At 57.6% G+C, this 56,720-nt stretch carries 55 protein-coding genes and 1 riboswitch (2 of these 56 cut by a window edge); of the genes, 32 read left to right on the top strand and 23 right to left on the bottom strand.

Translation table 11 applies throughout. From position 1 onward, the window contains the following. The 7 genes in view from FJV47_RS05690 to FJV47_RS05660 are tightly spaced (at most 57 nt apart) and all read left to right on the top strand, a layout consistent with a single transcriptional unit that may run on beyond the window. Positions 1–158: the 3' portion of a TetR/AcrR family transcriptional regulator gene (locus FJV47_RS05690; RefSeq protein ID WP_159610856.1), read on the top strand. Its footprint begins 487 nt before the window's first position; only the last 158 of its 645 coding nucleotides appear in the window; its start codon lies off the left edge, out of view; it ends in the stop codon at positions 156–158. Next, positions 155–1,759, top strand: coding sequence for a carboxyl transferase domain-containing protein (locus tag FJV47_RS05685; protein ID WP_159610854.1), 1,605 nt, complete (start codon positions 155–157; stop codon positions 1,757–1,759). The genes FJV47_RS05690 and FJV47_RS05685 overlap by 4 nt, the downstream gene beginning before the upstream one ends. Positions 1,760–1,774: 15 nt before the next feature. Further along, positions 1,775–3,784, top strand: coding sequence for a biotin carboxylase N-terminal domain-containing protein (locus FJV47_RS05680; protein WP_159610852.1), 2,010 nt, complete (start codon positions 1,775–1,777; stop codon positions 3,782–3,784). Next, positions 3,781–4,284, top strand: coding sequence for a MaoC family dehydratase (locus FJV47_RS05675; RefSeq protein WP_159610850.1), 504 nt, complete (start codon positions 3,781–3,783; stop codon positions 4,282–4,284). The genes FJV47_RS05680 and FJV47_RS05675 overlap by 4 nt, the downstream gene beginning before the upstream one ends. Then, the gene (locus FJV47_RS05670) at positions 4,277–5,092 is read left to right on the top strand and encodes a CoA ester lyase (RefSeq protein WP_235026356.1); all 816 of its coding nucleotides are present in this window, start codon (positions 4,277–4,279) and stop codon (positions 5,090–5,092) included. Before FJV47_RS05675 ends, FJV47_RS05670 begins: the two co-directional genes overlap by 8 nt. Before the next feature lie 57 nt (positions 5,093–5,149). Then, positions 5,150–6,469: an MFS transporter gene (locus FJV47_RS05665; protein WP_159610848.1), complete on the top strand. Its 1,320-nt coding sequence runs from the start codon at positions 5,150–5,152 to the stop codon at positions 6,467–6,469. 57 nt (positions 6,470–6,526) lie between these two features. Continuing rightward, a complete protein-coding gene (locus FJV47_RS05660) occupies positions 6,527–6,784 on the top strand; it encodes a hypothetical protein (protein ID WP_159610846.1) in 258 nt (85 codons plus the stop codon). Positions 6,785–6,816: 32 nt separating this feature from the next. Here FJV47_RS05660 and FJV47_RS05655 read toward each other — a convergent pair whose 3' ends face one another. Further along, positions 6,817–8,010 carry an ROK family transcriptional regulator gene (locus tag FJV47_RS05655; protein ID WP_159610844.1) on the bottom strand — a complete coding sequence of 398 codons (1,194 nt, stop codon included), beginning with the start codon at positions 8,008–8,010 and terminating at the stop codon, positions 6,817–6,819. 87 nt (positions 8,011–8,097) lie between these two features. On the opposite strand from FJV47_RS05655, the gene FJV47_RS05650 reads away from it, so the two are divergent. Genes FJV47_RS05650 through FJV47_RS05635 form a run of 4 tightly spaced genes read left to right on the top strand, consistent with a single transcriptional unit; the run spans position 8,098 to position 12,908 of the window. Then, complete coding sequence (locus tag FJV47_RS05650) at positions 8,098–9,372, top strand: ABC transporter substrate-binding protein (protein ID WP_159610842.1); 1,275 nt, start codon at positions 8,098–8,100, stop codon at positions 9,370–9,372. 18 nt (positions 9,373–9,390) lie between these two features. Further along, complete coding sequence (locus FJV47_RS05645; RefSeq protein WP_159610840.1) at positions 9,391–10,317, top strand: carbohydrate ABC transporter permease; 927 nt, start codon at positions 9,391–9,393, stop codon at positions 10,315–10,317. Beyond that, a complete protein-coding gene (locus FJV47_RS05640; protein ID WP_159610838.1) occupies positions 10,314–11,189 on the top strand; it encodes a carbohydrate ABC transporter permease in 876 nt (291 codons plus the stop codon). Before FJV47_RS05645 ends, FJV47_RS05640 begins: the two co-directional genes overlap by 4 nt. A gap of 57 nt (positions 11,190–11,246) precedes the next feature. After that, on the top strand, positions 11,247–12,908 hold the full coding sequence (locus tag FJV47_RS05635; RefSeq protein WP_159610836.1) for an alpha-amylase family glycosyl hydrolase: 1,662 nt from the start codon (positions 11,247–11,249) through the stop codon (positions 12,906–12,908). A 77-nt stretch (positions 12,909–12,985) separates the two neighbouring features. Here the strand turns inward: FJV47_RS05635 and FJV47_RS05630 are convergent, their stop codons facing one another. From FJV47_RS05630 to FJV47_RS05620, 3 genes are all read right to left on the bottom strand, one after another. Then, positions 12,986–13,423 carry a DUF6069 family protein gene (locus FJV47_RS05630; RefSeq protein WP_159610834.1) on the bottom strand — a complete coding sequence of 146 codons (438 nt, stop codon included), beginning with the start codon at positions 13,421–13,423 and terminating at the stop codon, positions 12,986–12,988. 100 nt (positions 13,424–13,523) lie between these two features. Beyond that, positions 13,524–14,753: an acyl-CoA dehydrogenase family protein gene (locus FJV47_RS05625; protein ID WP_159610832.1), complete on the bottom strand. Its 1,230-nt coding sequence runs from the start codon at positions 14,751–14,753 to the stop codon at positions 13,524–13,526. Between the two features lie 28 nt (positions 14,754–14,781). Beyond that, positions 14,782–16,008 carry an acyl-CoA dehydrogenase family protein gene (locus tag FJV47_RS05620; RefSeq protein ID WP_159610830.1) on the bottom strand — a complete coding sequence of 409 codons (1,227 nt, stop codon included), beginning with the start codon at positions 16,006–16,008 and terminating at the stop codon, positions 14,782–14,784. Between the two features lie 50 nt (positions 16,009–16,058). Then, a riboswitch (SAM riboswitch) is annotated at positions 16,059–16,149 on the bottom strand. A gap of 293 nt (positions 16,150–16,442) precedes the next feature. On the opposite strand from FJV47_RS05620, the gene FJV47_RS05615 reads away from it, so the two are divergent. Beyond that, positions 16,443–16,781, top strand: coding sequence for an SdpI family protein (locus FJV47_RS05615; protein WP_159610828.1), 339 nt, complete (start codon positions 16,443–16,445; stop codon positions 16,779–16,781). Between the two features lie 59 nt (positions 16,782–16,840). On the opposite strand, the gene FJV47_RS05610 is transcribed toward FJV47_RS05615, so the two are convergent. Further along, complete coding sequence (locus tag FJV47_RS05610) at positions 16,841–17,818, bottom strand: sugar diacid recognition domain-containing protein (protein WP_235026355.1); 978 nt, start codon at positions 17,816–17,818, stop codon at positions 16,841–16,843. Between FJV47_RS05610 and FJV47_RS16435 the strand changes: the two genes are divergently transcribed. Both FJV47_RS16435 and FJV47_RS05605 read left to right on the top strand, forming a co-directional pair. Continuing rightward, positions 17,798–18,226, top strand: a complete 429-nt coding sequence (locus FJV47_RS16435) for a hypothetical protein (protein WP_200831959.1) — start codon at positions 17,798–17,800, stop codon at positions 18,224–18,226. The genes FJV47_RS05610 and FJV47_RS16435 overlap by 21 nt on opposite strands. 72 nt (positions 18,227–18,298) lie before the next feature. Continuing rightward, positions 18,299–19,141, top strand: a complete 843-nt coding sequence (locus FJV47_RS05605) for an SDR family oxidoreductase (protein WP_159610824.1) — start codon at positions 18,299–18,301, stop codon at positions 19,139–19,141. Here FJV47_RS05605 and FJV47_RS05600 read toward each other — a convergent pair. The 3 genes from FJV47_RS05600 to FJV47_RS05590 all read right to left on the bottom strand — a co-directional run bounded on the left by FJV47_RS05600 (position 19,138) and on the right by FJV47_RS05590 (position 21,670). After that, positions 19,138–19,731, bottom strand: a complete 594-nt coding sequence (locus FJV47_RS05600; RefSeq protein ID WP_235026354.1) for a hypothetical protein — start codon at positions 19,729–19,731, stop codon at positions 19,138–19,140. The two genes, FJV47_RS05605 and FJV47_RS05600, sit on opposite strands and share 4 nt — an antisense overlap. A gap of 64 nt (positions 19,732–19,795) precedes the next feature. Then, the gene (locus FJV47_RS05595; protein ID WP_159610822.1) at positions 19,796–20,974 is read right to left on the bottom strand and encodes a glycerate kinase; all 1,179 of its coding nucleotides are present in this window, start codon (positions 20,972–20,974) and stop codon (positions 19,796–19,798) included. 225 nt (positions 20,975–21,199) lie between these two features. Then, positions 21,200–21,670: a MarR family winged helix-turn-helix transcriptional regulator gene (locus FJV47_RS05590; RefSeq protein ID WP_159610820.1), complete on the bottom strand. Its 471-nt coding sequence runs from the start codon at positions 21,668–21,670 to the stop codon at positions 21,200–21,202. Positions 21,671–21,833: 163 nt separating this feature from the next. Between FJV47_RS05590 and FJV47_RS16555 the strand changes: the two genes are divergently transcribed. The 3 genes from FJV47_RS16555 (at position 21,834) to FJV47_RS05580 (ending at position 25,069) form a co-directional block, all read left to right on the top strand. Beyond that, entirely contained in the window at positions 21,834–22,415 is a 582-nt protein-coding gene (locus FJV47_RS16555) for an MFS transporter (RefSeq protein ID WP_235026353.1), read from the top strand. 19 nt (positions 22,416–22,434) lie between these two features. Beyond that, positions 22,435–23,181, top strand: coding sequence for an MFS transporter (locus FJV47_RS16550; RefSeq protein ID WP_235026352.1), 747 nt, complete (start codon positions 22,435–22,437; stop codon positions 23,179–23,181). A 364-nt stretch (positions 23,182–23,545) separates the two neighbouring features. Beyond that, the gene (locus FJV47_RS05580; RefSeq protein WP_200831949.1) at positions 23,546–25,069 is read left to right on the top strand and encodes a SulP family inorganic anion transporter; all 1,524 of its coding nucleotides are present in this window, start codon (positions 23,546–23,548) and stop codon (positions 25,067–25,069) included. An 11-nt stretch (positions 25,070–25,080) separates the two neighbouring features. Here the strand turns inward: FJV47_RS05580 and FJV47_RS05575 are convergent, their stop codons facing one another. Continuing rightward, positions 25,081–26,121, bottom strand: coding sequence for a GGDEF domain-containing protein (locus FJV47_RS05575; protein ID WP_159610816.1), 1,041 nt, complete (start codon positions 26,119–26,121; stop codon positions 25,081–25,083). 130 nt (positions 26,122–26,251) lie between these two features. Between FJV47_RS05575 and FJV47_RS05570 the strand changes: the two genes are divergently transcribed. After that, the gene (locus FJV47_RS05570; protein WP_159610814.1) at positions 26,252–26,947 is read left to right on the top strand and encodes an EAL domain-containing protein; all 696 of its coding nucleotides are present in this window, start codon (positions 26,252–26,254) and stop codon (positions 26,945–26,947) included. Here FJV47_RS05570 and FJV47_RS05565 read toward each other — a convergent pair. The 3 genes from FJV47_RS05565 to FJV47_RS05555 form a co-directional block, all read right to left on the bottom strand. Continuing rightward, positions 26,909–27,130: a hypothetical protein gene (locus tag FJV47_RS05565; protein WP_235026351.1), complete on the bottom strand. Its 222-nt coding sequence runs from the start codon at positions 27,128–27,130 to the stop codon at positions 26,909–26,911. The two genes, FJV47_RS05570 and FJV47_RS05565, sit on opposite strands and share 39 nt — an antisense overlap. Continuing rightward, positions 27,127–28,566, bottom strand: coding sequence for a glycosyltransferase (locus FJV47_RS05560; protein WP_235026350.1), 1,440 nt, complete (start codon positions 28,564–28,566; stop codon positions 27,127–27,129). The genes FJV47_RS05565 and FJV47_RS05560 overlap by 4 nt, the downstream gene beginning before the upstream one ends. A gap of 168 nt (positions 28,567–28,734) precedes the next feature. Continuing rightward, positions 28,735–30,348, bottom strand: coding sequence for an AMP-binding protein (locus FJV47_RS05555; protein ID WP_159610973.1), 1,614 nt, complete (start codon positions 30,346–30,348; stop codon positions 28,735–28,737). A gap of 109 nt (positions 30,349–30,457) precedes the next feature. Here FJV47_RS05555 and FJV47_RS05550 point away from each other — a divergent pair, with 109 nt between their 5' ends. Next, entirely contained in the window at positions 30,458–30,958 is a 501-nt protein-coding gene (locus FJV47_RS05550) for a hypothetical protein (RefSeq protein ID WP_159610812.1), read from the top strand. A gap of 3 nt (positions 30,959–30,961) precedes the next feature. Here the strand turns inward: FJV47_RS05550 and FJV47_RS05545 are convergent, their stop codons facing one another. Further along, positions 30,962–31,303 (bottom strand): DUF1801 domain-containing protein, encoded by a 342-nt coding sequence (locus FJV47_RS05545; RefSeq protein ID WP_235026349.1) that lies wholly within the window; start codon positions 31,301–31,303, stop codon positions 30,962–30,964. Between the two features lie 172 nt (positions 31,304–31,475). Between FJV47_RS05545 and FJV47_RS05540 the strand changes: the two genes are divergently transcribed. The 3 genes from FJV47_RS05540 to FJV47_RS05530 all read left to right on the top strand — a co-directional run bounded on the left by FJV47_RS05540 (position 31,476) and on the right by FJV47_RS05530 (position 35,236). Continuing rightward, a complete protein-coding gene (locus tag FJV47_RS05540; protein ID WP_159610810.1) occupies positions 31,476–33,071 on the top strand; it encodes an HNH endonuclease signature motif containing protein in 1,596 nt (531 codons plus the stop codon). Between the two features lie 352 nt (positions 33,072–33,423). Beyond that, positions 33,424–34,842, top strand: coding sequence for an MFS transporter (locus tag FJV47_RS05535; protein WP_159610808.1), 1,419 nt, complete (start codon positions 33,424–33,426; stop codon positions 34,840–34,842). Then, complete coding sequence (locus FJV47_RS05530) at positions 34,811–35,236, top strand: DUF1801 domain-containing protein (protein ID WP_159610806.1); 426 nt, start codon at positions 34,811–34,813, stop codon at positions 35,234–35,236. Before FJV47_RS05535 ends, FJV47_RS05530 begins: the two co-directional genes overlap by 32 nt. A gap of 129 nt (positions 35,237–35,365) precedes the next feature. On the opposite strand, the gene FJV47_RS05525 is transcribed toward FJV47_RS05530, so the two are convergent. Both FJV47_RS05525 and FJV47_RS05520 read right to left on the bottom strand, forming a co-directional pair. Beyond that, positions 35,366–35,767 carry a hypothetical protein gene (locus tag FJV47_RS05525; RefSeq protein WP_159610804.1) on the bottom strand — a complete coding sequence of 134 codons (402 nt, stop codon included), beginning with the start codon at positions 35,765–35,767 and terminating at the stop codon, positions 35,366–35,368. A 111-nt stretch (positions 35,768–35,878) separates the two neighbouring features. After that, a complete protein-coding gene (locus FJV47_RS05520; protein WP_159610802.1) occupies positions 35,879–36,988 on the bottom strand; it encodes a hypothetical protein in 1,110 nt (369 codons plus the stop codon). A 181-nt stretch (positions 36,989–37,169) separates the two neighbouring features. Between FJV47_RS05520 and FJV47_RS05515 the strand changes: the two genes are divergently transcribed. The 4 genes from FJV47_RS05515 (at position 37,170) to FJV47_RS05500 (ending at position 41,192) form a co-directional block, all read left to right on the top strand. After that, complete coding sequence (locus FJV47_RS05515; protein WP_159610800.1) at positions 37,170–37,946, top strand: electron transfer flavoprotein subunit beta/FixA family protein; 777 nt, start codon at positions 37,170–37,172, stop codon at positions 37,944–37,946. Between the two features lie 13 nt (positions 37,947–37,959). Further along, complete coding sequence (locus FJV47_RS05510; protein WP_159610799.1) at positions 37,960–38,943, top strand: electron transfer flavoprotein subunit alpha/FixB family protein; 984 nt, start codon at positions 37,960–37,962, stop codon at positions 38,941–38,943. A 2-nt stretch (positions 38,944–38,945) separates the two neighbouring features. Beyond that, positions 38,946–40,472 (top strand): cytochrome b/b6 domain-containing protein, encoded by a 1,527-nt coding sequence (locus FJV47_RS05505; RefSeq protein ID WP_159610797.1) that lies wholly within the window; start codon positions 38,946–38,948, stop codon positions 40,470–40,472. Between the two features lie 69 nt (positions 40,473–40,541). Then, complete coding sequence (locus tag FJV47_RS05500; protein ID WP_159610795.1) at positions 40,542–41,192, top strand: bifunctional 2-polyprenyl-6-hydroxyphenol methylase/3-demethylubiquinol 3-O-methyltransferase UbiG; 651 nt, start codon at positions 40,542–40,544, stop codon at positions 41,190–41,192. 69 nt (positions 41,193–41,261) lie between these two features. On the opposite strand, the gene FJV47_RS05495 is transcribed toward FJV47_RS05500, so the two are convergent. From FJV47_RS05495 to FJV47_RS05475, 5 genes are read right to left on the bottom strand one after another with little or no spacing between them, the layout of a single operon-like run. After that, on the bottom strand, positions 41,262–42,746 hold the full coding sequence (locus FJV47_RS05495; protein WP_235026348.1) for a rhamnulokinase family protein: 1,485 nt from the start codon (positions 42,744–42,746) through the stop codon (positions 41,262–41,264). Then, positions 42,743–44,800 (bottom strand): bifunctional aldolase/short-chain dehydrogenase, encoded by a 2,058-nt coding sequence (locus FJV47_RS05490; protein WP_159610793.1) that lies wholly within the window; start codon positions 44,798–44,800, stop codon positions 42,743–42,745. Before FJV47_RS05490 ends, FJV47_RS05495 begins: the two co-directional genes overlap by 4 nt. A gap of 39 nt (positions 44,801–44,839) precedes the next feature. Further along, entirely contained in the window at positions 44,840–46,147 is a 1,308-nt protein-coding gene (locus FJV47_RS05485; protein WP_200831948.1) for an MFS transporter, read from the bottom strand. After that, a complete protein-coding gene (gene rhaI, locus FJV47_RS05480) occupies positions 46,148–47,320 on the bottom strand; it encodes an L-rhamnose isomerase (protein WP_370514938.1) in 1,173 nt (390 codons plus the stop codon). Positions 47,321–47,353: 33 nt separating this feature from the next. Beyond that, positions 47,354–47,701 carry an L-rhamnose mutarotase gene (locus FJV47_RS05475; protein ID WP_159610789.1) on the bottom strand — a complete coding sequence of 116 codons (348 nt, stop codon included), beginning with the start codon at positions 47,699–47,701 and terminating at the stop codon, positions 47,354–47,356. 248 nt (positions 47,702–47,949) lie between these two features. Between FJV47_RS05475 and FJV47_RS05470 the strand changes: the two genes are divergently transcribed. The 4 genes from FJV47_RS05470 to FJV47_RS05460 all read left to right on the top strand — a co-directional run bounded on the left by FJV47_RS05470 (position 47,950) and on the right by FJV47_RS05460 (position 51,729). Further along, positions 47,950–48,972: a LacI family DNA-binding transcriptional regulator gene (locus FJV47_RS05470; protein ID WP_159610787.1), complete on the top strand. Its 1,023-nt coding sequence runs from the start codon at positions 47,950–47,952 to the stop codon at positions 48,970–48,972. Between the two features lie 99 nt (positions 48,973–49,071). Beyond that, complete coding sequence (locus FJV47_RS16430) at positions 49,072–49,230, top strand: hypothetical protein (RefSeq protein WP_200831958.1); 159 nt, start codon at positions 49,072–49,074, stop codon at positions 49,228–49,230. Between the two features lie 106 nt (positions 49,231–49,336). Next, positions 49,337–50,224, top strand: a complete 888-nt coding sequence (locus tag FJV47_RS05465) for a LysR family transcriptional regulator (protein ID WP_159610785.1) — start codon at positions 49,337–49,339, stop codon at positions 50,222–50,224. Between the two features lie 173 nt (positions 50,225–50,397). Beyond that, positions 50,398–51,729, top strand: coding sequence for an LCP family protein (locus FJV47_RS05460; protein ID WP_159610783.1), 1,332 nt, complete (start codon positions 50,398–50,400; stop codon positions 51,727–51,729). 10 nt (positions 51,730–51,739) lie between these two features. On the opposite strand, the gene FJV47_RS05455 is transcribed toward FJV47_RS05460, so the two are convergent. Further along, complete coding sequence (locus FJV47_RS05455) at positions 51,740–53,515, bottom strand: plasmid pRiA4b ORF-3 family protein (RefSeq protein WP_159610781.1); 1,776 nt, start codon at positions 53,513–53,515, stop codon at positions 51,740–51,742. A gap of 203 nt (positions 53,516–53,718) precedes the next feature. Between FJV47_RS05455 and FJV47_RS05450 the strand changes: the two genes are divergently transcribed. Together FJV47_RS05450 and FJV47_RS05445 are read left to right on the top strand one after the other, a co-directional pair. Continuing rightward, positions 53,719–54,417 (top strand): maleylpyruvate isomerase family mycothiol-dependent enzyme, encoded by a 699-nt coding sequence (locus FJV47_RS05450; protein ID WP_159610779.1) that lies wholly within the window; start codon positions 53,719–53,721, stop codon positions 54,415–54,417. Positions 54,418–54,509: 92 nt separating this feature from the next. Further along, complete coding sequence (locus FJV47_RS05445) at positions 54,510–55,553, top strand: GTP-binding protein (RefSeq protein ID WP_159610777.1); 1,044 nt, start codon at positions 54,510–54,512, stop codon at positions 55,551–55,553. A gap of 180 nt (positions 55,554–55,733) precedes the next feature. Here FJV47_RS05445 and FJV47_RS05440 read toward each other — a convergent pair whose 3' ends face one another. Together FJV47_RS05440 and FJV47_RS05435 are read right to left on the bottom strand one after the other, a co-directional pair. Further along, complete coding sequence (locus tag FJV47_RS05440) at positions 55,734–56,570, bottom strand: bifunctional allantoicase/(S)-ureidoglycine aminohydrolase (RefSeq protein ID WP_159610775.1); 837 nt, start codon at positions 56,568–56,570, stop codon at positions 55,734–55,736. A gap of 10 nt (positions 56,571–56,580) precedes the next feature. Further along, positions 56,581–56,720, bottom strand: partial view of an aldolase/citrate lyase family protein gene (locus FJV47_RS05435; protein ID WP_159610774.1) — the 3' portion only. It continues 1,114 nt past the right edge of the window; only the last 140 of its 1,254 coding nucleotides appear in the window; the start codon falls outside the window, past its right edge; it ends in the stop codon at positions 56,581–56,583.

The following is a 56,720-nucleotide window of genomic DNA, read 5'->3' as shown; positions in this document are numbered from 1 at the left end:
CCGATGGACGGCTCACCCTGCCTGAAGTGCAGCTGAACTTCATTTCCTTGGCCATGCGCATGCTCGCGGTCACTGACGAATTCCCACTGGCCGCCAACCAACTTCCGATCCCCTTAGCGATCGCCAGCGAACCCGAACTACAAGGACTGAAAAAGTGAAGACGCTTTCATCCCAACCGGACCCGGCAGATTTTGAGAAGAACGTTGCCTCCAACGCACCGTTGATCGCCGAGCTTCAAGAACGTCTAGCCCGTGCTGCTCTGGGTGGCCCGGAAAAATCCCGGGCTCGCCACGTTGCCCGTGGCAAGCTACTACCCCGAGAACGCGTGAATCAATTACTCGACGCTGGCTCACCGTTTTTAGAGATCGCACCGTTGGCCGCAGAGGACATGTACGACGGTTCCAGCCCCGGCGCCGGAGTGATCGCCGGCATCGGGTTGGTGCACGGCCGACAGGTCCTAGTCATCGCCAACGACGCCACGGTCAAGGGCGGAACCTACTTCCCTATGACGGTCAAAAAGCATCTGCGCGCCCAAGAAATCGCCCTCGAAAACCACCTGCCGTGCATCTACTTGGTGGACTCGGGCGGCGCCTTCCTGCCCATGCAAGACGAGGTCTTCCCGGACCGCGATCACTTTGGACGCATCTTCTACAACCAAGCGCAGCTTTCCGCCAAGAAAATCCCGCAACTGGCAGCGGTACTCGGTTCTTGCACCGCGGGCGGCGCCTACGTGCCGGCGATGAGCGACGAGACGGTGATCGTACGCAACCAGGGCACCATCTTCCTCGGCGGCCCACCATTGGTGAAGGCCGCCATCGGCGAAATCGTCACGGCCGAAGAACTCGGCGGCGGGGAGTTACACGCCAAGACTTCCGGCGTAGTGGATCACCTGGCCGAGAATGACGAACACGCGCTGATGATCATCCGCGACATCATCTCCACCCTGCCGCCCAACCCCGCCCCGGCGTGGAACATCGAGGCCCAGGTCGCCGAGCCGCTCTACCCGGGCAGCGAACTGGCCGGAGTGGTCCCGGTGGATGTCAACGCCCCCTACGACGTGCATGAGGTCATCGCCCGGCTTGTGGATGGCAGCGCCTTCCACGAGTTCAAAGCCGAGTACGGCACCACCTTGGTCACCGGCTTCGGCCATATCCATGGACACCAGGTGGGGATCATCGCCAACAACGGGGTGCTCTTCTCCGAGTCCGCGATGAAGGGCGCCCACTTCATCGAACTCTGCGACCAGCGCGGCATCCCGCTGATCTTCTTGCAGAACCTTGCCGGGTTCATGGTGGGCCGCGACTACGAGGCTGATGGCATCGCCAAGCACGGGGCGAAAATGGTCACCGCCGTGGCCACCGCCCGGGTCCCCAAGCTGACCGTGATCATCGGAGGCTCCTTCGGCGCCGGCAACTACTCCATGTGCGGGCGCGCCTACTCCCCCCGCTTCTTATGGATGTGGCCGAATGCGCGCATCTCGGTCATGGGCGGAAATCAGGCATCCTCCGTGCTGGCCACGGTCAAGCGCGATGGCATCGAAGCCTCCGGCGAGACCTGGAGCGCCGAGGACGAGGAACGTTTCAAGGCGCCCATCAAAGAGCAGTATGAGACGCAGGGCAACCCGTACTACTCCACCGCACGGTTGTGGGACGACGGGGTCATCGACCCGGCCGATACCCGCCGAGTACTGGGCCTGGCCCTAGATGTTTGCGCCCGCGCACCAATCCCAGAGACCAGCTTCGGCCTGTTCCGGATGTAAGGCGAGGAGAACACCATGAACACCCAACTTTTTGACACGGTCCTTGTTGCCAACCGCGGTGAAATCGCCGTACGAATCATCCGCACCCTACGCGCGCTAGGCATTAGATCGGTCGCCGTGTACTCGGATGCCGACGCCGGGGCTCTGCATGTGTCCCACGCGGATATCGCGGTGCGGCTTGGCAGTGCTGCCGCGTCGGAAAGCTATCTGAACATCGACGCTGTCATCAAGGCCTGCCAGCAAACAGGCGCCCAAGCGGTGCACCCTGGTTACGGATTCCTTTCGGAAAACGTGGACTTCGCCCGCGCGCTGGAAACTGCCGGCATCGCATTCATTGGCCCACCGGTGGACTCCATCAACCTCATGGGCGACAAGATCCGTTCCAAAAACCATGTGCAGTCCCACCAGGTGCCCGTGGTGCCCGGCATCGCCGAACCGGGACTGAGCGATGAGCAACTTTTGTCTGCCGCATCCAAGGTCGGTTTCCCGCTGCTGATCAAACCATCGGCCGGTGGCGGTGGCAAGGGAATGTTCGCCGTGGAATCCGCCGAACACTTACCAGAAGCCTTAGCCAGTGCGCGGCGTACCGCGCGCAACGCCTTTGGCGATGACACCTTGTTCCTCGAACGCTTGGTGCGCAATCCCCGGCATATCGAGGTGCAGATCCTGGCAGATGCCCACGGAAACACGGTGCACCTAGGTGAACGTGAATGTTCCTTGCAGCGCCGGCACCAAAAGGTCATCGAGGAAGCCCCTGCCCCGCTCTTTGAGAACCTAAAACACGGTGCGCAGCTGCGCGAGCGCATCGGAGCTGCCGCGGTGGCCGCAGCCCAATCGGTGGGATACGTTGGGGCGGGTACGGTCGAGTTTTTACTCAGCAATGAGAACCCCGACGAGTTCTTCTTCATGGAGATGAATACGCGCCTGCAGGTCGAACACCCGGTCACCGAAGAAGTAGTGCGAGTGCATGGGCAGAAGCTAGATCTGGTCGCCTCGCAGGTACGCATCGCCGCCGGCCAGCCCTTGGATTTCACCCAAGACCAGGTGTCACTGGCAGGTCACGCCATCGAGGCCCGTCTCTACGCCGAAGACCCTTCAGCAGGATTTTTGCCATCCACCGGTACGGTGCTCAAGGTACGTGAACCCTCAGGTATTCGCGTGGATTCCTCTCTACGTGACGGGCTAGAAATCAGTGCCCACTACGACCCGATGCTTTCTAAACTGATCTCTTGGGGCCAGGACCGCACCGAAGCACTCACCCGTCTGGATCGCGCCCTAGAAGAAACCGAAGTTTTTGGGGTGCTCACCAACATTGAGTATCTTCGCCTACTCTTGGCCGATGATGATGTGGCCGCAGGGCGGTTGGATACCAACCTGATCGAGCGCAAGATGCCGCAGTTCACCTTCCGAACTCTTGGTGGGTACGAGCTTGCTCTGGCCGCGCACCTGGCGCATCACCAGGAACCGGCAGCACCCACCGCCTGGGGTGCTCGTGATGGCTGGCGACTGCAAGGAACTCGGGCCATCACCGCCCATTTTGATACTGCTGAGAACATCATCGAGACCTCGTTGACCCGCGACGCTGATACGTCGCTGGTTCTGGTGAACGGTGAAGAGTTCACCATCAGTGCACAACCAACGGGCGTTAACCATGTCTTCGCCCCCGATGGCACCCTATGGCTGTGCGGGCAGGGTTGGGGCGCCGCCCTGCGGCAACTCTCACGAGAAGAAGTCCTCGAACGACAGCTAGCCACCCTAGCCAAAGAATCAGGGCATTACTCCCCAGACGTGCAATCCCCTATGCCCGGCACGGTGATTTCGGTATCGGTCAGTGATGGGCAGAACGTCGTCTCCGGGCAGGTACTGGCCATTGTGGAAGCCATGAAGATGGAACATCAATTGGTAGCTCCGGCCGACGGCATCGTGCATATGACTGGACTCAAGGCCGGAGATCTGGTCAAAGCCAAACAAGTCATCGCCACCGTGGAACCAGTACAACAAGAAGTAAAGGAGCCATCAGTATGAGCGGGCAGCGAATCGAACAGCGCGGACTGTATTTTGACGAGTTGGTCCTCGGCGCCATCTACGCGCACAAGCCCGGGCGCACGTTGAGCGAAGCGGATAACATCGCCTTCACCACGATGACCATGAACAATCAGGGATTGCATCTGGATGCCGCGTGGGCTGCCACCCAGCCCTTTGGCAAACCACTGATCAATTCCTTGCTGACCCTCAGCACGATGATTGGCCAGTCGGTAGCTCAGCTGACCGAAGGCACCATCATCGGGCAGCTGGGTATCAGCGATGTGCGTTTCCCGCATCCGATGTTCCACGGTGACACCCTGTACACCGAAACCGAGATCACCGAACTGCGCCCCTCAAAGTCACGCCCAGGACAGGGACTGGCGTCAATGACTCATACCGGAAGCAACCAGCACGGGGAGATTGTCGCCACCGCCACCCGCACCTGTTTGATGTGGACCAAGGCGGCGCATGAACAAGCAAAGGCGGCAGAGCATGAGTGAGTTCATGATGGGTCCAGCCATCCTCTTCTGCCCGGCCGACCGACCAGAACGCTATGCCAAGGCGGCCAGCCGGGCCGACGCTGTGATCATTGATTTAGAAGATGCCGTCGCCCAAGGTAACAAGGAAGCCGCTCGACGTGCCCTGCGCGAGAGCGATCTGGACCCGGCGTGCACCATCGTGCGCGTCAACCCAGTGGACACCGAACATTTCGCCCGCGATCTCGAAGCGCTCAAGAGCACCAGCTACACCACGGTAATGCTCCCCAAGGCGGAATCATCAGCAGAACCAGCCCAGCTGGCGGACTATTCGGTGGTGGCCCTGTGCGAAACGGCGGCCGGGATCGCCAACGTGGCACAGATTGCAGCGGCACCAAATGTCGTGGCGTTAATGTGGGGTGCTGAAGACCTGATTGCCTCGCTAGGCGGAACCTCATCGCGCCATGATGATGGCAGTTACCGTCTGGTGGCCAGTTTTGCGCGTTCCCAAGTGTTGATCCATGCCTCCGCGCAGGGCAAGGCCGCCATTGACTCGGTCTACTTGGACATCCCGGACACTCAAGGATTGTTCCTCGAAGCCCAGGATGCCAAGGCCTCGGGCTTCGCTGCCAAAGCCTCGATCCATCCCAACCAGATGCAGATCATTCGGCAGGCCTACGCGCCAACTCCAGCCGAAGTACAACTCGCCGAACGGATTCTCACCGAAGCTAAAGCTCATCCAGGTGTCTTTTCTTTGGACGGGAAAATGGTCGACGAACCCCTGCTCCGCCAGGCGCGGGCTACCCTGGCCAGCGCCGCGAGGCTGGGTTGAACGTCGCCGGCTGTCATCAACTATGCGCCTAGTTTGATCCGGTGTGATGCTTGGTTCATGAGCGACCCGAACGAACCCGCGCCAACTCCCTCATCAGCGCCCGCGCCGCGTCTGCATCGCGCGTGGCTGGTCGCCATCATCACCACCTTGGCCTTAGTAGCGACCGCGGCCTTTCGTTCCACAACGGGCGCGTTCTTTGAACCACTAGAATCCGAATTTGGCTGGCAACGCACCCAACTTTCCACCGCAGTCACCATCAATTTGGTGGTCTACGGGTTGGCCGCCCCATTTGCTGCCACCTTGTTAGAACGGTATTCCATGCGCAAGGTCGCCATGGTCGCTCTAGCATTGGTTGCTGCGGGTGCTGGCCTGTCGGTATTCATCACGACCTATTGGCACCTTTGGGTTTTGTGGGGCCTGTTGGTCGGTTTGGGCACCGGCGCCATGGCGTTGGTCTTCGGTTCTGCCGTCGCCAACCGTTGGTTTAGCACTCGACGAGGATTGGTGATGGGAATCTTCTCCGGAGCCAACGCAGCTGGTCAGCTCCTCTTCCTCCCGGTGATTGTTAATGTCATCGAGAGCGCTTCATGGCGGATTGCCGCACTGATTGTTGCCGCCTTTGCCATACTGATCATTCCGCTTTTGCGCTGGCCGTTTGCCAACTCGCCCGCAGAGGTTGGGGTGCTACCTTACGGCGCCAGCGAAGCAACCCCACCGGCACCCAAGCCTCAAGGATCCATGGCAGCCGCAACCCTACGAGTGCTCTTCTCTTCGGCTCGCTATCCGGCGTTCTGGGTTCTGGCCATGACCTTTTGGATCTGCGGTTGGTCCACCAACGGGTTGGTTCAAACCCACTTCATCCCGGCCGCGCACGATCACGGGATGCCGGCCACCACCGCTTCAGGTTTACTGGCGCTGATTGGCATCTTCGATATTCTCGGCACGGTATTCTCCGGCTGGCTCACCGACCGCGTGCGACCGTGGCTGTTGCTTGCCGTCTACTATTTCCTGCGTGGCCTCTCGCTGTTGTTCTTGCACACGCTCATGGGGCCGACCGTGCAGCCGATGTTGTGGATCTTCATCATTTTCTACGGTCTAGATTGGGTAGCCACAGTCCCGCCCACCGTGGCACTGTGCCGAGCGTACTTTGGTCCGGTGAAGGCGACCGTGGTCTTCGGTTGGGTTTTTGCTTTCCACATGGTTGGGGCTGGCGCCGGTTCGCTGACCGCGGGCTTGTCTCGCGAGAGCACCGGAAGCTATTTGGCCGCGTGGATCACTGCAGCGATGCTGTGCTTTGCCGCGGCGGCCAGCCTATTGCTGATGCCACGCATGCGCCAGGCGGTACAGCCCCCGTCGATCGAACCAGTTTCCCCATAGACCGAAACCTGATTCTTACATAGACTCAAGTCAACATTTACTTTCAGGAGGACCTTCATGGCAGTTAGGGGCAAGCCAGGAATCGATACCTTGGTATTTTTTTGGTGCGGTATTCTCCTGTGGATCATAGGCGTTGCGACGACGTCTTTGGGCACCCTTTTTCAAATTAACTCTTCGTTAGGCCTCAACATTTTTGGTATGACCGTCGTACATGTCATTGGGCTGGGCTGCTTTGTCGGCGCAGGGATTTTTTCGATCATCGTCGCCCACAAGATCATCGCCATGCTGGTCTACCTGGTCCATCACCATCGCTAATCGCTCATTCGGGCAGCGCATTCTTCTGCCTTCTAGAACGGCGCTGCGCTGCGTACGAGCTGCACCCCGAGATCCACAGCCCCGCGCATCGCAACTTCAGCACCCAGAGTCGAGGCCGTTAGCTGAACGCAGGTCAGTTCCGGCTCCTGGGAGAGTTCACGTTGAGCGATCATAACCACCGGTTCCAGTATTTCTGCCATCGCACCTGAAAGCACCACACGTTCCAAACCGAGGAAACCCGAAATGACTGCACTGATCTTGGCCAGTCGGTCACCCAGCGACTCCAGGATTTTTTGAGCTAATTGATCATGCCCGGCCGCTGCTTGGAAAACGTCTTCCGCACGTAACTCATCCGCCGGCAATTCCGCCAAGCTGCTTTTGACCCCTTGCGATAAAGCCGTTTTTGCCTGCTCACGCGCCAGAGATCCAAGGCCATGAGCGTTTCCCACACCGGCGACATGCGAAAGGAATCGCATTTCTCCAGCCAGGCCCTTGACGCCGCGCAGCAAGTGGTTATCTACCACTAGGCCCGCGCCGATACGCTCACCAACCATCAACGAGGCGAACGAACCAACGGTGCCATCTTCCATTTCGGCAATGGCAGCCAGGTTCGCGTCATTTTCAACCCTCAGCAGGTAGGTGTATTTACCGAGGACTGCTTTCCAGTCTGGGTTCATCTTGACCCAAAAACCATTGTCATCGTCCGGCGACATGCCATCGGCATCGACAGGCGCGGGAACACCAATCACGATGGCTGCAAGCTTTCGGATGTTGAATTCCGCCAACAACTCCGTCAGTAGTTTTTCGGTGGCGCGCACTCGATGTTCGCCCGTCGCAAGCGGGTCCACCTTGGCTTCGCAATGAGACTTCTGCGTCCCCCGTACATCGCTGAGCGTCAAGCTGATGCGGTGTTGCCCTGCGTCAATTCCCACAATGAATCGATGAGCCAGGTTCAGTTCATAGCGCAGCGCCGGACGCCCCTTGGAGTAAGCGCCGGCAGCTCTGGTGTCTTTGGCTTCGATAAGCCAACCGGATTCCACCAGTTCTTTCGCCTGGTTGAGCACCGTCGCGCGAGTCAGGCCAGTTAGGGACATGAGCTCGCTTGCGGTCACCGCTTCGCGCGCCCACGCGGCATCCAGTACACGTTGGGTATTCAGCCTCCGCAGTGCTGTAGCGCTGTCCACGGACCCGGGTTCCAGCGCTTCAATATTTTTTACTGAACTCACGTTCAAAGTATAGACGTGAGTTTATTGAGGTGCTAAATTTATTTCGGATATAAAGTGACCCACTTCACTTCATCACTGGAGATGCACATGAATTTTGGATCAGAGGGCTTGTCAAGGCCGTTGAAACGGCGGTCTTTCATCGCCTCTATGCTGGCAACCGGAACACTGGCTTTAACCAGCTGCGGCACGGATGATGCTCGAGCCGGCATCCGTTTCAACCAGTCCAAGCCGGAAGTAATCCCTTACTTTCGTGAACTGCTGGGTCGCTTCAATTCCTCTCAAGGCACCGTAAAGGCAACTCACGAAGTAACTGCCGGGCTATCGGCCGCTTTCGCACGCAATGATCCACCAGATTTGGGATGCCTGAACTACAACTTCGAAATGGCGCGATTCCAAGAGCGCGGGGCGCTTTCAGATCTGTCAGATCTGCCTCAGCAGAAGATGAACGCGCCCTTTATCAAGCAGTTGCTGGATCTCTACCCGGATTACCCCGGCAGAACATCGGTGTTGCCGTACTCCATGATGGGTGCTGCTGTCCTGTACAACAAAGACATTTTTGAGAAACACAGTCTCTCCATCCCGACTCGATATTCAGAATTGCTGGATCTGTGCGGTGAGCTGTCCGACTTGGGCATCACGCCCATCTACTCCACATTCAAAGATGCCTGGACAGCTTCGCAGGGCTTGGCGGACTATTCTATTGGCGGGGCAATTGATATCAACCAGCACTTTGCCGACCTGCGAGAAATCGGCTCCGACTTCACACCTGACTCCTCTGTCACTTTCTCTAAGGCCTTCACTGATCCACTGCTGAAAATGCAAGAACTGGCAAAATTCTCCAACAACGATGCAGCCAATCGCGGATACGGGGATGGCAATCTTGCCTTCGCGAATGGTCAAGCGGCAATGTACTTGCAGGGCCCCTGGGCTCTACCCGAAATTGCCAAAACCAATCCCGACGCCAACATCGGCACTTTCCCGCTGCCAATGACTGAGGATCCAAGAGACCTGAAAATCAGGGTTAATCTCGACCTCGCATTGTGGATCCCCGAACAATCCGATCACAAGGCAGAGGCCCGTGAACTCCTTGCATTCCTCTGCCAGCCCGAAATCCAGAATGCTTACAACGAGTCCGCGCTCGGATTTGGTGTTCGTTCAGATTCGCCACCAACCAAAGATCCACGCCTGAAGCAGATGCAACCGTACATCGATACCGGACGCATCTACCAAGGAGTTTCGACAGCGATTCCGCGCACCATCCCCTTCGAGAACTACATGCAAGGACTGGTAACAGGTGGCAGCGTAGAGCAAACCCTAGCAACCCTAGACGCGGACTGGGCCCGGCTAGCCCAACGCAGTTAGCCAGCCCAGGAGATCATCATGACATTAACCTCACCAGCAAAACCTCGTAGTGATAGCAAGCGTCCAATGCCGACCCCACCTGCAAAACGACGCAGATTCGAGGCTACCTACCTTGGCTTCCTCGTCCCGGCTTTGATTTGCTTCACGATCGCCATTACAGTTCCCGCGGCCATGGGCATTTTCTTCAGCTTCACAGACTCCGTTGGGTTTGGAGATTACAACCTCATCGGTTTAGCCAATTACGCGGCTTTGTTCACCGACCCTGCGATTATTGGCGCCTACAGCTTCACGATCGGTTTCGCGTTAGTCACTGTGCTTCTGACGAATGCCCTGGCATTCTTGCTTGCAGTTGGGCTTACCGCCCAAATCCGTGCCAGGGTCGCTTTGCGAACCATTTTTGTGATGCCAATGGTGATTTCAGGAATCGTGATCGCGTATGTTTTCAATTTCCTGTTTTCGAACACCTTGCCCACTGTAGGCGAGTATTTCGGCATCGAATTCCTGAAATCATCGCTGCTGTCCAACCCGGATCTCGCATGGCTGTCGATCGTCATCGTCAGTGCCTGGCAGGCGATCCCCTCGGCAATGCTCATCTATATTGCAGGGCTCATGGCGATCCCCTACGACCTGTACGAAGCCTCATCTCTCGACGGAGCCAGCGCCCTCGGACAACTCGTCCACGTCACCCTGCCGCTGATGATTGGCTACATCGGGATCAACATAATCATCGGTTTCAAGAACTTCTTGGGCGCCTACGATGTCATTGTCGGCTTGACCAACGGCGGCCCCGGAGTGAAAACCCGTTCAATAGCCATGACGATCTTCACCGGCTTTGAACGTGGCGACTATGCGTATCAGATGGCCAATGCGACAGTCTTCTTCATTATTTCGCTGATCATCGCGCTCTTGCAGCTGCGCCTAACGAACAGGGGACAAGCAAAATGAGCCTCACTTTACAACAACGACTCAACAAACGATCCCGCTCACGCGTCGGACATGAACGTACCAATTGGTGGGCCACTGGCCTATTGGGCATATGTGCGCTGGCAGTTTTGGTTCCCCTGTTCGTTACCGTTTCGATGGCATTCAAATCCGCCAAGCAGGCTGTGGACGGTAAAGCGTTCTCACTTCCAAAGCCCCTCTCGATCGAAGGGTTCACCGAAGCCTGGGAACTGGTCAATTTTCCGAGGGCATTCACCATCTCGCTCTTGATCACCCTCGTAGCAGTTGTCGGAGCGGTGCTCGTTGCGTCGATGGCTTCCTATGCAATCCACCGGAACTGGGACAAACGGTTCTACCGCTTTAGCTTCTACTACCTCTTGGGAGCCATGTTCCTACCGTTCCCGGTCCTGGCGCTGTCCCAGGTCAAACTCACCGGACTCTTCGGCCTGGATAATCCGGCAGGCGTCGCCATCCTCCATGTCATGTTCGGCTTGTCGTTCAATGTCCTGCTATTCACTTCTTTCCTGCGAGGCCTACCCGGCGAATTGGAAGAAAGCGCACGCATCGACGGGGCAAGCAACTGGACCACATATTGGAGAATCATTTTCCCGCTTTTGGCACCAATGAGCGCCACTGTGGCCATCTTCGCGTTCCTCGGGTCATGGAACGACTTCATGATGCCATCACTGATTATCGCGGAGCAGGCAGATCAGACTCTCCCTGTGGTACAGCAGCTGTTCCAAACCCAATTTTCGAATAATTACCATGTCTCCTTCGCCTCCTATCTGATGGCGATGGCGCCCAGCGTCGTGGCCTATCTCTTCACCCAACGCTGGGTGATGTCGGGATTGACTCAAGGTGCCGTCAAATCCTGATCCCATCGCTCCGCTCGACTTGCCCACCCTCAAAAACACACCGTTGAAAGGAACACCATGACTCTTCAAGACACTACCCCCAACACCCTGAAATCCGAGGATGCGTCCTGGTGGCGCCAGGCCGCGGTCTACCAGATCTACCCGCGCAGCTTTGCCGACTCCAATGCCGACGGGCTAGGCGATTTGCAAGGTATCGCTTCACGAGTCGAATACCTCAAGGCTCTGGGTGTAGATGCGGTCTGGTTGTCGCCGTTCTACCCATCGGCCCTAGCCGACGGTGGATACGATGTTGACGACTACCGCAATGTAGACCCGCGATTAGGCACTCTAGAAGACTTCGACAAGATGACTACAAAACTGCATCAGGCAGGTATCAAAGTCATCGTTGACATCGTGCCCAACCACTCTTCAAATCTCCATGAATGGTTCCAAGCCGCGCTGGCAGCACCCAAGGGCTCAGCGGAACGCGAGCGCTATATCTTCCGGGACGGATCAGGCGCCAACGGAGAACTGCCTCCCTCAGACTGGGAGTCGATCTTCGGCGGACCGGCATGGGAAGCAGTCGGTGACGGCCAGTGGTACCTTCATCTCTTCGCCAAGGAACAGCCCGATTTTAATTGGGCCAACAGCGAGGTCCGCGAGGATTTCCTCAAGACGTTGCGATTCTGGTCCGACCGAGGAGTCGATGGCTTCCGTGTGGACGTGGCCCATGCCTTGGCTAAGGACATTCCACTGACCGGCCTGCCTACCAAAGTGGAACTGGATGCCCACCCATGGGACGGATCGCACCCGATCTGGGACCGCGATGAAGTGCATGACATCTATGCTCAATGGCGTGAAGTCTTTAATGCGTACGATCCACCGCGCATCGCGGTAGCCGAAGCATGGACCAATTCAGATCGTCGGCCTGCCTACGCTCGTTCCACTGGACTGGGCCAGGCATTCAACTTCGACTTGTTGCAAGCAGATTTTGATGCAGCTGCGTTCAGGAAGATCATTTCCTTCAACCTCGAGCAGGCGAAGATCGCGGGCTCATCAACCACCTGGGTCTATTCCAACCATGACGTGGTGCGCCACGCCACCCGCTACGCACTTCCCTTAGCAGGAGATCCCGATGCTGCGAAGAAGTGGCTGCTCCACGGCGCAGATCCGTCGGTACTCAATGAGGAACTTGGCCTTCGACGTGCGCGGGCCGCGACACTGTTGGAGTTGGCGTTGCCGGGATGCGCCTACTTGTATCAGGGCGAAGAACTAGGGTTGCCAGAAGTAAGCGAGATCGCCGACGAACAGCGACAAGACCCTGCATTCTTCAAGAACAAGGGGGTCGAGGTGGGCCGCGACGGTTGCCGCGTTCCGATCCCGTGGACGACAGCCGGGCCGTCTTTTGGCTTCGGCGCTGCAGAACCCCACCTGCCACAGCCAGAGGATTTCGGTTCCCTGAGTGTTGCAGCCCAGGAAGGGAACCCGGAGTCGACGTTGGAGCTCTATCGCCAGGCACTGGATCTTCGCAAGGAACTGCAAAGCGAAGAATCACTCCAATGGCTTGATTCCGCCGAAGGTGTGCTTGCCTTTTCCCGGCCAAATGGCTGGATCAGCGTCACTAACTTCAGCGCTGAACCACAGCCACTTCCCGAGGGCACTTTGTTACTGTCCAGCGCGCCATTGGATGTGGCTGGCCGGCTGCCGGCAGCCACAACGGCATGGCTGCGTGGCAAATAGCCTGATATAGCAAAAAAGCTTCGTCACCGCTGATCTTTCGCGATCCGCGGTGACGAAGCTTTTGTTTGCCAGCCTCGTTAAGCGACAACAACATCCTTGGAAGGAACGTGCAGCTTCTTGTTGCCGTAGTGAACGGCGAAGAACCAAGCAGCACCAGTCACGATGTGCATCACGGTCAGGGTTACCGCGGTAGCAACATCAGATGCTGCCATGATTGCCGAAACGCTTGAGACCACGGCGATCACCAGGCCAATCCACTGGGCCACCTTGATGATGCCCTTCTTGGCACGACCGATCAAGAAGACCACAAAACCGAAGGCCAACAGTGGGATCCAGGTGGCCTGCAGGATGTTATCGAAGCCAATAACTTTCTCAGGGTTCACCCCGACCTTCATCGAAGCGCCCGAGGCGATGCCGATGAAGAAAATGATCACGTTGAGGTAACCAGCGCCCAGTGCGGCGATGACGACCTGAATGAAGTTAAACGGGCTGTTTGGGTGTCCCTGAGCAGTCATAGCATTCCTCAAAATTGTTGAAAGTCCTCAACAATCCTAGTCTCGACACCCCGTGCCGTGGCTCTCACAAACAAGTGAGATCGGCGACAGCTCGCCCCTGCTACTTTGACGCACCAATCGCCCACACGCGCGGCAGTTCGGTGCCATTTACGGCAAGGTCACCGATCAAGCGAGCCTTGAACACCCACGGGTTGTGGTTGCCTGCGGTGCGCGCATTACGCCAATGCCGATCCAGGTTCTTCGAGACACTGGTAGCCGAAGCTGCCAGGGCATCAAATGCATGGCTAACGGCGTTGAGCACCAGTGGGGTGAGCACTACCTGCGCCTGAGCACTGGCCAATTCAGCGGCATCATTGGCCGCCTCATCCTCTTCCACCGAGATCTCACCGGCTTGCAAGGCCAACGCACTTTCGTACGCGCTCTGCAAGGAACGAGATACACGCTCCACGGTTCCAGCCGCGGCAAAGGCCGCCGCCGAAACCTCACCAATGACCTGCAACAGTTGCGGATCTTCTGCGGCCACATTGGCGGCCGCGTGGCTGAAGGTTCGCTTGCGTGCCTTAAGCTCGGCAGCAAAATCGCGTTCCGCAGCTTTGGCAGAGCCGGCGAGAACTGCCAGTAGCACCTGCTGATAGAACGCGGTCTGGTACTTAAACCGGGTATCAAAGTCGATCAGATCTTCTTCGGCCACAATCGCATCTGTGAAGGTAGACGTTCCGGTGCCGGTAGTACGCTGGCCAAACCCATCCCAGTCATCGGCCAATTCCACGCCGGGCTGGTGGCGATTCACGGCGGCAATGACGCGCTTGCCGGTATCGGTGCGTTCAGCATAAGTATCTAGCCAGTCAGCAAAGATAGAACCGGTGGAGTAGTACTTAGTACCGTTGATGCGGAAGCCACCTTCACCATCCGGGGTGACCTTGGTGATCACGTCGCCGACCTTCACGGCACCAACTTCGGTCCACGAATTACCCACCAATTCGCCATTGGCAAAACGAGCCAGCCACTTGTCACGCCCCGCGCCATCAGCGGCGATCAGACGATCCTCAACAAAAGCGAAGTGAGCACGAAGCGCCTGGGCAATATTGGAGTCAGCCGCTGCCAGATCAACAAAAAGCTCAAAAAGCTCGGGCAAAGTGGCGCCGGCCCCACCGTGAGATTCGGGGACACGCACGGCGCCAAACCCTGCGGCCGCTAAGTCGGCCACCTGCTGATAGGGCAATTCTCCGGTGCGGTCACGCTCGGCCGCTCCGGCTGCGATCTGCTCAAAGAGCGGGGCAAAGCGAGACTTGAGCTGGCTCAGGCGGGTGCCGGTAACAAGTGCAGTCATCTGTACGTCCTTATCGGTTGATCTGGTTTTAGGTGTAGAGCGAGAGTGGCTGAGATTCTCCGCGCAAGAAATACGCTCCAACCTCGATCTTCTTGTAGTCCACGGGGTCATGTAGCGAATGCGTACGCACATTGCGCCAGAACAAATCCAAGCCCACCGAGTTAGCTGTCGAGGATGACCCGGTAACTTCAAAGATCCGGTTCGCAACCTCTACGCCGGTCTCGGTGGCCACCACCTTGGCTTCGGCGATTTCCACTGCCAGCGCAGCACGCTCTGGCTGAGTAACCTCGCCCGCTTTAGCAAGTAGCGCATCAAACTTGTGCCCGAGCTTCTCGGTCAAGGCCGCCACAGCGGCGGTACGAGCCTTCAGTTCGCCGACGGTGCGCTGGAAGATCGGGTCCTGCGAGTAGCTTTCTGCCTGTGAGAACAGCCAGGCGTTTTTGCGGCCCAGCAGAATCTGCTTGCCTCGGGCCAATGCACCCTCGGCAATCCCTAGATAGAAGTTCACGAAGGCCAGCTGAATTCCGGGGGTAAGCAACGTAGAGACCGGCTCCTCGGTGAGCGGACCGAGAATATCTTCGGCTTCGACTCGTACGTTGTGGTACTTCAAGGAGTTCGAGGCGCTCAGCCGTTGTCCCAAGTAATCCCAGTCATCAACGATTTCCAGTCCTTCGCGGTCACGTGGGAGTACAAAAGCCAGTACCTCGCCAGCACGTTCACCTTCGGTAACCTCGGCATTGACCACAATTACTTCGCCCACGCCCGAACCGGTAGAGAATCGCTTGGCACCGTTCAGCCGGAACCCGTCACCCTCGGGAACCAAAGACAGTGTTGGATCTACGGGGTTGACCGAGTCACCCCAGAGCCAGCCACCTTCCACGGTGCGCTGCCACCATTTGGCTTGCTCTTCGGGGGCCGTATAAAAGGCAATTCCGGACTGATTGATGTAGTGATAGGCCAGCAGCTGAGAAATTGAACCGTCCGCGGCGGCAATGATGCGAACTGCTTCAAAGCCTGTTGCCCAATGTCCACCGGCTCCCCCGAATTCGGTGGGAACCAGCAAATTCAGCAGCCCCGCCTCACGCAATAATTGCACCTCAGCAAAGGGCTGTTCGTTCTTACGGTCTCGTTCCAGCGCATCCGCCGAAAGCTGGTCGGCGATCTTCTGGGCGATACCACGCCAGTGCTCAAGTTCGGCTTCATCAGCGGTCCCGGTGTAAGGGACGCGTGGTAGTTGTGTGCTTAGTACAGTCATCTTCGTTCTCCCTTTTTGCGTGGACTCCGAAGGATGCAGAATTTTCTGCAATTCCATCGAACCTGGCGTTAGCACTCTCTGCAGGTTGCAGACTTGCTGCGGCGTCGTGGAGCCAGGTCTCTCAGCCGCTCTGGATGGGTGTTCTTTGAGTTAAACATCGATCGGCCCGGCATGCCATCGACACGTCACGGGAGGGAATAAAGCGTCAGAACTCTTCACAAAAGACAGGTGAGAAGGTGCGGTGCTCGATCAGGCCATCGTTAATCGCCGTCATATTTCCACACATTACGGCTAGCGGACATCCCGTCGCCGATTCAGGGAAATCCAGAGATTGGTACCACCTTGGAAGCCGGAAAGTATACCTACCGTATAGAATGAATTAAGAGACACCAACTAGGGGGCTCCTAATGGATCCGACGAGCACAATCAGTCTGATGTTTGGGCTGTTAATCCTCACCGTAACCGCGAGTATCTTGGCGCCGATGACGGCCGCAGACAAGCTCGGACGCAACACCATGGTTGGTATAAAAACGCGTCATACCCTATCCAGTGATGAAGCGTGGTTGGCCGCTCATCGCCATGCTGCCCCTACCCTTCGAATCGCAGCTTGGGCCGGCTGGATACTCCTGGCGATCGCCGCCGCCCTCTGCTTCATGCAGAATTTCCCCTTGGCACTCAGCGTGACATCCGCCGGGTTCATCATCGCTCTCGCGTTGCTTCTAATCGCTGGTTTTCGAGCAAATCAAGTCGCCAAGCAGTACCCCAGCAGCTAATAACTGGGCTGTGGTGTCATCAAGAATGTAATTGCGATCCGGCATTCCCGCTACTTCAGCTAGAAGATCTGTAACTCATTTAGCGCGACCCGTGCGTAAATAGCATGCTGCAACCGAAGCGACTGGCTGGCCAGACGAATATCTACCCCGCTAACGTGGCCGATCCGTTCCAACCTTTGCATCAGTGTATTGCGGTGAATGTGTAAGGTTTCAGCAGCCTGAGACATCGAGGGAGCAGTGGCAAAAGTCAACAAGGTTCTTGCTTGTTCCTGATTCAGCGCACGCGCCGGGGCCGCAAGATATTTCAAGCTAGAAACCGGAGTACGCGCCACCGCCACGGCGATGTCCTCATTCCAGATTCCTAGGTTTGCTCGCTGGGCGAGTAGCTGAGTTCGAGCAGCCAAGGTACGCATCGCCTCGGCTTGAGCCAGCAGCTCTCCGGGATCTGCTGTCGGAACCTGGCACAGATATCGGTCATTGAGGTCAGGAACATCCGCCAACGCCCCCTCACTAGCTTTACCGATTCTCCACTGCGCGTCGATGAGCGGAACCCACGAAGTACGCACACCCTCGAGATCCGATTTTTCTAAGTGTGGGGCTTGCTCATCAGGCGCAATCCAAAGCTCAATTTGCAGCTCGCCGCCAAGACCGTATGCTTCCAGCATCCGCGCGATAACTTCAGGTGTCGAGTGACCGGCAAGCAAAGCCGAGAGGAGGTCCCTAGCTTCGGTAGCCCGGCGAGCGCTGCGCGAGTACTCCCGCTCTAGGCTCAACAGCAGCTGCACACTCAGCGCGATCAAGTCAGCGAGCGGTTCCACCTCATGTGGTGCTCCGGTGACCCCGACAACCCCGCAGAGCTGATCATTGAGCATGAGCGGAATATTGACCCCAGGCTGGATGCCGGCAATTTTGTTGGCCTGACTCACCCGCACGATCTGGTTGCTCCTCAGCACTTCGACGCTCGCCTCATGCAGCGTGCCAACCCGTGAACTATCGCTGGAAGCGATGATGACTCCATGAGCATTCATGATGTTCACATGGCGATTTATCGTCGGCTCAATGGTGTCGACAACCTTCTGCGCCAATGCGCTCGCCAGACGGGGTTGCTCCTTATCGCTCATGGATTCATCCTAGCTGGCCTTGGGAATGGCGAATCGGTAGCGGCCAAAAGAGGCACGCTGGCAACGATGGGGTACTTCAACTTCATCTCTTGCAGTGCTAGGCTCACCACAGTCAAGTATCGCGACGAAAGGTTCACCGTGAATTCGGCGATCAGTTACTTAACCGGAGGATTTTTAGTGGCACTGTTGGTGACACTAAATATGACGTGGAATCAATATTTGCACGGCCTCACTGGCCCTATCGCTGTCGCGTTGAGTCTCGTAGGCTTCATCGCCTGCGTCTTTTTCGCTACTCGTGCCACCGCCACGGCACGCGAAAACTAAGCACCAACTCAGCTCGCATGAGAGAGTCTACCTACGACTCTCGGACTGTCCTTAGCTAGGAAGTGTTGTGAAATGGCATCCAAGGAACGAATTGCAGTCACCGGTTCTACCGGAGCGCTCGGCTCGTTGGTAGCCCAAAATCTTGCGGATCTTGGTGTACCCCAGCGACTTCTGGTCCGCGACACATCCCGTGCGCCGCAGCTACCGGCTTCCACGACTCACACTTTTGACTATGCTGATCGCTCCGCGAGCATTCGCGCACTGAAAGATATCGATGTACTTTTTATGGTGTCAGCTCCGGAGAGCCAGCATCGTCTAGAACTGCATAAATCCTTCATCGATACTGCAGTTCAGGCCGGGGTGAAACACGTTGTTTACACCTCGTTTGCCGCAGCCGCTCCGGATGCAGAATTCACCTTGGCCCGCGAGCACTATGAGACTGAAGAGTATCTGCGAGCTTCACCTCTCCGTTTTACCTTTTTACGCGATAACTTCTACCTAGATTTTTTGCCTGACCTTCTTGGCGCCGATGGGGTCATTCGCGGCCCTGCGGGGAATGGCCATTTCGCTCCGGTAGCCCGTGCAGATGTGGCCCGCACGGCTGCCACCGTCTTGGCCGAAGCGCACGCCCACGAGAGTTCGGCTTATGAGCTCTCCGGCCCACAATCTCTGAGCATGTCGGACGTCTCCAGAATCCTACGCGAAGTGCGTGGTGATAAAGCTAGCTTCCACGATGAGAGTATCGATGAAGCGTACGCTTCACGCGCTAAATACGGCGCCCCGCAATGGCAGCTAGATGCTTGGGTCAGTACCTATACGGCTATATCCGGCAGCGTTATGGCCAAGGTCAGTGACCACGTTGAGATCATCACCGGCAGGGCGCCGATGTCTTTTGAGGATTATCTTCGTAGCTAGGCTGCCGAGCGTTCCTTTTGGACTGCTTTGACAGTTTCCACGTTATCCGGGGCAAAAGCGTATAGCTTTCCACCGGACTGATGTACCCAGAAACGACCACACAAGTTGGTAGTTTTCGCTTCGGCATCATCGGGCCACCAATCGGCTTCAAGGGTCCTGGTGGTAGAAATTTCCTCTGGGTCGAAGTTTTTGGTGCGTGGATCCGAAGCATAGGCTTTCTTCAGCTCCGCAGCGCTGGGTTTGCCAGCGGTTGCCACTGTAATGCACTTGTCGTTAGGCAATTGCCCGTCGTAGTCCATCACAAAAATTCGTTCACTGCCGGTATTGCGTTGAACCAGCTCCACATTGGTGCCACCAGCAGGCACCCAGGTAGGTAGCAGTTCGCTGGCGACCCCAGCTTGCGAAGTCTGTGCAGATTTTTCGGTGGATTCATCAAACTTATCGACGCTGAAATCAGACATCGAGCATCCGGACAGAAACATAACTAGCGGTGCGGCGAACAATGCGGAGGCGACATACTTTTTCTTCATCATGTTTCCATCGTAGAAATCGGCACCGACTTGGCACATCGTTTTAATGTCTGAAGTCATAGCGCAGTGTTTCGTACCCACGGTGGAGGGACGCACGAAATTTCCTCCACCCATGCGGGCCAGGCTAACGCAAGTACGTGCGTGCCACACCGAAGGCGGTGCGCTGAACTAGGCCGAGCGTATCGGCCGAAAGTTCCGCCAAGCTCGCTGGACCTGGCGCAATTGAAAACGCGGCCAGAATCCCTGCTGCCTCAAGTTCTTCATCGCTCAGATCCACTGATCCGGCCACGACAATTACATCGGACAGCTCACCTTTGGCTTGCAGGACACCACAGACCACTTTGCCATCCAGTGATTGACTATCAAGCCTGCCTTCTCCAGTCAGAACCAGATCAGCCGACTGCATTATTCGACGGGCGTCGAGTACTTGGGCGACCAGCTCCCACCCCGGGGTCAGCTCTACAAAGAAGTACGATGCGAGGCAGAGCGCCAATCCGCCAGCGGCACCCATCCCTGGCTGCTCGCGCAAGCTTCGCCCGGTATCGGCCTCAAGTACATTGGCTAAGCGTTCAAGGCCTTGATCCAGGATCTGCACATCGTGTTTGGTAGCACCCTTTTGCGGACCAAAAATCGCGGCAGCACCTTTGTCTCCAAGCAACGGGTTGGTGACATCACACGCGATCTGCCAACGTACCTTTTTCGCCCGGGGGTCAAGTTCGGATACGTCAATGCTTGCCAGCTTGCCCAGTGCGCCTCCACCTGCTGGAAGCTGATTTCCTTGATCATCGAGGAACTTGGCACCCAGCGCGTTGAGCAGTCCGGTTCCACCGTCGGTGGTTGCTGAGCCACCCAGACACAAGATGATTTGCTGGACTCCGAGGTCTAGGGCATGAGCAACCAGCGGGCCCAGACCCGAGGTGGTTGCTTCTAGTGGTTTACGTGCCACATCGCTAACCTGTGGCAGTCCGGCGGCTTCCGCCGCTTCCACAACTGCAATTTTCTGGTCAGCCGATAGTCCAAGTCGTGAGGTCACCGGGCGGCCCAACGCGTCGGTGGTCTCCAGCGTGATCGCCTGGGTACCCCACGTATCAATCAATGCTTCGAGGGTACCTTCGCCACCATCGGCGAAAGGCACCGCGGTAATCTCAACCTCGCGCTTAAGGCTGGCTGCCCCTTTGGAGAACCCGTATTCCATTGCGGTAGCAACTTCGCTAGCCCGGGCGCTACCCTTAAACGAGTCAGGCACTATGGCTACTCGTAGTGCTCGCTGGATCGTGGCCGGTAGTTTCTGCTCAGAAGTCATGAATCCCAGCATAGATAGCAGCGCGCTGCGAGCCTATGTGTCAACTACCGGAGTTTGGGATCGGTTCGAGGGCGCTCTATGTGCACCGCGCCCAGTCACCGTCAACGCGAAGCTAAGCCAAAGCATCGGCACAGAAACCGTGACTATCGTAGAAACTACCTCATTGAAGGTGCGAGTGATGATCGTAAAAGTTCCCGTTGGATATTGCCCAGCGGGAACTTTTCTTTAACCATTCTTCTGGCCACGGCGTAGCTGGCTGTACTCCTCGATTGCATTGTTAAAGCGGTTCAGGAAGTGCGCGAACTGATCCACGTCCTTGGAACTCCAGTCCCCCATGATCTGCTCCAGCGCCTCGATGGAGGTGGCACGGGCGTCAGCAAGTTGCTCCTCCCCGAAGTGGGTCAAGGTGATTTTGCGCGCCACATGCCCATCTGGATCTGCCATGCGCTCCAGATACCCCTCCTTAATCGCGACGGTAACTTGTCGTTGCAGGGTGGAGCTCTCTAGGCGTAAAGCATGACTCAACTGCGCAATAGACATCGGCCCCTGACCATCGATACGGCTCATTATGAGGTATACGCTGCGGTCCAAGCCGCTGGAATGGCGATGTTGAGCAATGGTGTAACGACTGAGCAGCATCTGCTCGTACTCGATGTCCGCGATGCGGCTCTTCGATCCATTTTTTCCTTCTGGCATTTCTCCATCCTATCTCAGATGTGTATTATGAACATTGCATGTAACTTACACATTCTGTCGAAAGTGACCCGTATCCTCCCCTAAACTCGCCACAAAGCCCAGCTCCAAGTTCACCGTTGGCATCCTTGCCACAGCAGGTATCGCCTCTTCGCTGACCCAGACAATGGTGGCTCCGCTAATCCCGCAGCTCCCCCAAATCTTCAACACCACGGCCGATAACACCGCCTGGATTATCACCGCAACACTGCTCGCGGCCGCTGTGGTCATACCCATTTCGGGGCGGCTAGGCGACATGTTTGGCAAGCGCCGAGTATTACTCGCCTTGGCAATCCCGTTGATCCTTGGCGGGGTGATCTGCGCGCTAGCGCCCAACGTCACCGTGATGATCGTGGGCCGAACCCTACAGGGCTTGGGATCAGGCATGGTTCCGCTAGGCATCGCAATGCTCCGTGACCTCGTAGAAGCCGAGCGTCTATCTTCGGCCATCGCCACCGTCTCAGCAACCCTGGGCGTGGGTGGCGCCATCGGGCTGCCACTGTCGGCAGCGATCATCCAGTTTTCGTCTTGGCGCGTGCTCTTTTATCTGGGCGCCGCCATCACCCTGGTCGTGGCCTTACTGATCCTCAAGTTCATTCCCGCTATCAACTCCGCTGGATCCGAGGGTCACTTCGACTGGGCCGGTGCCATCGGGTTAGGTGCCGGGCTCATTGCCCTTATGCTCGGAACCTCCAAGGGCTCCACCTAGGGTTGGGGATCCCCCCCTAGTGATTGCTCTGCTTACGGCGTCGGTGATCGTATTACTGCTCTGGGGCTTCTGGGAACTTCGGGCAAACGCTCCCCTGGTGGACTTGCGCACCGCTGCGATTCCACGCGTACTGTTGACCAACATTGCTTCAATTTTTGTTGGCTTCGGCATGTACTCCAGTTCTCTGGTCATGCCTCAGATCTTGCAGATGCCCACCGAAGCAGGTTACGGACTGGGCCAAAGTATTTTGTCCGCTGGACTGTGGATGGCTCCGGCCGGGTTGATGATGCTCTTCCTTTCGCCCGTCGGAGGTCGACTGACCAGTTCAAAGGGACCAAAATTCACCTTAGTTCTCGGGATCCTCATCATGGCCGCCGGATACGCCGTGGGACAACTTGGCATGGGCTCCACCTGGGGCTTGTTGATCACCAGCCTGGTCATCAACAGTGGCGTGGTACTGGCCTATGGGGCGATGCCCACCATCATCATGGGCGCGGTACCGCGCAGTGAAACCGGTGCAGCCAACGGCCTGAACACACTGATGCGTTCCTTGGGAACCACTTCAGGAGCAGCCATCATCGGCTTGGTGCTGGCGAACATGACCATCGACTTCCATGGCGCAGTGCTTCCTTCCGAGACTGGTTTCCACACCGCACTATGGCTCGGAGCTGGCATCAGTCTTGTTGCGGCATTGGTCGCAGCTTGCATACCATCGGCTGCCCACGCCACCCCGGCAAAGGTCGAGGAACCTTTGAAGGCCGCTTAGCTTACTTTCGCTGGAACTACGGATACATGGGCACTGCGCAGTGCATGCTTACTGCATCCACAGAGAGCACCCCTAGAGTAATAAGTACCTCATTGAAGGTGCGAGTGATGACGAAGTAGTGGCCCTGCCGGTCTTGCGGCGGGGCCACTTCTTTGCCCTCTGACGCTCCCAAATGCGAAGTCAACGTGCAGTGCATACTTATTTGACGCACAGAGTCCACGCTTAGAGTAGTAAGTACCTCATGAAGGTGCGAGTGATGATCGAGAAGCCCCAGCTCGCCGGCTAGTTCCGGCCCGGCTGGGGCTTCGAATTTAAGCACTGCCGGCAGTGCCCGGTGCGGTAACGTAGATAGGTCCCCACCCCAATGTTCTGGGACACCACAGTGATTGGAGTCCCGTTGAGCACCGCGATCGCACAACTAAGCCCGCTACAACGCCAGTCGGTATGGCGCACCCTCAAATCCCCGCGGCTACTGAAAACCGAGCTGCTCGCCGGTCTGGTAGTTTCGCTGGCGCTGATCCCCGAGGTCATCGCGTTCACCGTGATCGCCGGGGTGGATCCGCGCGTAGGCATTTTTGCTTCCTTCACCATGTCCATCGTTATTGCCTTCACCGGCGGACGCCCCGCCATGATTTCTGCGGCGGCCGGCGCGGTGGCATTGGTGGTTGCCCCGTTGGTGCGCGCTTATGGGGTGGAATACCTATTCGCGACGGTGATCCTAGCCGGTGTGATCCAGGTGAGCCTCTCCGCCCTGGGCGTGGCCAAGCTTCTACGATTCATTCCACGTCAGGTGATGATCGGTTTTGTCAACGGTCTAGCCATCTCGATCTTCTGGGCGCAGATGCCCGAGCTGCGCAATGTGCCCTGGCAGGTCTACCCACTGGTGATCCTGGGGGTGGCGATCGTGTGCTTTTTCCCGAAAATCACCAAGGCGGTGCCCGCCCCGTTGATCGCCATCGTGGTGCTCACCGCGATCACTGTGTTCGCACACGTGGTGGTTCCGATGGTGGGAGACAAGGGCGCACTGCCCGATTCACTCCCAATCTTCCACCTGCCCGGTGTACCGCTGAACCTTGAAACCCTGAAGATCATCGCCCCTTATGCCATCGCTGTAGCCTTTGTGGGTCTGCTCGAATCCTTGCTCACCGCCAAATTGGTGGACGACATAACCGATACGCCCTCAAGTAAAACCCGTGAGTCGTGGGCGCAGGGCACCGCGAATATTGTTACCGGATTCTTCGGTGGAATCTGCGGTTGTGCGATGATCGGGCAAACCATGGTGGGCGTGAAAGTTTCGGGCGGACGTACCCGCATCTCCACGGCCTTCGCCGGCATTTTTATGTTGTTGCTGGCGGTGTTACTCGGGGACGTGGTGGCGCAGATTCCGATGGCTGCGCTGGTGGCCGTGATGATCGTGGTCTCGGCAACCACCTTCGACTGGCATAGCATCAAACCCAGCACCTTGAAGATGATGCCCAAGAGCGAAACCTTCGTCATGCTCATTACCGTGGTGCTCACCGTGGCTACGCACAACCTCGCCATCGGTGTGGGCGTGGGCATCCTTTCGGCCATGGTGCTATTCGCGAATCGTGTAGCCCACATGGTTACCGTGGATCGCAGCGCTACCGAACATTCGGCCGTGTACAAGGTCAACGGCGAGCTGTTCTTCGCTTCCTCCAACGACCTCTACATGCAGTTCGACTACGCGCAGGACCCCGAGAAGGTCATCATCGACATGTCCGATTCGCACCTCTGGGATGCCTCGACCGTCGCCGCCCTGGACTCGATCCGCACCAAATACGAGCACTACGGGAAGAGAGTGGAAATCCAGGGCCTGAATGAGGCCAGCCAGAAGATGCAGGACCGGATGGGCGGCAAGCTCGGCTAGGGGGCGGGAACTCAGCTTTCCCCTGCGGACTTGCCGCGTTCGGCCGCACGCTGGCGCTTGGTGGAGTACATGTCCCGGTCGGCGCGCAGGATCATGGTGCTCAAGTTGTCATCGGCTCGGGCCTGTGCCGTTCCGAAGCTCCAGGCCAGCTTGGATGACCCCGCAATGCGCTCCATCAGAAGTTGCGCCTGGCCCATCGTCGTATTGGCGAACACCAGCACGAATTCGTCTCCGCCCAATCGGCAGACCAGGTCTCCGGCACGGATCGAGCTGCACAGATGCCTCACCAGCTCCTTCAGCGCGCGGTCCCCGGCATCATGGCCGTCCTGGTCGTTGATCTCCTTGAACCCGTCCACGTCCAGCAACGCCACAGCCAGCGGCCTGCGGTACTTCCGCGACGCGAGCAAAGCGGCATCTCCACGCGCCGACAGCCCGACGCGGTTCAAGGCGCCGGTCAGCGCATCAACCTGGGTTTGCTGGCGGAATCGGCGCTTGACGTAGTGGCCGACGAACATGCCAATGACGGTGAAGAAGACCAGGCTCAGCACGTTCAACGGCCCGCTTTGGTGCTCGGTGCCTGCGGCAGGGCCGAAGAACACCGAGTAGGGAATGGTGAAAGCCATGACCGGATAGATGGTCCACCGGGTGACCGCCGGCGGAAAGAGCCAGGACATATAAAGCGCGATGAGCGGAAATTCCTGGAGCCTGAAGACGATCTGCTCATGGTTGACCGAGAACCCCACGAAGACGACAAAGGCCGACAACTCGGCCAGGGCCCCGAGATAGGCAATCCACAGTGGAAAACGGTCAAGCAGCATCCACACGGTGATCACCATGGCCAAGGTCCCGGCAACCCTGGCTACCGCCAGCTTCTGGAAGAGCGGCGAACTGAAATCATTGCCCAGGTTGACCACATAGAACACCAGCAGGAATGCCGCCACCATCCCGGTGACAGCAACTTCCAGCCGATTGATCCTGCGGAGCCTGGCCGGCAGCAGCCGGCTCCAGCAGATTCCGTCATCGTTGGCCCGCCGGTCCCTTGTCCTGGGCATGCTGCCCCCGCTTCCTTGTGAATTCATCAGTATCGCGTATCCCTGGCCAGATGCACGGTAATATCACCTTCGTACACAACAGCCTAACCAGCATCATGTTGCCAATCCGCATCGCCATCCTAGGTGGACCATGAAGTTCGCACTCCAGCCCCTGATCAACCTGCGCTCCGACGCGCTGCTGGGCTTCGAGGCGCTGGCACGATTCAGCGACGGACGCCGGCCGGACGAGCACTTCGCCCAGGCCCGGGCCGAAGGCAATCTGCTGGCGTTGGAGCTGCGCGCCCTGGAGGGCATTGTCCACGCCGCCGAAGGGCTGCCCGACGGGCTGCTGCTCACCATGAATGCCTCAGGTCCTGCGATCAAGGCCTTCGCTCGCACAACCCCGGTACTTGATCCCCGGCTGGACTGGGGGCTGGAGCTGAACGAGCTGTCCGCACCAGAAGTTTGCGATGCGGTCCGGATCAATGCCGATGAGCTCGGCTGCCTGCTGCTCGTTGACGATGCAGGCATCGGCTATGCGACAAGGGAGCGCATCCTGCGCCTGTTGCCGCACATCGTGAAGCTGGACCGTTCGCTATTCATCCACTACCTGGCATCGGATAAGGCCCGCGAACATGTGGACATCCTGCTGGCGGCCGCCCGCGAGATCAATGCCAAGACGCTGGTCGAGGGGGTCGAAACCGCCGAGCATCTTCAGCTCGCCCGCAGGCTGGACTTCGACTATGCGCAAGGCTTCTATTTCAGCCCCGGCATCGAGCTGGCGGACCTGCCCGCGGCGATGCATGAGCTACACGGACGTCTCGGGATCGATATTCCTGGTTTCTGAGCGGCGTTCGCGTCCCCGTGCGCTGCGGATCCGGATAACCGGCAGCAGCTTGACCAAGCCCAGGACCAGATAGAGCACGGTATTGATCGCGACGAACGAGGCGAGCACGGCGAACCAGTCGCTGAGCAGCACGCTTTCGGGAAGAATGATTCCCCGCGGGATCTGGACGATGAGACTCATCATGAGATGTTTTCCTTTCGTGCGGCACCCGCGTGGTCGACATGCTTCCAATCCGCGCTTCGGGCAAAGGCGATATCCCCGACGCCCTTGAGGAATGCGAGATCAAGGAAGGCGTCGTAGACCAGCTCGGGAATCACCAGCGCGGCGACGATCCTAGCTCTCCAGCCGCCGTGCCAGACCGTAACCACGCGTTCGACAGCGAAGAGCGCGCCCAGTAGCATCCAGAACGGGAACCACACCCAGGTGTCCATGGAGATCAGCATGATGATCATCAGCGCGAAATAGCTGAACAGCGCTATCACGCCATAGCCGATGCCGATCTGCTGCGCCCAGTACCGGGAGGTTTGCGCGGTGACTCCGTACGCGCCCAGGTTCTCCAACGCCCCGCGCTGCCAGCGTAGCCGCTGCGCCCACAGCATCTTCCAGTTGGGCATCAGCTCGGTGACCACCGTGCAGTCCTGCGGCGAAGTGGTCAGCGCGCCGAGGGTTTTCAGCGCGATGGTCAGCTCATTGTCTTCGGTCAAGGCGGCCGTGTCATAGACCTCGCCGGGGGTGCCCGGAAGCACGCTCCCGCGCGCCGCGGCCACCTCGCGCAGGGCCGAGGCGCGGAACACAGAGGCCGTACCGGTCAGCACGAAGACCCGGCCGTCTCGGCGTGAGATTTCGCGCTGGTAGCGGGTGTATTCATTACGCTGGAATTGGCCGATCAGCCCGTGGCCTTCTTCGCCGTGGAACAGCCCGCCCACCGACATCAGCGCGCGGTCCCAGGTGAAGCGGTCCCGGGCGGTTGCTAGGAAGTCCGCGCCGATCTGGCTGTCGGCATCCATCACCATGACGCAGTCGTTATCGCCCATCCCGGGCAGGATGGCATGCAGCGCCTGGTTCAGCGCCCCGCCCTTCTTGTGCTTGTTGCCCACCGATTCGAACACCTCGACCCCGTGCTCGCCGGCGACCTGCACGGTCCGGTCGGTGCAGTTGTCGGCCACCACGATGATCCGCGATGGCTTGAAGCTCTGCCCCTCAAGGGCTTTCAGGGTGTACGGCAGGGAAGCTTCTTCGTTGTGTGCCGGAATCAGCACCGTTACGGTGACCGGTCCTGCGTAGACGCCCCGCGTGCGGGCCATCACCGCCTTTGGTGCCAGCGGCCGGTTAGATTTTTCGATCGGTGTCCGGCGATAGCGCCAAGTGACCAGACGCTCGCCCAGGACCACCAGCAGCACCAGGATCACCGCGGCGGCAACGGAGAAAACCAGGATCGACAAATCGGGCAGCTCGGAGCTGTAGAAGGTTGTCCAGAGCCTTCCGATGGGGACCTCAATCGGGTTCCACATGCCCACCGGGCGTTCGGCGATGCTTAGCGCCCACACCAGCAGCGAGGCCGCGAGAACCACGATCATGATCACAGCGATGCCCACTAGGCGGCTGAAATGCTTCTGCACGTATGCACCCCATTCACGTCAGGAATTTCCTTGTCACCCCCGAGACTAGCCCACGGATTCCACTTGGAAAACTAGCATGCAGGAAATTTCCGGATGCAGTATTTATGCTGAACCTCACCTCCACCCAAAGCATCGCTGTGGCTCGCTGACCTGGCTGGCGGCGAGCGGCTACAGCTCCAGCAGTTTCGCCGCGTCCTCGCGCAACTGATTCTTGCGAATTTTCCCGGTGACTGTCGTCGGGAAATCCTCAAGGATCTGCACATAGGCCGGGACCTTATAGTGCGCCAATTGCCCGGAGCAGAATTCACGCACCGCTTCAATGCTCAGTGGCGGGTGACCAGCCTTCATGCGAAGGCAGGCGCAGACTGCCTCCCCGTACTTCTCATCGGGAACACCCACCACCTGAACGTCTTCAATATCCGGATGCCGGTAGAGGAATTCCTCGATCTCGGCCGGATAGATATTCTCGCCGCCGCGGATGATCATGTCCTTAATGCGCCCGACGATCGTGCAGTACCCGTCCTCGCGCATTACCGCCAGATCCCCGGTATGCATCCAGCCTTCGGCATCGATCGCAGCTTTGGTCTTGTCCTGATCGTTCCAATAGCCGAGCATCACCGAGTACCCGCGGGTGCAGTATTCTCCGGTCTCTCCGCGCTCAAGAGTTTCACCAGATACCGGATCGACCACTTTGATCTCCACATGGGGATGCACCCGGCCAATGGTTGAGGTGCGACGCTCGAAATCATCATCCCCGCGAGTCTGACAGGACACCGGGCTGGTTTCGGTCATGCCATAAGCAATGGATACCGCGCTCATGCCCATATCCTCGACGCAGCGGCGCATCACCTGCACCGGGCAGATCGATCCGGCCATGATCCCGGTGCGCAGCGCAGATAGATCGAAGTCGGAAAAGTTGGGCAGATTCTGCATGGCGATGAACATGGTCGGCACCCCATACAGACCCGTGCACTTCTCCTCGGCCACCACTTCCAAGGTGGTCTGAGCATCAAAGCCGGGCGCCGGAATGACCATGGTCACCCCGCGCGAAGTACACCCGAGGTTGCCCATGACCATGCCGAAACAGTGATAAAACGGCACCGGAATGCACAGCCGATCGTTCTCGTCTAGATCGATCATCCCGGTGACTTGGTGCCCATTGTTCAAGATATTGCGGTGGCTCAGCGTCGCACCCTTGGGATATCCGGTGGTACCCGAGGTGTATTGGATGTTGATGGGGTCCTCGGGTTTGGTCGCGGCCAAGCGTGCGGCCAATTCTTCATCACTGACCCCCGCACCCTGCTCCACCAACTGCTGCCAGTCATCGGTATCCAGATACACCACGCGCTCCAAGCTGGGGGTATCGGCCCGGGTTTGCTCAACCATCGCCCGATAATTGCTGGTCTTAAGTTCACTGGCCGCCACCAGCATCCGCAGCCCCGAATGATTGACCGCGTACGCGTATTCGTGGGTGCGGTAGGCCGGATTCACATTGACCAAAATGACGCCGATCTTGGCGGTGGCATACTGGGTGAAAACCCACTGCGCGCAGTTCGGCGCCCAAATTCCCACACGGTCTCCCGGCTCCAGACCGGCGGCGATCATCCCCTTAGCGAGCTGGTCAACTTCCTGGTTGAGTTGCTGCCAAGTCCAGCGTCGCCCGCTACTGGATTCCACCAAAGCTTCAGCAGAACCCCGGCGCGCCACCGTTCGTTCAAAATTAGCTCCAATAGTTTCGTCCAGCAGCTGCGGTTCGCTCTCGCCCTTGGCATACGCCTTCATAAACTTACCCTTCAACCCATCACCAATAGTGTCGTACATCACACTGATGACAATAGTCTGACGTGGTCGTCCTGCCAACCATGAATGCTTGTCCTGTTATGCTTCATGCATGAAAAAACTGCTGGTCACCCTTGGGTTCCTAATCATCGCTGGATATTCAGTCACCGGGCTGATGCTGATGAATCATTGGGCTTTGGTCGCGGCCAGCCACCAACCGTTGGACGCCACCATCGCCGCCATGAATGCGGCCGATCAACATTACAAGCTCGCAGGTGGAGTCGTATTTTTGGTCTTGGGCCTACTATTGGCAGTGGCGTGGGCATGGATCGCCCTGTCCAAAAAACTCTCGATGAAACCGTGGCTACAAGCCGTTATCTGGAGCCTCATCTTGACCCTAGGCGCGCCGGCCTTCTTCTTCGCTTCATTCGCCAACATGAACTCGATCGGCGATACCTACGCCGATTGGGATATGGACGCCGCGGCCGCGCTCGAACGTCCGCTGTACCTAGCCAGCGCAGCGGCGATGGTACTACTTTTCGTGCTACTCGCAGCGCGACTGGCGTCCGCAATGACCACCGGACCCCGCCAGCCGCGCCCTGTTTTCAGCTAGAAGTTAGCCGGCGGCCTTCTGAACCAGTGCGCGGATCTTCTGCTCGGTGGCTTCATCTAGTGAACTGATCGTCCATGCCACTGGGTGCATATGCGCGCCTTCTTCAAACGCCGGGTTCACTACTTCGCCAAACCCGAAGACCACATACTCTTTGTCGGGCTTGATGTAGCAGATATCGTTTCCGTCCTTAACGTAGAACGGTAGACCCCAACGAACAATCGGTTCTAGCGCCGGGGCGATTTCGCTGACCAGCTCGTGTAAACGCAACGCAATCTGGCCGTACGGTGCTGGGGCAGCACTGAGCTTGTTGCGCACTGCATCATCGCCCTTTTTGCCAAAAATCATGACCAAGTCCTCTCAATTTCTACATTCTTAAGCGATCGTAGAGATCCCACAAACCGTGGCCGAATCGTGATCTTATGACCGCTACTTAACGATCCCACAAACTTCTGCACAGAGGCCATAAATCCGCGCAAATTCAGTCCAAACTGTCGGTGCGCGGCGGGAAAATTTAAGCATGACTCATCCATATTTCCACCCCGACGACGATGACGAACATCGTCTACCGCTGGACCCGCCCGCTACCCGTGGCGAGTCACAATCAGATTCCGCCTTCACCGACTATCTGGAACATGAGTTGCTTTATGGTCGCGTGAAGAAGCTTGCTGATGATCTTTACGCGGCCGGTCCCATGAATGGCCCCGGCGATGGCTTGGCGCAACTAGATACAATTCAACGGCTCAACAGTGTCCTTTTTGCAGCAACCTCGGTCATCATGGCCGATAGCGTTGAGCAGGTCGCACAGATTTACGCAGAAGATACCGTGGCCAAACCCCATCTTGAGACGGAACAGCAGCGACGTGACAGGCTCAGCGCCAACTACTATCGCGTAGATCCAACCAGCGATCAGATCATCACCTCCAACTTTGTTGCTGAAGCTTCCGTTGCCTTACGGGAAACCAATGAAAAGGTCCGTTCTCGGATGTTCACGGCCAAGGGGCTTCGCCACATATGCTCTGAAACCCTTCAAGCTTTGATTGCTGGGGATATCACTCCGGCAGCAGCTAAGTCAATCGTTAAGTACTCTCAGGACTTGACCGAGGAACAGATCGACTTGATGCAGCACCAACTACTGCCAGTTGCTGCCACCGCAAGTGATGAAACCATCGCTCAGCGCGCCCGTCGATTCCACGATCGCGCCAATCCAGAAGCAGCCAACGAACGGCATGAAAACGCCCTGGAAGCTAGGAAGATCTCAGGGTGGGATCTGCCCGATGGAATGGCAGCTCTCAAGGTCTATGGGCCAGCAGAGGACATCCGTTCGGTCCTCACCACTTTGAGGCACGTGGCCTCGCAGAATAACGATGCTCAGGACACCAGAACTCAGGCTCAGCTTGAGGTAGATATCTTTTTTGATGCCATGATCAACGGGTGGCCAGGTTCCAACGGTTCACCACTTAAGCCACGCGTCGTCGTTACGATTCCTGCCTTGCAGATGATCGCCAACCCCGAGACTGCGATGGCAGATCTGGAGGGTTACGGCCCCATCCCCATGGGCGTTGCGTTGAAGATCGCCAAGGATGCCCCTTCAATCATCCCGATGCTCACTGATCCTTTTAGTGGCGCGGTCATGGACGTGGGCCGTAAGCGCTACAAGCCAACTCGGGTTCTCAAGGAGTTCCTCCGCGCTCGTGATCAGCACTGTTGTTTCCCGGGATGCCGGCGCACCGCTGATAATTCCGAAGTTGACCACGTCGACGCATGGGAAACCGGCGGACATACCAACCGCAAGAACACCGAACTCTTGTGCAAGCAGCACCAGATGTTTAAGCACGCGTTGGGATGGCAGGTCATCAACTGCCCAGACGGTTCCAAGTCTTGGCGCACGCCACACGGGCTGAGCTCGGTGGTGGTGCCCGGAAGCGTCGAAAACGTGGAGCGTTTTGAACACGCTAATGATCGTTGTCCGGAACGTGAACTCGCTTCGCCCGATGACCTTCGTAGATTACTCGGAAACTCAGCGCTTTCCGATGACAATCTGATCATTCGGGTTGAAAACCCAACTGTCATCGATGGCAACCTTCATGAAGGCCAAGACGCCACCCCATCCTGAGCGACCTAACGCACCTGCAGGATGTTGAGTGACGGAAATTTTCCGTCACTACGAACAAGCCAGATCTCCAATAGCTCGGAACGACCACAGCACCTGGAAACCAGCATCCATGCTGTACGTTTCGTTGCCCTGTTTCCTTAATTCTTTATGGTCCGGATCGAGGTGACGGATCCGTTCCGTCAGCCGAAGGACTTTACCCAAGAACTTAGAGCCTCAGTCTCCAACTGACGGATCCAATCCGTCAGTCCAAGCACTAACGATCCTGGTTCAATGTAAATTACCTATCGGCGCTCTCACCCCGAAGAGTATCCTGTTGCTACATCCACTAGCACCAACAAGAGCGGGTCACCCCATGAGTGACGAGCAGATTGGAAATTCCACACCCACCGATGCCGCGACGCGCGTGGTACCGGCCGATGGTCAACGCAGTTTTATGCGCATCCTCATCAATACCGCGGTAGCGAATTTCACCACCAGTTTCCTCTGGTTTGCACTGACCTTCTGGGTCTATCTGGAAACCGAAAACGTGATGGCTACCGGCATTATTGGCGGCGCCTTTATGCTTCTCATCGCGGTGTTTTCCATGGTTTTCGGAACGATCGTGGATAACCACCGCAAGAAGTCGGTATTCGTCTTCTCGTCCATAATCACCGCCATCGCTTTCACTCTCGCCGGGGTGATCTACCTGTTGTTACCCACCGAAGACATCCTGAACGTGGGCGGGTGGCAATTTTGGCTCTTCTGTCTAGTCATTCTCGGCGGCGCCATCGTCGAACAAATGCGTGGCATCGCACTGTCGACCACAGTCACACTACTGATCCCCGTCGATCGGCACGCCAATGCCAACGGCTTGGTGGGCACGGTGCAAGGCATCGCATTTATCATCACCAGCGTGTTCAGCGGGCTGGCGATCGGCTGGCTGGGGATGGGCTGGACGCTGGCGATTTCCATCGTGATGGTGGTGCTGACGATGCTGCACTTATTGGGAATCTCCATGCCGGAAGAAGAACCAGAAAAAGAAGAAGGCCGAACCAAGACCAGCGATTTGCGTCTCGGATTCACCACGGTGATGGCGATTCCCGGACTGTTTGCGCTGATCATTTTTTCGATGTTTAACAACTTCATCGGCGGAACCTACATGGCGTTAATGGATCCTTACGGGCTGACCATCATGTCGGTGCAGGCGTGGGGGCTCAGCTTCGGTTTGGCCTCGACCGGGTTCATCGTTGGCGGTTTGCTCATCGCCAAGTTCGGGTTGGGCAAGAACCCGATCCGGACCATGCTCTGGCTGGTGGCGGCCATGGGATTGCTCGGAGCGATCTTCACCATCCGCGAATGGACGTGGCTCTACATTGTGGGGATCTGGTTGTACATGATGTTGATCCCGGCGGTCGAGGCCTCCGAGCAAACGGTGATACAGAAAGTGGTCACCTTCCGAAGGCAGGGACGCGTTTTTGGTTTTGCGCAAATGATGGAAGCTGCGGCCGCGCCGATTACCGCGTTCTTGATTGCGCCCATTGCCCAGTATTGGATCATTCCTTTCATGCGCAGCGATCAGGGCGATGCGCAGTTCGGGTGGTTGCTCGGTTCCGGCCAGGGGCGCGGCATTGCCTTGATCTTCCTTGTCGGAGGGTTGATTATGATCTTGGTGGCCTTCTTGGCCATGAGCACCAAACAGTATCGCAAGCTTTCAAGCATTTTCCAGGCAGACGAAACAACCACACCGCAGGAGCAGACACTTGGCGACATCTCAGAAGACCCTTCCCACTGACGCTGACGTACATGAGTTCATCGCCGCCGCCACCCCGGCTAAGCGTCGGACCGATGGCGAGGAACTGGAGCGACTTTTCAGCGAGGTCACCGGTGAGAAGCCGGTGATGTGGGGCCCGAGCATCGTCGGTTACGGAACCTACACCTACGTTTCCCCGTCCAACCCGAAAAACACTGGCATTTGGCCAAAAACCGGGTTCTCCCCGCGCAAGGCGCAGCTGTCTATTTACGGACTTAAGGATCTGCCCGAGGGTGCAGAACTACTGCCGGAGTTGGGCAAGTACACCGAGGGTATGGGGTGTGTATACGTGCGCAAACTCGAGGACATTGATCTTGAAGTGTTGCGCAGACTGATAACGATCGCCATGACCCGCACCGATCAGAGTGCGGGCTAGGCGGACGATTGAGCTAACTTTGAAGAGCCAAAAGATAGTTTTCGGTAAGGAATTGGATGCGAATCAGCCCTGCGAACACAGGCAACTGGTCCAGCCTCCCTTAATGCAGATTTCAGAATCTGCCCTAGATTATCGCGCCAAAGCTCGGCCATTCCTGCGCAGAATAGCGGACCCCGCGATACATAGTCCGAGAAGTAGTGCCGCTGCGCAGGAGAAGAGCGAGACCTTTAGAGGCAATTGCCCGCTGGCTGAATTTGGGAAGGCGTCAAACAGTAGCAAGGCCCAGAACAGACCAGGAATGAGACCTGCCGCGAGGGAAATGAAGCTAAAAAGTACTGCGTGTAGCCAACGTTCAGCAGCCTGCCCCAGCCACGCCATTACGCTGGCGATCGCGAGCCATGGGAGCAAGGGGAAGACCAGTGGTATCCAGAGGTCCGGCATGATCCACCAGGGGGCCGCACCTAGGAGCGGATCAGCAATGAACAGCAACCCGGCGAAAAGAATTCCGCTGGCTGCAGGTAACCACCTCATGTATAGGGACCTTGCCATCGTCCTAACCAGCCATCCATCTCATAATAGAAAACGGGACTCTACATCGGATGATACCCGCAACTACGTGAGGTGCGGGTATCGGTTAATAGCTTATTCGGCCTCTTCGAAGAAGGCCTCAACCTCGGTGATGCCTGCGGAAATGACCGGGACCAGACGCTCGTCGATGCTGTAGGTATCGCCATCCTTGGCCAGCAGGTCGTAGTTGACTAGTGAGTCCATGGCGGCCTGTGCTTCTGGAAGTACCGCGTCGTAGATCTTCGGGCCAACGTTGCGGCGCAGACCCTCAAGGTCACCTTCGCGGCCGGTGGACGCAGTGACCAATAGGTTGCGCAGCACCAAGTAGTGCGCTTCATCGCGCAGGGTCACGTCATAGGCTGGGTTCAGGTGTGCCTGGACCGCGCCGACAGCCATTTCGAAGAGCAGCTGAGCGCTGTCGGCTTCCGTGCCATCTACCAAGAGGTCGTAGGATTCTTCGTCCAGCTTCATGATCGAACCGTCTTGCTCCACCACGCACATCTGGGCCGCACCCCACACGTAGGTGAACGCCAGTGGGGCCGGGGCATCGTTGTCGAAAGTTTCTGGGTCGATGCCGACCGCGCGCTGCACTCGGGCTCGTGCATCGTTAGATTCTTCGCTTAAATCGGTCATGTCAACACCATCACCTAGGGCCAGAGCGAAGGCTTTGACCTGCTCAAAGAGCTTGGTGCCGCGCAAAAGTTCGCACAGTTCAGCGTCGGACTCGGCGAAACCTTCGAGGGTATCTTCAAGCATTTCGCGCAGTGCGTCGAAGTTTTCGCTCTCACCTTCCCAGAGCTTGTTCTCCTCAAGGAAGCTGAGGTAGTCCAGCCAGGAAGCAAAGATTGGCTCTGGCGCCACCGAGTCGTCAAGCCCCACCAGGTACTCGGCCAAGGTCTCGCCAAAGAGGTCGATGTCGATGTTGTGGAGGTTGGAACTGCTGGCACGCTGCGCATATGCGCCACCCACGGCGCCGACGACATTCAGCTGGATGGAGGCAGCCGCTGCTGCATCCTCCGGGGAAAAAGCAGGGACCGTGGCGGCCACCCACCCGGTGTATTGCTCGCGCAGGGACTCTAGGTACGCCTCCACCTGAATGAGGTAAACGCTGCGCCCACGAGGTGCGGACTTGGCAGGGTTTCCTGCGCCGGAGTTTTTCTTGCCTGGACGCTTTTTGCTAGCCATGAACGTTCCTTCGATTAAGCAATGCTGATATCTAACTCAAGCCTACGGTGCACCGTGGATTTGCGGTAACAGCTGGGCAACCATTGACGTTGGGAAAATCATCGGAGATGATGGTCAGCAGAGAAACTTGGATGTCCTAGTATTTGCGTTACTAGTATTTTCGTTACAGGGGAGAAACCGAATGAAGATCGCCGTTTTGATCAAGGAAGTTCCGGACACCGGGGCGGACCGAGCATTGAACCTGAACACGGCTTTGGCTGATCGATCTGCTTCGGACGCAGTGCTTGATGAAATCGGCGAGCGCACCGTTGAGGTGGCCCTGAAGGTACTGGACAAGGATGCTGACACGCAGATCACCGTGCTGAGCATGGGCCCAGAATCTATCCAAGCCACCGTTCGAAAAGCCCTGGCCATGGGAGCAACTTCGGCGGTACAAATCAGCGACGAGCAACTATTGGGCGCTGACCTTTTGCTCACCGCCGAAGTATTGGCTGCCGCGCTACGCCGCGAAAACTACGACCTGATCCTCACCGGCAACATGTCCACGGACGGTTCGGCCGGAATGCTGCCGGTGATGCTCGCCGAACTGTTAAATTTGCCGGCGGCCACCTCACTGTCTTCGATAGAGATTAGCGACTCACAGATCAGCGGAACCCGCGAGCTTTCCGGCGCTACAGCACAGGTACGCACCGCACTTCCGGCAATCGCTTCAATTACCGAAGCCCTGCCCGACGCCCGATTCCCCAACTTCAAGGGCATTATGGCCGCGAAGAAGAAGCCGATCGAGGTAGTGTCACTGGCCGATCTTGGCGTTGATCCCCTTCCGGCCGATACCGCTAGGTCCATCATGCTGTCTGTGGATCAGCGACCGCCACGTCAGTCCGGCACCATCATTAACGACGATGGGCAAGCCGCGAGAGAATTGGTCGAATATTTGAGCAAGAACAACCTGGTGTGAGCGGAGAAAAACCATGACTACTTTTGCCCCCGATGCCATCCTGGTTTTCCTTGAGACCACCCCCGATTTTCAGTTGGCCGAAAATTCTGCCGAACTACTGGGTGCCGCGGCCGCCGTTGGTACTCCGATCGCGCTGGTGACCGGGCCGGAGCAGAACCTAGGGGATTTTGCCCAGCAAGCCATCGCCGCTGGTGCCGCAGCGGTACTCACCGCACAGGTTGACTCACCGATCCTTACTGCGCCACTGGCCGATGCGCTGAGCAGCGCCTACACGTTGGTTCAGCCCCAGGCCGTGCTTTGTGGCCATACCCTCACCTCGCGCGAGGTGGCGGCCCGTTTTGCAGTGCGCAATAAGCTGGCACTCAACGTGGATGCACTGGGCGTGGCGCGCGATGAACAGGGTATTACCGCTAGCCATTCCATTTATGGTGGCGCCTATTCGACGGCGAGCGCTCCGACCTTTGGTGCTGCGGTGATCACCCTTCGGGTGGGCAGCGTTGAAGCTCGCGCGCAGGCGCAAGAAGCGTCAACGACAGCCTTGGATGTTCCACCAAGCACCACACCCGAGGTCGAACTCGGCGAGATACAGCAGGCCAGCACCGATTCTTCTCGCCCAGAGCTACGCACGGCCAGTCGCGTTGTCTCCGGGGGTCGCGGCCTGGGTAGCACCGAACAGTTTGAGCTGGTGTACCAGCTGGCCGATGCGCTGGGCGCCGGTGTCGGCGCCTCACGAGCAGCGGTAGATGCCGGCTACATTGAGCACGCCGCGCAGGTGGGTCAAACCGGTGTTGCTGTTTCACCGCAACTTTATGTGGCGCTGGGCATCTCCGGCGCCATCCAGCACAAGGCCGGAATGCAGACCGCGAAAACCATCGTGGCGATCAATAAGGACAGCGATGCGCCGATCTTTGAGATCGCAGACTTTGGCATCGTGGGCGATGTCTTTAAAGTTGTCCCGCAGCTGATCACCGCGTTGGAAGAACGCAAGGCGCACTGACCATGAGCTCAACACCCCAGAGAATTCGCCAAGGCTTGCCACGTGTAGCCGGCGGGGAACCTTGGCCGCCAAGCGATATTGTTGCCAAAGTTATCGAGCCGGTTGTTCACGAATCAGTCGAACCTGAGGCCAAGGTTGTGGTGGAGCCTATTGCTACCGCGCCGGCAGCCGTTGTGACACCACCCGCCGCAACTGGGCGACCCGTTCGTCAGGGTCTACCTCGTGTGGTTGGTGGCGATCCTTGGCCGCCCTCGGACACCGCGGTGACATCGGCACCTACTAATCAGGTTGTTACACATACTTCGGTTCCGGACCCGGATCCAGCAGAAGTTGAAGCCCCTGTCGAACATGCTGTTCCGGCTGCCACCAGTGGCAACAGCCCGTCGGTTCGGCAAGGATTGCCACGAGAGGTTGGCGGTGAAGCTTGGCCGCCAAGTAGTTTTGTGGCTGCACCTGCTGTTGCTGATAATCCTCCGGCACAGAAACCAATTGAAACCACGCCAGTTTCACAGGTCGAGTCGGTTCAGACGGCGGCACCTGCACCTGAGATTGCTCCGACGCCAGCGCCAGAACAAAAATCAGCGCCAGCGCCGACAGCCAAAGAAGAACCGAAGCGTCACGGTCCGCTGACCACTAAGCAGTGGGTGCTTGCCGGAATTCTCGGCGCGTTCTGCGCGCTGGGTATGGCCACCGCAGTGGTTCTTGTTGCCCGTGGCATCGCGGGCATCGATGCGGTTCAGTCCTTCCTTCAGCGCTACCCGGGCGAATACCACCTGCCTAAGTCAGCTCCGGTTGGCGTTCCCGCGTGGCTGGCGTGGAATCACTTCTTCAACTTCTTCCTGATGGTGCTCATCATTCGTTCCGGAATGCTCGTGCGGCACCAGAAGAAGCCGCCTGCCTATTGGACATCCAAGCGCAGCCCGAAGGTCAGCATCAACTTGTGGTTGCACCAGGCCTTGGATCTGTTGTGGATCATCAACGGGCTGGTGTTCATCATTTTGCTGTTCGCGACGGGACATTGGATGCGGATCATCCCGACATCGTGGGAGGTTTTCCCGAATGCGATCTCTGCGGCCCTGCAATATCTGACCCTTGATTGGCCGACCGAGAACGGCTGGGTTAACTACAACTCGTTACAGCAAATCGCGTACTTCGTGACCGTGTTCATTGCTGCCCCATTGGCCGCGATTACCGGTTTCCGGCTCAGCGCTTACTGGCCCAAGAGCCCCGCCATGAGCAAGCGATACCCAATCGAGGTAGCACGCGCATTGCACTTCCCCACGATGCTCTACTTTGTACTATTCATCGTTGTTCATGTGGTCTTGGTGTTCTCCACCGGGGCGTTGCGCAACCTAAACCATATGTACGCAGCCCAAGGTTCGACCGATCCGACACAATACGCCGGGAACTGGGTGGGGCTACTCTACTTTGCCCTGTCGTTACTGGTTATCGCCGGTGCGTGGATTGCTTGTAGGCCGATGGTTCTCTCATCCATTGCCGGAGCCTTCGGAAAGGTCAGCTCTCGATAGCTTCGGGGATTCTTGCCTCTGGCGCAAATCTGCTCGCGTATACCTTCGGTGGCTCGATATTCTCGATTCATGAGCCATCATCATCAGACACAAGAGCTTCAAGGCGCCGCCTTCTGGGAAAACCACTACGGTCAGTCACAGCGAGTATGGTCCGGCAAGGTCAACCAGGTCATCGAGAATTTGGTGGCGCCGCTAACCCCGGGGACATCCCTGGATATTGGTTGTGGTGAAGGTGGTGACGTGCTCTGGCTGGCATCACGCGGTTGGAAAGCTACGGGTTTAGATATCTCCACGACCGCGGTAGCTCGCGCCAAGGAAGATGCTGCGAAGCATGGCTTGGATGAAAGCCAGACGCAGTTCATCGCTTCGGACCTCAAGGATTGGAACCCAGAACAGCTTTTTGATCTGGTGACCTTGAGCTTCTTCCAAGCACCTTTCGAGTTCCCGCGCGCCGAATTCCTACGCAAAGCGGCCAGGTTAGTGGCATCTGGCGGGCATCTTCTGGCTCTGTCCCACGCCTCTTTGCCGTCCTTCGCGCAGATCCCAGAACATGAGCTTCCGAACTTCCCGAGCCCCGAGCAAGAACTCGAGGCATTGGCGTTAGATCCTGCGGAATGGAACATCCTTACTGCCCAGACTCGTGAACGCAGCATCACGGCTCCCAATGGAGAACCCGCAGTGATGGACGATTCTGTAGTGTTCGTTCAGCGTAAGGGTTAGCCTGAAATGGAGTGATCCCCCAGCCTGCGCAGCTGGAGGATCACTGATGGCTTAGTCTCCCACACGGATCTAGGCCAGCTTGAGCGCGCTATCTGGTTGATAGTCGCGTAAAACTACAGACCTGCGCACGATCGCACGCAAGTCTTCACTGGTGGCAGCCCCCTGAGATACCGCCCGCAGCTGTACCAGCACATTGCCCAATGCTGTGCACTCAACCGGGCCGGCGACTACCGGAACTCCTGCCAGGTCAGCGGTGCGCTGACACAGCAGTTCACCTTGTGACCCGCCGCCGACGATATGGATGTCGGCTAGTTCAAATCCACCAAAACGTGCTGCCCGATGCGCTTGAGTAGCAAAGCTTGAGGCCAGCGATTCGATCACCACACGGATTAGCTCGGCACGAGTCTCTGGCGCTGTCCCGCCCGCCTGAAGGATCGCTGCACTGATTCGTTCAGGCATCTTCCTCGGAGCAAGGAACTGCTCGTTTTGTGGATCGATCAAGATCTGGGGAACGGGCAAACTCGCTGCTTGCTCCAGCAGATCAGTCAGTTGAACTTCACCCTGCGCGTCCAGGCTAGCCTGCTGATTCCAGTAGCTCACCGATTCACTGAGCAAGAAGGTTCCGGTGATGTTCTTCAGGAACCGCACCGCCCCATCCAAACCCAGCTCATTGGTGAAACCCTCTATTTGGGCTTCGGTGGTGAGCACTGGTTCAGGCAATTCAACCCCCACCAACCCCCAGGTGCCACAGGAAATATAGGCAGACTTCTCGCCGGTCAGTGGTGTTGCTGCCACCGCGCTAGCGGTGTCATGCGAGGCAACCGCCACCACCTGCACCGATGCCGAGGCCCCAAATTCGCGGGCCAATCCAGGCAGCAAAGATCCGATAGTTTCCCCCGGTTGCACCAATGGGGCAAGTTTGCCAGAAACGCCGAGGTGGTGAACCAGTTCTTCATCCCAGGTACCGGTTCGCTGGTTGAGCAGCCCGGTAGTGGAAGCATTGGTCCATTCGCAACGCGCCTGACCGGTCAGCAACCAGTTGATGTAATCAGGAACCAACAACAGCGCGTCGGCGGCTTCCAATCGGTCATCGCGCTGCTCAGCTTGCAACTGATAGACGGTATTAAACGGCAGAAACTGCAGACCGTTACGATCAAAGAGTTCGGCGCGAGAAAACTTGGTTTCCAACTGCGGCACGGCAAGTTCATTGCGCGGATCGCGGTAGTGGCGAACCTGCCCCAGACGTTGCCCGTCTTTTTGTAGCGCATAGTCCACCGCCCACGAGTCAACTCCAATGCTCGCGATATCCGGGCGAAGCTCAAAAGCTTTGGCCAGACCCAGCCGGATCTGCGACCACAGCTCATCGATCCCCCAGGCCAAGTCTTCTGCGCAGGCGTCGGCCTCAAACTTTGTCAGCGAAACCGGGCCGTTGGCGAAGCGGTGGACGAGGGTGAGTTGGACCTTGCCGTCCACCAGTTCGCCAATCATGACTCGGCCGCTGGTGGCGCCCAGATCAATGGCCGCCACCGGCGCGTGAGTAATCTTGTTCATCATCGCAGGAACGCTGCAGCTACCCCGGAGTCCACCGGGATGTGTAGTCCGGTGGTGCGGGTTAGCTCGGGTCCGGTCAGCACATAGACTGCATCGGCCACGTTCTCCGGAACAACCTCGCGCTTGAGAATGGTGCGGTTGGCGTAGAACTGGCCCAAATCTTCTTCGTCCACTCCGTAGGTGGCCGCGCGGTTGGCGCCCCAGCCGGAGGCAAAGATCCCCGAACCGCGGACCACTCCGTCGGGGTTGATGCCGTTCACGCGCACGCCATGTTCGCCAAGTTCCACTGCTAGCAGGCGGACTTGGTGAGCCTGGTCAGCCTTGGTCGCCGAGTAAGCGATGTTGTTCGGGCCAGCAAAGACGGAGTTCTTGGAGGAAATGTAGATGATATCCCCGCCCAGCTTCTGTTCGATCAGCACCTTGGCAGCTGCCTTGGACACCAGGAACGAGCCCTTGGCCATCACATCATGCTGCAAGTCCCAGTCGGCTTCGGTAGTATCCAGCAGCGACTTTGACAGTGAAAGTCCGGCATTGTTCACGATCAAGTCCAAACCACCGAAGGCGAGCACTGCTTCATCGATAGCGGCCTGCACGGCGTTGGCATCGGCCACGTTGGCTGCCACACCCACGGCAACATCCGTATCGCCCAATTCGGCTGCGGCGTCCTGCGCCTTGGCCAAATCCAGATCGGCGATCACCACGCAAGCGCCTTCGGCTGCCAGTCGCTTGGCCACCGCCTTGCCGATGCCCGAGGCAGCACCGGTAACCAGTGCGATGCGTCCGGCATGGCTCTTAGGCTTAGGCATACGCTGCAGCTTGGCTTCTTCCAAGGCCCAATACTCGATTCGGAACTTCTCCTCATCGGAAATCGGGGTGTAGGTAGAGAGCGCTTCGGCCCCCCACATCACGTTGATGGCGTTCAGGTAGAACTCGCCTGCCACGCGTGCGGTCTGCTTGTTCGCACCATAGGAGAACATGCCCACGCCAGGAATTAGAACGATCAGCGGGTCAGCCCCGCGCATGGCCGGGGAGTTCTCGTTCTTGTGGGTCTCATAGTAACGCTGGTAGTCAGCACGGTATTTGACGTGCAGTTCTTGCAAACGTGCAATTTGCTCTTCAACGCTAGCCGACGCTGGCAGATCCAGGACCAGAGGCTTGACCTTGGTACGCAAGAAGTGATCCGGGCAGCTGGTGCCTAGGGCAGCCAGCGGAGCCAGCTTTTCGCGTGAGAGGAAGTCCAACACCCGCCCATCGTCACTAAAGTGGCCGACCATTGGCTTGTCGGTACTGGCTAGCCCACGGATCGTGGGGGCCAAAGCGGCCGCACGTGAGCGACGCTCAGATTCAGGCAGGGCTTCAAAACCCGCTACCACTGCACCGAAAGGCTCGGACGCTCCATGATCCTTGATGTAGGAGGCCGCCCTGTCAATGATCCACAGCGAGTTAGCTTCGGACTCTTCGCTGGTTTCACCCCAGGCGGTAATGCCGTGTCCGCCGAGAATACAACCCACCGCTTGCGGGTTCTCTTCCTTGATTCGTGCGATATCTAGACCGAGCTGGAAACCGGGACGGCGCCAATCCACCCACGCCACTTTGTGACCAAAGATTTTGGCGGTGAGTTCGCGACCATCCTTGGCGGTGGCGATAGCAATTCCAGAATCTGGGTGCAGGTGATCAACGTGGTTGGCGTTGACCAGGCCGTGCATGGCGGTGTCGATCGATGGGGCTGCCCCGCCCTTGCCGTGCAGGCAATAGTCGAAGGCGGCCACCATTTCATCTTCCCGTTCTACCCCGGGGTATACATCAACCAGTGCGCGCATGCGGTCAAGACGCAGCGTGGACAGTCCCTTTTCGCTCAAGGTACCCAGGTCACCTCCGGATCCTTTGACCCAAAGTAGCTCGATGTTTTCGCCGGTGACCGGGTCGATTGCGTTGCCCTTGGCCGAGGTATTTCCGCCGGCGTAGTTGGTGTTTTTCTTGTCTTGGCCCAGGCGGTTTGACCGCGCAATGAGTTCGGCGGCGGTGCTGGTGCTCGGGGTTACGATGCTTTGAGTCATGATTCTCTCGGTAGTTTTCTCAAGTGTTCAGTCCGGCGCCTACGCGTCGACCTTGTTGGGCGCGACAAGCTTGCCGTAACGCGCCACTTCAATTTCTTCTAGCGACTTGCCTCGGGTTTCCGGAGCCCAGATGGTGCCGATCAGCAATGCTGCGGCGAGCAGTCCAATGATGAGCAGACCGAGCTTTTCTAGTCCGATGCTGGTGAGCAATACCGGGAAGACCAGCGAGAGCAGGCCAACTAAGACGCGGGCGAGCATAAACAGTACGCCCTGAGCGCTGGCGCGATATTTGGTGGCAAACAGTTCAGCGGTCCACAACCCGTAGAAGGCCTGCGCACCGATACCTGCTGAGATACCCCAAGCCACCGCGTAGAACAGCAGGGAGAACGCTCCGGGAGGAACAAAGATCAGCACGGCCCAGGCGATAATTCCCAGCAGTGCACCGGTGAAGTACAGCCAGCGGCGAGAGACACGGTCGCCGTACTTCATGAAACCGAAGTAGGTGGCGGCCGCGGTCAGTACCCACACCAGGACCTGCAAGAGGTTTTGCTGGGTTGCAGATTCAACGCCAGCTGCCTCATAAACACGGGGCTGGAAGATGCCAGCTTGACCGGCCACGGTATTCCATAGGCCGTAGACACCAATCAAGAAGAGCAGGGCCGACCAGTTTTTGCGTTCTGCCAGCAGGCCACGGATGCCGGAGAAGAACGACACCTTAGTTCCATTGGCCAATTCCTGTGCACGCTGTTCCTTCCAGCGGGTGGATTCTGGCAGACCTCGACGCACCCACCAAGTCACCGCGGCAACAATGAACAGGTGGAAGAAGATCAGCCGCGAACCGGTTACGCCCAGTGGTTCGACCATAATTGCCAATGCGAACCCGACGGCTGGCCCAAAGGACCACGCCAATTGCGCGGTACCTACGTGGGCGGCCCGTGATTCTTGTGGCGCTTCTTCGGCAATGTAGGTCCACGATGCCGGAACACCGGCGCCAACAGCGATACCCATGAGCACCACGCCAACGACCAACAACGTGGTGTTGAAGGTGAAAGTGATCAGCAAGGCGCCCAGCATGAACACCATCAGGTCATAGGTGTAGATAAACTTACGTCCCAATCGGTCACACAGCGGGCCACCAATCATCGCGCCTAGGGCGGCGCCGAAGGCATTGGCCGAAACTGCAGCAATCACGCCGACCAGTGAGTCCTCAAACCCGAAGGCGTTTTGCCACAAGCTCAGGCTCGTGGCAAGGGCGATAATCGCGCCGGCTTCGATATAGTTGCTCATCGCCACGGCGATAGTTGCTTTCCAACCGGAGATCCCGCGCTTCGTTGCTACGGTACCCATTTATGCTCCCCATCCTGCTTGCACTCCGCCGACACGATCAGCTTCGATACGGCTCTGGTAATCCGATGTACGGAATGCCGTCATTGGATCCGCCGGTAGGCCTCGGTCAGCGCGCCATGCTTCGAGGTCCGAACGAATGTCGGTGTAAAAAGCGTTCATAAAAATCTCGTTGGCCGCGAGTACGTCACCGGAAATTTGCGCCTCGGTCAATGCGACACGGTCAATCAGCAGGGCACGGGCGGTCATTTCCTGAACGTTGAGCACGCTGCGGATCTGGCCCTGAATCTTGTTTTCTACGTTGTGGCACTGATCGAGCATGAAGGAGATGGTGCTCGCCTCTTCCAGTCCGCCGCCGCGAATCACCTCGGCCATGATGCGGAAGAGCTGATACGGATCCGCGGATCCAACGATCAGATCGTCGTCCGCGTAGAAGCGGGAGTTGAAGTCGAAGGATCCGAGCTTGCCTAGTCGCAACAGCTGCATCACGATGAACTCGATGTTGGTTCCTGGTGCGTGGTGGCCGGTATCTAGACAGACCATTGCACGCTCTCCCAAGGCCGCGACCTGCGCGTAGGAGGTGCCCCAGTCCGGAACATCGGTGTGGTAGAAAGCTGGCTCAAAGAACTTGTACTCCAAGACCAAGCGCTGTTCACCGGTGAGTCGAGCATAGATTTCTGCCAGCGAATCGGCCAGGCGGTCCTGGCGTCCACGCATGTCAGCCTGCCCTGGATAGTTAGATCCTTCAGCCAACCAGATCTTCAGGTCCTGGCTACCGGTAGCATCCATGACATCTACACATTCAAGATGGTGATCGATGGCCTTACGGCGGATCTTCGGATCCTCATGCGTCAGCGCGCCGAACTTGTAGTCATCGTCCTGGAAAGTATTTGAGTTGACGGTTCCTAGCTTCACGCCAAGGTTTTCGGCGTGAGTACGTAGCGAGGCGAAGTCATCAACTTTGTCCCAGGGAATGTGTAGGGCTACTGACGGGGCGAGACCGGTGAGTCGATTGACCTCAGCGGCGTCGGCGATCTTCTCAAAAGGATCTCGTGGAGTGCCCGCGGTGGAGTACACCTTAAAGCGGGTGCCGGAGTTGCCGTAGGCCCAGGATGGGACCTCGATGGCCAGTCGGTTGAGGGTTTGCAGGTTCTCGGAGCTCAGCTTTGCGCTCACAGAACACTCCATTTCTGTTGTTGGTACGTTCAGTTACTTTGTCGTTGCTGGCAGTTTTGTCAGCTGGTCTTCGAGGTTGAACACTTCAGTTAGTCGCGCCGCTTGTTGGTCGGGACGGCCTTGAAGACTGAGGAAGAATCCTGACATCTGTTCTTCCCATCGCGCAGTTCGCGGGTCCGCGTCGAGGGCGGCTTGCGCTGCCTGATCGTCATCGGTTTCGTAGTAGCCAATTAGCAATCCGTCGCCACGAAGAAACAGTGAGTAGTTTCGGCGCCCGGCGTCCTTGATGGCTTGGAGCATTTCTGGCCAGACCTTTTGGTGGCGCTCGATGTACTGATCGATCAGCTCGGGGTGCACTTGTAGCTGGAAGCAAACTCGCACGGGCCTTCCCTTCTGCGTCAAACGTCGGTGTTCGTGGTGTTGCTGTGATGCATTTTTACTAAAAATGAATCGTTTCAATCATGTCGTTTACTGAGTGTAAGCCACTTCACTCTCTAAGATCAAGCCGCTCTCACCTTCATTCGTGAAATTTGTTGAAACCTTTCAATTTCTACTTGTATTTGAGCCTGCCGCTGTCACCCGGGATATACTCGCAAGGCAAGCTCCCTCTCAAAGAACAGGAAACCTCCGTGGCTGCCAGCGTTAAAGAAGTCGCCGCCGAAGCAGGAGTTTCCGTTGGCACCGTGTCCAATGTGCTCAACCGCCCAGAGGTAGTTTCCGAACGCACCGTCACCAAGGTGACCGCAGCCATCGAAAAGCTCGGCTTTGTCCGCAACGACGCTGCCCGACAATTACGCGCAGGACACAGTCGACACTTCGGGCTGATGGTTCTGGATTCCCGCAACCCCTTCTTTATGGATGTCACCCAGGGCGCTCAACATCGCGCATTAGAAAATGGCTACACGGTTCTAATGGGATCCAGCGATGATTCGCTGACCACCGAAGAGCAATTGCTAGACCTCTTTGATGAGCAGCGTGTTGCAGGGGTACTCATTTCCCCGCTTCACAATGACCTTTCTAGACTTTGGAAAATCCGCGAGGCCGGCACCCCGGTAGTCCTCGTCGATCGCGGAAGCGCGGATCGTAGCTTCTCCTCCGTATCCGTTGATGACGTCGAAGGTGGGCGGATCGCGGTCCAGCATCTGGTGGATTTAGGCCGTAAGAACATTGCGTTTGTCGGTGGGCCGCAAAGCATCGAACAGGTCCAGCATCGCTTGGAAGGTGCACAATCAGTGATTGCAGGTACCGTCGATGCCGTCCTGCAACACATGATGACCAAACAATTGACCGTGATGGAAGGCCGGAGGGTGGGCGAGCAAATCTTGGCTATGGATGCAGCCGAGCGCCCGGACGGTATTTTTGCCGCAAATGACCTGCTGGCTTTGGGTATTCTGCAGGCTCTGGTCATGTCCGGAGACTTATTGGTCCCTAAGGATATTGCCCTTGTGGGGTACGACAATATTGACTTCGCCGAATCAGCAGTTGTACCACTGACAACGATTCGCCAGCCGGCCGAAGAGATCGGTCGCACCGCGGTGGACGTGCTACTGCGTGAAGCCGAGGCAGGCGAAGATGCGGTTCGAGAGCAGTTCGTTTTCACACCAAAACTTGTCATTCGCGAATCCACTGTGCCTGACAGCAATAAGAACTGACGGCTTGCTCAAGAAACCCTGAAAGCAGCATCCTTGAGGATGCATTCACCCGCGATTTCTTGTTAGGTTGGCAGAACAGCCAACGAAAGGGATGGAATTATGACTGCAAATAATCCGGATGCATTCCTGAACAAGGACGAAGCCGAAGTGCCAGATACCGTTTCCGACCCTGCGCTCAATGACCAAGTCGGCCAAGACTGGAGTGACGAGGGTGGCGCAACGCCGTCCGGTGCGGCGATCGACGGTAACGAGAGCTAAGCATACTCAGAACCTTTTCCACGTGGAGGGCCACACTCATCGAGTGTGGCCCTCCACTGTGTTTATAGCCTCAAGCCGCTTCTGTGCACATGCTAGCGTTGAATCCATGACCAAAAATCTGGATATCAGCGCTATCTCGATCGCTCAGATTTCAGCTGTTATCGCAGTGGTTGACTACGGATCATTTACCGCAGCGGCCGATATTCTCGGCATCTCCCAACCCTCGCTTTCACGCAGAATACAGTCGCTAGAACAGAGCCTAGGCGTCCCCATGTTCCGCGCGGTGGGGCGAAATATGCAGCTGACCGACGCAGGACGAAGCATAGTTCCCGCAGGTCGACGCATCCTTGATGATCTCTCCTCCATAAATGCGCTGGGCGCTACGACTCGGCAGCTGAAGACCGGCTCACTTCGCGTGGCCGGACTACCGTCGCTCATCGGCAGCGTTCTTCCAGAATTTATTGGCCCATTTCATCAGGCACATCCCGAAATCCACCTTGAAATCCTCAGCGTCGAAGACCATGAGCACCTTGTTGAAGCAGTCCGGTTGGGTAGAGCGGACCTGGCTCTGGGAGTCAGCCATAGTGTGCCGGCAGATTTACAGACCCAACTGGTCCAAGAGCAGGAATTCACCGCGATTGTCTCTGCTGACTTGGCATCCGACTCACGTGTTGATGTTGATCTATTGAACAAGCTGACCCTGCTCAGTTTGCCTCAGGGAACGTCCATTCGGAAGATCACCGACGAGGTTTACCGTGGGCTAGGGGCCACGCCGCCTCGAATTATCACGACCACCCAGCGCGATGCATTGGTCCCCTTGGCCATCTCCACCGGAGCAATCACCATGGTTCCCACCATCATGGCAAAAGCCGCCGAAGTCTATAGCGGGCGACAACTCCCCCTGCCTGCAGGCACTGCACGCGACATCGGAGTCATCTACCGACGTGGTGCTTTCCAAAATCCTGCGCTCACCGAGTTCTTGCGTTTTTTGTGAGCCATCGCATCGGGCCGGCTCTCGCCTCAAGCGACACGTGGTCTTCGCACGAAAACATAGCCTAAACGTATGGGTTACCGGGCCCACCGTATTGGTGCACAGCATTGCTGATGTGGTGATCTGGAATTTAGTCTTGTTCAGAGTTCAAATCAGTGCGCCCAGGAGAATTGACGATGACCGTGTATCGAATCCGCCCTCGCCGTGGGCGCATCACCCTGATGATCATCGCCGCCCTGATCGTAGCACTCGTCGTGGCCGCCGGTGGCTTGTGGTTCAAGCTGCAGGGCAATATCTCCACCGCCGCCATGCGTGGCGGCGGTGAAGTTACCGCCCCCGATTCCAGCCACGGCATGAACATTCTGCTCTTGGGCTCCGATACCCGAGATATCGACTCCAAAGCTTTCGGCAAGGGGTCCGGGGCACGAAGTGACTCAATGGTGCTCGTCCACATTGCTGCCGAAAACAAGCGCATTGATGCCGTGCAGATCCCGCGAGATACCTTGGTTGACATGCCGGCCTGCGAAGACACTGGTTCGGGTACTTTTGCCGGAGGCGTGGCCATGATGAACTCTGCGCTGAATTATGGTCCCGCGTGTTCGGTCAGCGCGGTGGAGTCGTTGACCGGCGTGCACCTGGATCACTTTGTTGAGGTCAACTTCGAAGGCTTCATGTCCATCGTTGATGCTCTGGGCGGTGTGAACGTTTGCCTGCCGGCTGCGATGAAAGATTCCAAGGCCAACCTTGATCTGCCAGCCGGTCAGCAAACCGTGAATGGAACCGACGCATTAGCGCTGGCTCGAACACGTCACGCGGTGGGCGACGGTAGTGACATTGCCCGACTGAGCCACCAGCAGATGGTGATGTCCGCGATCGTGCAGCAAGCTACAAGCAAAGAGACGCTGGCCCGCCCCGATCGGTTGTATTCCTTCTTGGATGCGGCGACCAAGTCGTTGACCGTGGATACCGGTCTCAGTTCGCTGGGCAATTTGACCGCCCTAGCTGCTCGCGTTCAGGCTGTGCCATCGGATGAAATTACCTTCATGACCATGCCGTGGCAGCCTGCCCCGCAGAACAAGAATCGTGTTGTTCCCTCGGCCGACGCCGCAACTCTTTTTGCTGGTCTGCGCGAAGATACCCCGGTAGTTTCCGATGGGAAGAGCAGTACGACGCACGATGCTCCGGTGCAAATCTTTAATGCCGCGCAGGTGCCGGGTCTTGCGGCCCAGTACTCAACCAAGGTCAAGGATCAAGGGTTTACGGTCACTTCTGTTGGTAACGCTGCCAGCGTCAAGGCCAGCTCCACCTTGCTGGCGGCCGATACCGACGAAGCTCAAGAAACGGCCAAGGCGCTGGCCAAGGCATTAAATCTGAAGCTCAAACCAACCACAGCAGCGATTGATGGAGTTCAGTTGAGCCTGGGGCAGGACTACCAGAGCTTAGAGAAGCCGGAAAAGACCGAGGTGAAAACCACTAACCGCAAGGCCAATGCAAGCCTGTGCGGCTAGTGGTTAGCGGTTAGAACTCCCGATCTAGGTTCTCGTTGATTTCCTCAATGCTGAACACCGCCGGGTCAAAGTCTTCGCCCGGAACAGGTTCGCCTTCCTCGTCTAGCACGTCTTCCATCATGGTCAGCGGCTGATCATTCTTGAGCTCTTGAACCATATCGCTCCAGTTCCACGGTCCACCACTATCTTCCAGTGGGCCCATCCGGCGTCCACCGATACACCGCGGTAGCTGACCATCAACGGATTTGAGAACGTCTTCAACTACAATCCCGATCCGCCAATCATCGCCAAAATCGTAGGAGTAGCTCAGGCGATCCTTGGGGTTTTTGAGCAATTTGGAAAGCAGAACCGTGGACTCATCCTTGTCGCTCTTCATATACGGATTTTCTGGGCCGTAGCTGACCTTATAGTTTGGTCCGTGGAATTGGTGAAGGTGCGAGTCAGACCAGTCGAAGCTGATCTGGATGATGTCGTGCAGGTCAGCCAGGTTCAGGTCGGACGGCACCAGCACACGACGCCAGATCGGTGGTTTTACATCGCGCAGGGCAAGCTTGAGTTGTAGCACCTTGCCCTTATATGGCTCGGTACGCTTCAGGCGCTTGGGTTCTTCATCCTCGTCAAACGAGAGCTCAAAGGGATCTACAGTTACGTGACTTGTAGATTCTTCTATCTGCGTTGGTTGCTGTGCGTCATCGTCCAAATCGGTCAGCGCTAGCCGAACAATTCCCGGAATAGTGTAGGCTCTCCCTTCCTCCGCTAGACCCAGTGAGCGCAATAATGCCATGCGCTGATGAGCCCCGGACCATCCTGCTTCTGAGAACGTCTCACTACGTTCTTCAGCAACCAACTGGGCCTCGCCATCAATAGCCTTGAGCAACCAGAGGTTGGACAGACCCCAAGATTCAAGGCTTTCTCCCTCGCTCTGTTCCGGCTGAGCCAGCAGTAGATCAAGGACGGCTTTGAGGTAGGTGTACTTGCTCTCGTAGTTGGCAACGTCCTCTGGGGCCACGAGATCGTGAGCATTCTTGCCGTGCACCGGAACAGCACCGGTTGTGGTGTCCAGTGCGCCGGCCGTTTCGAGCGCGGAAAGCACAATAGAAGCAGCATACTGACGGCTCGAAGTATCAATGTCCTTCGAAAATAGTTCGTGTACTGCCTGAGCGGCCTGGGAAATATACTTCGGGCCCGGGCCAGCGTTCCAGTAGTCACGCCCCTTGGTTGTGGCCCAAGTTAGGAGCACTCGGCCCATCTTCAAGACCTGCATTTGGCCAATTTCAGCCACGGCTTCTTCAGCGGATTCCGGTACGTCCAACAACTTCGTGTCGCTACGCTCGCTGAAAGGGTCATCCGAATTGATCGTTTCAAGTAGCCATTCGAGACCCACCGGGTCTCCAGTCCACAGATCGTTTTCGCGCAGGAAGTCCAAGTAGACGGTCCAAGCGGTGAAGACAAGCTCGCGAAGCTCTCCGGAGTCGTCATCCGGATCTTCTGCTTCTTCAAAATCGATGGTCGCATTGAGCACCGTGAAAAGCTGCGGCGGATCAAAATCGGTGACACCGCGTAGTTCGATCGCTTCAGCGTAGTAGCTCAGCGTCTCACCCACCGCAGCTAAAACCATGGGCGCCAACTCGCTATCCCCGTGCTGAGCTTCAAGCCACCGGGTAAATTGAGGGGCTAAGGCATCTAATCCACGCTTAACCTTTGCCCGCTCCATGGAGAGGACATCTCCCTGCAAGCGCGCCGGGTGCCCCTGCTTGGGCTTCTGCTTCTTCTTTTTCTTAGCCATTCAGTCGCTTTCCCATCGTTGCTTCGCTTAGTTTCAAGGCTACGTGCCATGGCACGCCCCTGCCCAACATTTGTGCCGAGGCGACCTGCTGGTAGTCAAAATTCACTACAGCGAATGCGACTGAGAAGATATCAATCCAGACCGCTTTGATATCTATGGGGATTCCCTAACACAGCAAACTGATGCGTTGGTAGGGTGAGCGCATGATCAATACCGCCCGATTGCATTCGGATCTGTCCCGGCTTAATCGTGAAACTGCGATGATGTCCGCTACCGTACAGACTCTGTCCTCCGCCGAATTAGCTGCCGACTCGTTGTGTGCGGGCTGGAGCCGAGCTCATGTCATCGCACACTTGGCCTCAAATGGTCGCACCTTAGTGAAGCTCGTTGACTGGGCGACCAGCGGTGAACCGCAGAAGCTCTACGAGTCCCAAGAAGCACGCAACGCGGAAATCGATCAGCTAGCCGCGTTGCCCCGCGAAGAACTGCTCTCCGCTTTTGAAGAAACGGCCACTTACTTCGCGAAAGAGTGCGAGCGTCTGGCCGGCGAGCTTGCCGTTGAAGAAGTAGACCTTCACGGCAAGATCATCCCGGCCACCTCCATCGTGGCGCTGCACATCGCAGAGGTGGTCATCCACCACCATGACCTCGACACAGCATGGAGCATCGAGGAAGCCGATCCGGACTCCCAGGAAAACGCCGTCGAAGCAGCGGTTCGAGCCATGCGGGTCAAGGATGCCCCGGGGATGACGCTGCTGAGCGAAGAGGGCGATAAGTGGGTCATTGGCGATGGGTCGCTCACCGTCCGCGCTGACCGTGCGGGTTTTGTTGAATGGTTGGCCCGCGGAAATGCTCGCTACATCCAAGCCGACGGACCAATTCCGCAGCTGCCCACCTGGTAGCCGCGGCATCCATGTGTGTCCACATGTGGAATTGCCATCGGTAACGGGGAGAATAGATATGCCCTGCTTATCAAGATGACAAGGAAGCGGTTTTGATCCCCGTTATTGTGCTCACCGGATACCTCGGCGCGGGCAAAACCAGTTTACTCAACGGCTTATTGACCAGGCCCGGTACCCGCGTGGGCGTGATCATCAACGATATTGGCAAGATCAACGTTGATACCGGCCTGATCACCGGGCAGATTGACGCCGCCGAATCCATCGCCGGCGGCTGTGTCTGCTGCCTGCCCGACAGTGGCGGTCTGGATGAGCTGCTGGAAAAACTGGCCCAGCCAAAGCTCCGCTTAGATGCAATCATCGTTGAGGCCAGCGGCGCCGCCGACCCGATCAATGTGGATCGACTCCTGCGCTATGGCAACGCGCCCGGGGTACGACCCGGAGGGATTATCGACGTCATCGACGCGGTGCAGCACGAACATACGGTGGACACCGCCGCCATGGCCCCTGCCCGATTCGGCGCGGCCAGCCTGGTGGTAGTCAACAAGCTGGACATGATCGCCGAAGATGCCCGCGAGGCGACCTTCACCCGGATCAGTGAACGAGTGCGACAGGCCAACCCACAGGTGAGCATCGTTCCCGCCAGCCACGCAGCCATCGACCCAGAATTAGTCTTTGATATCGCACTGAACGAGGACCCGAGCGATGAGCTTCCGCTGGCCGCTGCCTCACGGGCCGAACATGACCACAGCCATGCGCCGCATGCTCACGCTGTTACCGTGTCCTGCCCCGACGCGGCTGATCCGGGAGCACTGCTGGATCTTCTTGAGAACCCGCCGGCGGACGCTTACCGACTCAAAGGCCACGTAAAGATTCGGACCGGTACCGGGGTCCAGCGCTACCTGATCAATATGGTCGGATGGCAACCGCATCTTCAGCTGGCTACGCCCGGTTCTGATCCTGCCGAAGACGCTCTAGTGGCGGTTGGAGTGGAACTGGATGAGCAAAAGGTCGGTGACGTTCTACGTGCTGCGTTGCAGCCTGCAATCGCTGAACCATCCTCGCGAAACCTCGTTCGTCTTGAGCGTCGGTTGATCCTCAGTTCGCGGGTTGCCGACGAAGAATCTGTAACTAACTGAACGCTGATTTGTAACTAATGCTCGCATCCGAGATTTTAAAACACCCGTAATTGCGGGGATCCAGGCGGGTTCGTTGTAATTGTTGGATTGCCGCCTTGTAATTGTTGTTAATTATTTCAAAGGCTGACACCCACCTGTAGTGGGCAGGTGCCAGCCTTTGAGCGCACTTGACGGTACCGCTTACAAAGCGACCTGTCGATTCTGATCCTTGTAGAGCAGGTAGCGGAAGTTATCCGGGCCGCCGGCGTAGCAAGCCTGCGGGCAGAAAGCGCGCAGGGACATGTAGTCTCCAGCTTCCACTTCGACCCAGTCACCGTTCAGACGGTAAACGCCCTTACCTTCCAGCACGTACAAACCGTGCTCCATCACGTGGGTTTCAGCGAACGGGATGGAGGCGCCCGGCTCAAAGGTCACGATGTTCACACCGAAATCGAAAGCGACATCGTTGGGGTCAAGCATGCGGGTGGTGCGCCACTTACCGTCGGTGCCCGGCATTGGGCCAGGCTCGACGTCGCGTTCATTGCCCACAACTGGGCCCGGAGCATCCACGCCGGCCAGTGGTTCGTAGCGCTTGCGTAGCCAATGGAAGCTGGTCAGTTCGGTACCATCGTTGCGTGCCGACCAAGTTGAGCCTGCCGGCAGATAAGCGTAACCACCGTCTTCAAGTACATGCTCGGTGCCTTCGATGACCAGGGTCAGCTGGCCGGTGAGCACGAAGATGAAGCCCTGGACTTCGGCCTGCGGCTCTGGCTTGGTGGCTCCGCCACCAGGGGCGACTTCCACGATGGACTGGGCGAAAGTCGTGGCGCCGCCTGCGACCGGACGGTTGAGCACCCACGCACGGGTATTGGTCCATTCGGGGAAGACGCTGGTGACGATGTCACGCAGCACACCCTTGGGAATCACCGTGTAGGCCTCGGTAACGATGGCGCGGTCGGTGAGCAGATCGCTCTGCGGCGGGTGTCCGCCGAAGTTCGCGTAGTAGGACGAGGAGTTCGCAATTGCGGGAACGGTCATGGCAGGATCCTTAGGCGTGGGAGCGATTCAGCGCGATCGCTTCAAGTTCGGACAGGGTGATCTGGGCTAGTTCGGCGACTTCCTCGGCGCTCACCGCACCGCAGGTGACCCCGCGGTGGATGTAGCGGGCCAGAGCTCGGGCAGTGGCGG

The sequence above is a fragment of the Glutamicibacter sp. JC586 genome (assembly GCF_009805585.1).
Taxonomy (GTDB): Bacteria; Actinomycetota; Actinomycetes; order Actinomycetales; family Micrococcaceae; genus Glutamicibacter.
Note: the sequence above shows the minus strand (reverse complement) of the source record. Positions and strands in the feature narration are given on the sequence as shown.

Coding starts and splice junctions, on each gene's coding strand:
- FJV47_RS05680 (WP_159610852.1), top strand. CDS start 1,775: ATGAACACCCAACTTTTTGACACGGTCCTTGTTGCCAACCGCGGTGAA.
- FJV47_RS05675 (WP_159610850.1), top strand. CDS start 3,781: ATGAGCGGGCAGCGAATCGAACAGCGCGGACTGTATTTTGACGAGTTG.
- FJV47_RS05670 (WP_235026356.1), top strand. CDS start 4,277: ATGAGTGAGTTCATGATGGGTCCAGCCATCCTCTTCTGCCCGGCCGAC.
- FJV47_RS05665 (WP_159610848.1), top strand. CDS start 5,150: ATGAGCGACCCGAACGAACCCGCGCCAACTCCCTCATCAGCGCCCGCG.
- FJV47_RS05660 (WP_159610846.1), top strand. CDS start 6,527: ATGGCAGTTAGGGGCAAGCCAGGAATCGATACCTTGGTATTTTTTTGG.
- FJV47_RS05650 (WP_159610842.1), top strand. CDS start 8,098: ATGAATTTTGGATCAGAGGGCTTGTCAAGGCCGTTGAAACGGCGGTCT.
- FJV47_RS05645 (WP_159610840.1), top strand. CDS start 9,391: ATGACATTAACCTCACCAGCAAAACCTCGTAGTGATAGCAAGCGTCCA.
- FJV47_RS05640 (WP_159610838.1), top strand. CDS start 10,314: ATGAGCCTCACTTTACAACAACGACTCAACAAACGATCCCGCTCACGC.
- FJV47_RS05635 (WP_159610836.1), top strand. CDS start 11,247: ATGACTCTTCAAGACACTACCCCCAACACCCTGAAATCCGAGGATGCG.
- FJV47_RS05630 (WP_159610834.1), bottom strand. CDS start 13,423: ATGACTGCTCAGGGACACCCAAACAGCCCGTTTAACTTCATTCAGGTC.
- FJV47_RS05625 (WP_159610832.1), bottom strand. CDS start 14,753: ATGACTGCACTTGTTACCGGCACCCGCCTGAGCCAGCTCAAGTCTCGC.
- FJV47_RS05620 (WP_159610830.1), bottom strand. CDS start 16,008: ATGACTGTACTAAGCACACAACTACCACGCGTCCCTTACACCGGGACC.
- FJV47_RS05615 (WP_159610828.1), top strand. CDS start 16,443: ATGTTTGGGCTGTTAATCCTCACCGTAACCGCGAGTATCTTGGCGCCG.
- FJV47_RS16435 (WP_200831959.1), top strand. CDS start 17,798: ATGAGCATTCATGATGTTCACATGGCGATTTATCGTCGGCTCAATGGT.
- FJV47_RS05605 (WP_159610824.1), top strand. CDS start 18,299: ATGGCATCCAAGGAACGAATTGCAGTCACCGGTTCTACCGGAGCGCTC.
- FJV47_RS05600 (WP_235026354.1), bottom strand. CDS start 19,731: ATGACTTCAGACATTAAAACGATGTGCCAAGTCGGTGCCGATTTCTAC.
- FJV47_RS05595 (WP_159610822.1), bottom strand. CDS start 20,974: ATGACTTCTGAGCAGAAACTACCGGCCACGATCCAGCGAGCACTACGA.
- FJV47_RS05590 (WP_159610820.1), bottom strand. CDS start 21,670: ATGCCAGAAGGAAAAAATGGATCGAAGAGCCGCATCGCGGACATCGAG.
- FJV47_RS16555 (WP_235026353.1), top strand. CDS start 21,834: ATGGTGGCTCCGCTAATCCCGCAGCTCCCCCAAATCTTCAACACCACG.
- FJV47_RS05580 (WP_200831949.1), top strand. CDS start 23,546: ATGTTCTGGGACACCACAGTGATTGGAGTCCCGTTGAGCACCGCGATC.
- FJV47_RS05575 (WP_159610816.1), bottom strand. CDS start 26,121: ATGCCCAGGACAAGGGACCGGCGGGCCAACGATGACGGAATCTGCTGG.
- FJV47_RS05570 (WP_159610814.1), top strand. CDS start 26,252: ATGAAGTTCGCACTCCAGCCCCTGATCAACCTGCGCTCCGACGCGCTG.
- FJV47_RS05565 (WP_235026351.1), bottom strand. CDS start 27,130: ATGATGAGTCTCATCGTCCAGATCCCGCGGGGAATCATTCTTCCCGAA.
- FJV47_RS05555 (WP_159610973.1), bottom strand. CDS start 30,348: ATGAAGGCGTATGCCAAGGGCGAGAGCGAACCGCAGCTGCTGGACGAA.
- FJV47_RS05550 (WP_159610812.1), top strand. CDS start 30,458: ATGAAAAAACTGCTGGTCACCCTTGGGTTCCTAATCATCGCTGGATAT.
- FJV47_RS05545 (WP_235026349.1), bottom strand. CDS start 31,303: ATGATTTTTGGCAAAAAGGGCGATGATGCAGTGCGCAACAAGCTCAGT.
- FJV47_RS05540 (WP_159610810.1), top strand. CDS start 31,476: ATGACTCATCCATATTTCCACCCCGACGACGATGACGAACATCGTCTA.
- FJV47_RS05535 (WP_159610808.1), top strand. CDS start 33,424: ATGAGTGACGAGCAGATTGGAAATTCCACACCCACCGATGCCGCGACG.
- FJV47_RS05525 (WP_159610804.1), bottom strand. CDS start 35,767: ATGAGGTGGTTACCTGCAGCCAGCGGAATTCTTTTCGCCGGGTTGCTG.
- FJV47_RS05520 (WP_159610802.1), bottom strand. CDS start 36,988: ATGGCTAGCAAAAAGCGTCCAGGCAAGAAAAACTCCGGCGCAGGAAAC.
- FJV47_RS05515 (WP_159610800.1), top strand. CDS start 37,170: ATGAAGATCGCCGTTTTGATCAAGGAAGTTCCGGACACCGGGGCGGAC.
- FJV47_RS05510 (WP_159610799.1), top strand. CDS start 37,960: ATGACTACTTTTGCCCCCGATGCCATCCTGGTTTTCCTTGAGACCACC.
- FJV47_RS05505 (WP_159610797.1), top strand. CDS start 38,946: ATGAGCTCAACACCCCAGAGAATTCGCCAAGGCTTGCCACGTGTAGCC.
- FJV47_RS05500 (WP_159610795.1), top strand. CDS start 40,542: ATGAGCCATCATCATCAGACACAAGAGCTTCAAGGCGCCGCCTTCTGG.
- FJV47_RS05495 (WP_235026348.1), bottom strand. CDS start 42,746: ATGATGAACAAGATTACTCACGCGCCGGTGGCGGCCATTGATCTGGGC.
- FJV47_RS05490 (WP_159610793.1), bottom strand. CDS start 44,800: ATGACTCAAAGCATCGTAACCCCGAGCACCAGCACCGCCGCCGAACTC.
- FJV47_RS05485 (WP_200831948.1), bottom strand. CDS start 46,147: ATGGGTACCGTAGCAACGAAGCGCGGGATCTCCGGTTGGAAAGCAACT.
- FJV47_RS16430 (WP_200831958.1), top strand. CDS start 49,072: ATGACTGCAAATAATCCGGATGCATTCCTGAACAAGGACGAAGCCGAA.
- FJV47_RS05465 (WP_159610785.1), top strand. CDS start 49,337: ATGACCAAAAATCTGGATATCAGCGCTATCTCGATCGCTCAGATTTCA.
- FJV47_RS05460 (WP_159610783.1), top strand. CDS start 50,398: ATGACCGTGTATCGAATCCGCCCTCGCCGTGGGCGCATCACCCTGATG.
- FJV47_RS05455 (WP_159610781.1), bottom strand. CDS start 53,515: ATGGCTAAGAAAAAGAAGAAGCAGAAGCCCAAGCAGGGGCACCCGGCG.
- FJV47_RS05450 (WP_159610779.1), top strand. CDS start 53,719: ATGATCAATACCGCCCGATTGCATTCGGATCTGTCCCGGCTTAATCGT.
- FJV47_RS05440 (WP_159610775.1), bottom strand. CDS start 56,570: ATGACCGTTCCCGCAATTGCGAACTCCTCGTCCTACTACGCGAACTTC.